Below are 56431 nucleotides of genomic sequence, written 5' to 3'. Positions count from 1 at the left end.
TCTCCAGGAAGGACGGCGCGTGGGCCGAGCCGTCGAAGGTCAGCGTGCCATAGACCTCGTCGCTGATGACCGCGATGCCGCGCCGGCGCGCGAAGTCGAGCACGGCGCGCTGCTCGTCGCGGCGCATCACCCAGCCGGTCGGATTGCCGGGCGAGGCGATGAAGATCGCCTTGGTCCGCGCGTCGCATTGCGAGAATATCTTTTCGAGGTCCAGGTTCCAGCGGGCAGGGGAGGCGCGCCAATCGTCGTCCAGCCGCGCGAAGCGGGTCTGCGCCCCCACCATCTGCGCCGCCTGGAAGATCGACGGCCAGATCGGCGAGACGATCACGACATTGTCGCCGGTCTCGCACAGGATCTGCAGCGCGGTCACCACCGCCAGCGTCGCCGCGCCGGGCATCGAGATGCGCTCCAGCGCGACGTCGGCGCCGGTCGTGCGCTTGTGGAAATCGCGGATCGCCTCGCGCAGGACGGGCATGCCCCGCGACTGGGTATAGAAGGTCTTGCCGTCGTCCAGCGCGGCCTTCGCCGCCTCGCGGATGAAGGACGGGGTGACGAGATCGCTCTCGCCGAACCACAGGGGGATGAGGTCGGGCTCGCCCAGCCCCATCATGGCGACCAGGCCGATGCCGTTGGGTTCGAGCGCCTCGATGGCGGGACGGATGGGAGATGTCATGGCACCGTCTTAGCGGATATTTTTTCGGTCCACCAAGTCGTTTGGAGCATGCCAGCCTCGCGGCCGTCGTTGAGGCATTTTGGCAGTCGATGGATCGAATGTTGCGCGAGCGGGTTCCCTATCGGGCGAGCGCGTGGGCGCTCCCCTCACCGGCGCTATTCCCCCCCGGAACCCCGCGCGGGCTTCTCCAACAGAAAGAACGTCACAATGAAAATTTCCACCGGATTGCTCGGCGCCGTCGCGCTCGCCGTCATCGCCATTGCCGCGCCCGCTCAGGCCGCCCCCCATGGCGTCAATGTAGGCACGCTGACTTGCAACGTCGCGAGCGGCTGGGGCTTCGTCTTCGGATCCTCCAAGGACTTGCATTGCACCTTCCGCCAGAACGACCGGCGCGTCGAGCACTACACGGGCTCGATCTCCAAGTTCGGCGTCGACATCGGCTACACCGAGGGCGGCGTCCTGGTCTGGGGCGTCGTGGCGCCAAGTTCGGATACCCGTGCCGGCGCGCTTGACGGCGACTATGTCGGCGCCACCGCCGGCGCGACGGTCGGCGTCGGCCTGGGCGCGAATGTGCTCGTCGGCGGCTTCGACAAGTCCTTCGCGCTGCAGCCGCTCAGCGTCTCGGACAATCGCGGCCTGAACGTCGCGGCCGGCATCGGGGCGATCAGCCTTAGCCATAACGAATAGTCACCGGGCCGCGCGGACGCGAACCGTCCGCGCGGCCTGAACCCGACGCGCCGGTCTTTGGCTGGCGCGTCGCGTTCGTTTGCGCCCCAGGGGCGCCGCACCGACCCAGAATCTGCCGGCTTGCTTGTTTCTCTCACCGTCTCTATAAGCCCCGCCATCTCGCACGCTGAGTGGCTTTCGCAGGGTGTTCCTGCGTCGCCGTCCGGTGCTCCCGACAGGGGGTAACTCATGCGTCTGGCCAACCGGTAAAGGAGACTGAATTCATGGCTCTGCCAGATTTTTCCATGCGTCAGCTGCTCGAAGCGGGCGCGCATTTCGGCCACCGCCAGCAGCGCTGGAACCCGAAGATGGCGCCCTACATCTACGGCTCGCGCAACGACATCCACATCCTCGATCTGACCCAGACCGTGCCCCTGCTGCACACCGCCCTCGTCGCGCTGCGCGACGTCGCGGCCGGCGGCGGCCGCATCCTGTTCGTCGGCACCAAGCGCCAGGCGTCGGAGCCGATCGCCGCGGCCGCCAAGCGCTGCGCCCAGTATTACGTGAACCACCGCTGGCTCGGCGGCACGCTGACCAACTGGCAGACCGTGTCGAACTCGATCAAGCGCATGCGCCAGATCGAGGAGACGCTGTCCTCGGCGCAGTCCTCGGGCCTCAAGAAGAAGGAGCTGCTCGGCATGCTGCGCGAGCGCGACAAGCTCGACCGCTCGCTCGGCGGCATCAAGGAGATGGGCGGGCTGCCCAACATGCTGTTCGTGATCGACACCAACAAGGAAGCGATCGCGATCTCCGAGGCCAAGAAGCTCGGCATCCCCGTCACCGCCATCCTGGATTCGAACAGCGATCCGGACGGCATCGCCTATCCGATCCCGGGCAATGACGACGCGGCCCGCGCGCTGGCGCTCTATTGCGACCTCGCCGCCCGCGCCATCATCGACGGGCTCAGCCAGGGCCAGGCGGCGTCCGGCGTCGACACCGGCGAAGCCGAAGTGCTGCCCGACGTCACGCCCATCGCCGAGGCGCCCCCCGTCGCGGAAGCGACAGCTTAAAAAACGCGCGGAAGCGACAGCTTAAGAACAAGTAGACGGAGCCGACTATGGTCAACATCACCGGACCGATGGTGAAGGACCTGCGCGACAAAACCGGCGCGGGGATAATGGACTGCAAGACCGCGCTCAAGGAGACCGATGGCGACATGGAAGCCGCCATGGACTGGCTGCGCAAGAAGGGCATCACCAAGGCGGCCAAGAAGGCCGGCCGCGCCGCCGCCGAGGGCCTCGTCGGCGTCGCCACCGGCGGCCATGTCGGCGCCCTGGTCGAGGTCAATGCCGAGACCGATTTCGTTGCGCGCAACGACGAGTTCAAGGACTTCGTGAAGACCGCCGCCAAATTCGCGCTGGAGGAGGAGGGCGATCTCGAAAAGCTGCTCGCCCGCAAGATCGGCGAGGCGAGCGTGCAGCACACCCTGACCGAGCTTGTCGCCAAGATCGGCGAGAACATGAGCGTGCGCCGCACGATCATGCTCGCGGTCGATCCCGGCGTCGTGGCGGCCTATGTCCACAACCCGTCCTCGCCGGAGCTCGGCAAGATCGGTGTCCTGGTGGCGCTCAAATCGACCGCCGACAAGGACAGGCTGAACACGCTCGGCCGCCAGATCGCCATGCACGTCGCCGCGGCGTCGCCGCTGGCGCTGTCGCCGGCCCATCTCGACCCGGCCGTGGTCGCGAAGGAGCGCGAGATCCAGACCGAGATCGCGCGCCAGTCCGGCCGCCCCGACAACGTCATCGAGAAGATGCTCGAGGGCCGCATGCGGAAGTTCTACGAGGAATCGGTTCTGGTCTCGCAGGTGTTCCTGGGCCCGGGCTCCGACGGCAAGCTGACGGTCGAGAAGGTCGTCGAGGCGGCGGCGAAGGAGCTGGGCGCCCCGATCGCGATCGAAGGCTTCGTCCGCTTCCAGGTCGGCGAGGGCATCGAGAAGACCGAATCCGACTTCGCCGACGAAGTCGCGAAGATGAGCGGCACGAAAAAAGACGGCGACGGCGACAAGGCCGGCGGCTAGCCTTAAGCAGACCCTCCCCTTGAGGGAGGGTCGAAATCTGCGGAGCAGATTTCGGGAAGGGGTCTTGCTCCGCCGCCCGCGCCCTCCCCGAAAAATTCTTCGCTACGCTTCGAATTTTTCGACCCTCCTCAAGGGGAGGGTAGGATGAAATCGAAACCGCCGAAGGGGATTGCATGGCCGTCACGCCGAAATACCGCCGGGTACTCCTGAAGGTCTCCGGCGAGGCGCTGATGGGCGATCAGTCCTTCGGCATCGACGTCGCGACCGTCGACCGCATCGCCGCCGACGTCGAGGAGGCGATCCACGCCGGCACCCAGATCTGCTTGGTGATCGGCGGCGGCAATATCTTCCGCGGCCTGTCCGGCGCGGCCAAGGGCATCGACCGGGCGACGGCCGACTATATGGGCATGCTCGCCACCGTCATGAACGCGCTGGCCATGCAGGCAGCCCTGGAGCGGCTCGACATCCCGACAAGGGTCCAGTCCGCCATCCCGATGAGCACGGTCTGCGAGCCCTATGTCCGCCGCCGCGCCATCCGCCATCTGGAGAAGGGCCGGGTCGTGATCTTCGCCGCCGGCACCGGCAATCCGTTCTTCACCACCGACACCGCCGCGGCGCTGCGGGCGGCCGAGATGAACTGCAACGCGATGATGAAGGCGACGCAAGTTGACGGCGTCTACAGCGCTGACCCCAAGAAGGTCCAGGACGCCGTGCGGCACGAATATCTGAGCTATCACGAGGTGTTATCGCGCGATCTTCAGGTTATGGACGCATCGGCCATTTCGCTGTCGCGTGAAAATAAGATTCCGATCATCGTATTCTCGATCCATGATCGGGGATCGCTGGCCCAGGTCCTCAAGGGCAAGGGCCGGTCGACGATCATAGAAGACCGGGCCTGACAGGCACCGCGCAAGGACTGGGCACCATGGCAGAGACATACAGCAAGGACGAACTGACACGGCGCATGCACGGCGCCATCGAGACCCTGAAAAAGGAGTTTTCCGGCCTTCGGACCGGCCGCGCCAGCCCGGCGCTGCTCGATCCCGTCCGGGTCGAGGCCTATGGCAATCTGGTTCCCGTTAACCAGGTCGGGAACATCTCGACGCCCGAGCCCCGCATGCTGACGGTTCAGGTGTGGGACAAGGGCCTGGCCAAGGCGGTCGACAAGGCCATCCGCGACGCCAATCTTGGCCTCAATCCCCAGATGGACGGCCAATTGCTGCGCATTCCATTACCCGAACTTAATCAGGAAAGGCGCAAGGAACTGGCCAAGCTGGCGTCCAAATACGCCGAAGCCGCCCGGGTCGCGGTCCGCAATGTGCGGCGCGACGGAATGGATTTGCTCAAGCGCCTCGAAAAGGACCACAAGATCGGTCAGGACGATCACCATAAGCACGGCGATGAATTGCAGAAGGTCACCGACGCGCACATAAAGGAAATCGACTCCGCGCTGCAGGGCAAGGAGCAGGAGATCATGCAGGTCTGACGAACCTGCCCGCGAGGTAATAAATGGCGCTTGCGCCAAAGACGCCGACAGTCCTTCCCCGCCACGTCGCGATCATCATGGACCGCAACGGGCGCTGGGCGCGCAAGCGGTTGCTGCCCCGCGAGGCCGGCCATGTCGCCGGCGTCGGCGCCGTGCGCGCGGTGGTGCGCGCCGCGTCCGACGTCAAGCTCGAATACCTCACGCTCTTCGCCTTCTCGTCGGAGAACTGGAAACGTCCGCGGCCCGAAGTGAACGCGCTGATGGCGCTGTTCCGCGGCTATTTCCGCAGCGACCTCGACGAGCTTCATGCCCGCAACGTCCGCGTCCGCTTCATCGGCAGCCGCGAGCGCATCGCCGGCGACATCCGCAAGATGATCGAGGAGGCCGAGAACCGCACCGTGGCCAACACCGGCCTCAACCTGACCTTCGCCTTCGACTATGGCGGGCAGGAAGAGATCGCCAATGCCGCCCGCGAGCTCGCGCGGGCCGCCAAGGAAGGCCGCCTGGATCCGGAGACCATTACGCCAGAGCTGTTCGCCACGCGCCTCTTCACCGGCGGCCTGCCGGAGACCGACCTGCTGATCCGCACCGGCGGCGAGCATCGCTTGAGCAATTTCCTGCTCTGGCAGTCGTCCTATGCCGAGCTTCTGTTCGTCGACACGCTGTGGCCGGATTTCGGCCGCGAGGACCTGATGAAGGCGCTCGACCAGTACGCGCAGCGCGAGCGCCAGTTCGGCGGCATCTCGGAAGCGGTCGCGTGACGCGCTCGGGCCACATCTCGGCTCCGGCGAGCCCCGCGCCGGGTTACCGCGCGGTTCGCTTCAATCTCGACTGGATCACCCGGCCGCTGTTCGGCATCGCGCTTGCCGCCGTCGTCACCGCCGCGATTTTCGGCGGCGCGCCCTATATCGCGGCTCTCGCGGCATTGGCCGGCGTCGCCGCCGCCCGCGAATGGCATCGCATGGTCGGCGAGCGGGTCTTCGGCACGGCCTTCTACCTTTCATCCGCGACCATCGTCGCGGCCTTGGCGGCAGAGGCGGTCTGGCCGCGCACCGACGCCGGCTGGGCGATCCTGGCGGGCGGCGCGCTGGCGACGGCGCTCTATGCCGCCTTCGTCAAGCTCCTGCCGGCCTGGCACGGCTTTGGTCCGCTTTATATCGGCATCGCGCCGCTGGCGCTCATGATGCTGCTTGGCGTCCCGCACGGCGCCTTCATCGTGACCGGCGTGTTCCTCGCCGTCTGGGCGACGGATACCAGCGCGCTGATCGTCGGCAATCTGGTGGGCGGTCCCAGGCTCTGGCCGTCGCTGTCGCCGAACAAGACCTGGTCGGGCACGCTGGGCGCGGTCGCGGTCGCCGCCGTGGTCGAGGCGATCTATGTCGCCGTTCTCGGCGGCAACGCCGTCGAGGGCGGGCTCTACGGCGCCGCCATCGGGGTCCTGTCCCATTGCGGCGACCTCTTCGAATCCTGGGTCAAGCGCGTGTTCCAGCGCAAGGATTCGGGCGGCATCATTCCGGGTCATGGCGGTATGCTGGACCGCATCGACTCGACTCTGCTGACGGCGCCGGTCGTCGCGGCGTTCATCCTTCTGGCCGGACTCAACCCGATGTTTGGAGCCCACCCTTGAACGCGCTGGCCGCAACCCGCACGCCCTTCGAGATCGAATCGCTGGAGCCGGTGCTGGCGCGCAGCGTCACCGTCCTCGGCTCGACCGGATCGATCGGCGTCTCGACGCTCGACGTCGTCGCCCATGCCCGCGCCGTCTATGGCGCCGACGTCATGCCGGTGGAGGCCATCACCGCGCAGGGCAGGGTGGACGACCTCATCAAGCAGGCCCGCGCGATCAACCCCAGGATCGCGGTGATCGGCGACGAAAAGCTCTATGGCGCGCTCAAGGACGGCCTCGCCGGCACCGGCATCGAGGCCGCGGCCGGCCGCGGCGCCGTGATCGAGGCCGCGGCGCGTCCCTCATCCACCGTGATGGTCGCGATCATGGGCGCGGCGGCGCTCGAGCCGGCGCTGGCCGCGGTCGCGCGCAGCGCCACCGTGGCGCTCGCCAATAAGGAGTGCATCGTCGCCGCCGGCGGCGTGTTCCACCGCGCCCTCGCCAATTCAACGGCTTCGGTGATCCCGGTCGATTCCGAGCACAATGCCGTCTTCCAGGTCCTGAACGGCGAAGGCGCCCGCGAGGTCGAGAAGGTCACGCTCACCGCCTCGGGCGGTCCGTTCCGCGACTGGACGCTGGAGCAGATGGCGGTCTGCACCGTCGAGCAGGCGGTGGCCCATCCCAACTGGTCGATGGGCGCCAAGATCTCGGTCGACAGCGCCACGCTGATGAACAAGGGCCTCGAACTGATCGAGGCGCATTTCCTCTTCGCGCTTGCCCCCGAGAAGCTGGACGTGCTGGTGCATCCGCAGTCCATCGTGCATTGCCTGGTCTCCTACGAAGATGGCTCGACCCTGGCGCATCTCTCCGCTCCCGACATGCGCACGCCGATCGCGCACGCGCTGGCCTGGCCCCGGCGCATCGCCTCGCCGTCGCGCCGGCTCGATCTCGCCGCCGTGGGCCGGCTCGACTTCCGCAAGCCCGATCACGACCGCTTCCGCTGCCTCGGCCTCGCCATGGAGGCGATGCGGGTCGGCGCGCTGGCGCCCACCATCCTGAACGCGGCGAACGAGATCGCGGTCGACGCCTTTTTGAACCGCCGCATCGGCTTCCTCGACATTCCGCGGGTCGTCGAAGAAACGCTCGCGCAATCGCCGGAGGCGAACGCGCCCTGCGACACGCTGGACGCCGTGCTGTCCGCCGACGCGCGGGCCCGCGAGCTTGCCGCGCAAATCTGCCGCCGTGTCGTGAACTGACAGGACCCAAACGATGTTGAGCGAGATTCAAGGCCTTCTGAGCTGGTCGGTATACGGCATACCGGCGTTCCTGTTCCTCATCACGGTCGTGGTGTTCTTCCACGAGCTCGGCCATTTCTCGGTGGCGCGCCTCTTCAACGTCAGGATCGACACCTTCTCCATCGGCTTCGGCCGCCCGATCGTCTCCTGGAAGGACGCTAAGGGCACGCAGTGGAAGATCTCCTGGCTGCCGCTCGGCGGCTTCGTGAAATTCTTCGGCGACGCCGACGGCGCCAGCACGCCCGACCGCGAAGCGGCGGCGCGCATGAGCCCGGAAGACCGCGCCGTCGCCTTCCCCTTCAAGCCCTTGTGGCAGCGCGCCCTGATCGTCGTCGCCGGTCCGCTGGCGAATTTCGTCCTCGCCATCGTGATCCTCACCGGCCTGTTCATGTTCCACGGCCGGCCGGTGATGCCGCCGGCCCAGATCGTGAAAGTCGAACCGCACAGCGCCGCCGACGTCGCCGGCCTCAAGCCCGGCGACCGCGTCGTCGGGCTCGACGGCGACGAGATCAGGACCTGGGACGACATGGTTCAGATCGTCGCGCTCAGCGCCGGCACGCGCCTGCCCATAACGGTCGACCGCGGCGGCCATCGCCTGACGCTCTTCGCCACGCCGCGCGAGGTCGTCGACAAGGACCCCTTCGGGAACAGGGTGCGCGTCGGCAAGCTCGGCATCCAGGGCACGGCCATCGCGCACACCCTGGTCCGGCTGGGGCCGATCCAGGCGGTCGGCGCCGCGTTCGGCGAAATCGGCGATATCGTCTCGGTCTCGTTCCGCGCCCGCACCCAACTTTTCCGTGGCAACACCAGCCAGCTCGCCGGGCCGGTTGGCATTCTGAAACTATCGGGTCAAGTCGCCGCCGTGAGCTTCATTGCGCTGGTTCATCTCATAGCTCTACTTTCTGTAAGCATCGGCTTGGTAAACCTTTTTCCGATTCCGCTGCTCGACGGGGGCCATCTTCTGTACTATGCATGCGAGGGTGTTTTGGGGCGTCCGCTCGGAGAGCGGGCCCAGGACGTTGGATTTAGGCTCGGGCTGGCTGTCGTGGCGGGAATATTCCTCCTGGCGACCTGGAATGACCTCCTGAATCTTTTCTGAAACTTCGGCGGGCTGCCGACGAAGCGGCTGGGCCATTAGCGAGTACCAGAGACGACTGGATGAGCCACATCACCCTGTTCGCCCGATTTGTGCGTGCGGCTCCGGCGCTGGCCCTGGGGCTTGCCGTCGGCGGGCCGGGCGCGCTCGCCCAGACCCCGCCCTCCAGCCCCGGCGCGCCGCCCCCGTCGGCGCCGGCCACGCCGGCGCAGGCGCCGCAACTGATCCAGCGCATCGTCGTCAACGGCACCCAGCGCATCGAGCCGTCGACGGTGATTTCCTACATCACGTTGCGCCAGGGTGACATCTTCAACGAGCAGACCGTCGATCTCGCGCTCAAGACGCTCTACCAGACCGGCCTCTTTGCCGACGTGAAGATCCGCTTCGACGGCACGACCCTCACGATCAACGTGGTCGAGAACCCGATCATCAACCAGATCGATTTCGAGGGTAACAGCAAGGTCAGCCAGAAGGACCTCGAAAAGGAAGTCCAGCTCAAGCCGCGCACCGTCTTCACGCGCTCGAAGGTCCAGGCCGACGTCCAGCGCATCATCGAGCTCTACCGCCGCAACGGCAAATTCGCGGCCTCCGTCGATCCGCAGATCATCCAGCGGCCGCAGAACCGCGTCGACCTGATCTTCTCGATCAGCGAGGGTCCGTCGACCGGGGTGGCGCGCATCAACTTCATCGGCAACCACGTCTTCGACGATGACACGCTGAAGGCCCAGGTCGCGACCGAAGAGAGCGACTGGTACAAATTCCTCTCGACCAACGACAATTACGATCCCGATCGTCTGACCTTCGACCGCGAAATGCTGCGGCGCTGGTATGTCAGCCACGGCTATGCCGATTTCCGCGTCGTCTCGGCGGTCGCCGAGCTCACCTCCGACCGCAAGTCGTTCTACATCACCTTCACGGTCGACGAGGGCGCCAAGTACAAATTCGGCAAGGTCGACATCGATTCCAGCATCCGCGAGCTGACGGCCAGGGACCTGCGTCCGCTGATCAAGATCCAGCCCGGCGACATCTACAACGCCGACCTGATCCAGAAGGGCATCGACGCGCTCACCAATGCCGCCGGCACCAAGGGCTATGCCTTCGCCGAGGTCCATCCGCGCATCGCCCGCGACCGCGACCACAACACCATCGACGTCATCCTGAAGATCGACCAGGGGCCGCGCGTCTATATCGAGAAGATCAACATCGTCGGCAACAACCGCACGCTCGATAAAGTCATCCGCCGCGAATTCCGCCTGGTGGAAGGCGACGCCTTCAACCGCGTGCTGGTCGACCGTTCGCGCACCCGCATCCGCGCGCTCGGCTTCTTCAAGGACGTCTCGGTCAAGAACGCGCCCGGCAGCCAGCCCGACCGCACCAACCTCACGGTGACGGTGACGGAGCAGTCGACCGGCGAATTGTCGCTCGGCGCCGGCTATTCCTCGACCAGCTCCTTCGTCGGCGAGTTCAGCTATACCGAGCGCAACCTGTTCGGCCGCGGCCAGTACCTGCGCGCCAGCATCCAGCTCTCGACCATCTCCAAGCAGTATCAGATCAGCTTCACCGAGCCCTATTTCCTCGACAAGCCGCTGAACGCCGGCATCGATCTCTACAAGATCGTCACCGACTACACCCAGGCGGGCTATGAGGGCGACACCACCGCCGCCGGCTTCCGCTTCGGCTTCCCGACCTCGGAATATGGCAGCGTCGGCCTGCGCTACACCTATGCCATCAACCGGATCCTGCCGTACGGCAACGCGCCGCAGCAGGTGATCGCGGCGGCGGGCACCACCAAGACCTCGGAAATCTCCTACAGCTTCGTCTACAACACGCTGGACGATCCCATTAAGCCCACCAAGGGCATGGTGTTCTCGCTCTCGCAGGATTTCGCCGGCCTCGGCGGCTCGCTCAAATATCTGCGCAGCCAGAGCTCGATCGCCTTCTATCACCCGATCTTCAACGACTCGCTGGTGGGCTCGCTCAATCTGCAGACCGGCTACATCACCGGTTTCGACGGCCAGAACATTCCGATCCAGGAGCGCTTCTTCAAGGGCGGCGATTCCTTCCGCGGCTTCGCGCAGGCCGGTATCGGCCCGCGCGACATCGCCGTGCCGAGCAATTCGAGCGCGGTCGGCGGCAATTTCTACGCCATCGGCACGGCGCAGCTGAAGCTGCCGTCCTTCCTGCCCGACAGCTATGGCGTGCAGACGGCGCTGTTCAGCGATTTCGGAACGCTCGGCCATCTCGACCTGCCGCTCGGGCCGTGCACGACGACGACCTGCGTGCGGGACAATCTGGCGCTGCGCGCCTCGGCCGGCCTCGCGGTGGCCTGGAAGTCGCCCTTCGGTCCGATCACCATCGATCTGGGCGTGCCTTTCCTCAAGACCAGCTACGACAGAGCGCAGATCATCTACTTCAGTGCAGGAACGGGGTTGTAAAACCATGAAGCTCACATCGCACATCGTCCGCCTGGGCGCGGCGGTCATCGTCCTCGCCGGACTTTCGCAAGCCGCCCTTGCGGCGCCTCCCGGCCCGCCCCCGCAGGGCGCGCCCATGCCGCGCATCCTGCTGGTCGACCGCGCCGAGGTCCTCAGCCGGTCGAACGCCGGCGTCAGCATCATGACCCAGGTCCGGGGGATGATCGCCTCGGCCCAGAACGGCCTGAAGGCCCGCGACCTCGCGCTCCAGAAGGAAGGCCAGGCGCTGCAGCAGCAGATCGCCATCCTGGCGCCCGCCGTGAAGAACGCGAAGATCAAGGCCTTCAACGACAAGCGCAACGCGCTCCAGGCGGACCTGCAGAAGCAGCAGAGCCTGATCCAGGGCGGCCTGCTCGCGGCGCGCACCCAGGCGCTGAACGCGCTGAAGCCGGTCTTGCAGAAGATCATGATCGAACGCGGCGGCAACCTTCTGCTCGACCGCAACGCGGCGCTCGAATGGCTGCCCGCCTTCGACGTCACCGGACTGGCGATCCAGCGGCTCAATCAGGTGCTGCAGACGGTGAAGGTCGTTCCGACGCCGCTGCCGGAGAACGCGGGCCCGCCGCAATAGGGCGGAAAGACGGAATGGCCGATCCACGCTTCTACGACAATCGCGGTCCGTTCGCGCTCGGCGAAGTGTGCAAGGCCGTCGATGCGGCGCTGCCCGCGGGCGCCGATGCGCGCGCCAGGATCGGCGACCTCGCAAGCCTGGCCGGCGCCGGCCCCGATCATTTGAGCTTTTTCGCGGGCGGCGGCCATGGCGCCGATCTGGCCCAGAGCTCGGCCGGCTTCTGCTTCGTGCCGGAGAAGACGGCCAGGCCGCTCCAGCTACGGCCCGGGACGACCGCCATTCCCTGCGCTTCGGTGCAGCACGCCTTCGCCGCCGCGGCGCGATTGTTCTATCCGGACTCGAGCCTGGTTGCCTGGTCGCAGCAGACGGCGGTCGATCCCTCCGCCACCATCGGCGCGCGCGTCGTGCTCGGCCCGGGCGTCGTGATCGGCCCCGGCGCGGAGATCGGCGACGGCACGCGGATCGGTCCCAACACCGTCATCGGGCGCGGCGTGACGGTCGGCCGGGCCTGCGAGATCGGCAGCAATTGCACGATCTCCAACGCCTATATCGGCGACGAGGTTCTGATTCTTCCCGGCGCCCAGATCGGCCAGCCGGGCTTCGGCTTCGCCTCCGGCGCGGCTGGACATATCAAGATTCCGCAGATCGGCCGGGTCATCGTGCAGGACCGGGTCGAGATCGGCGCCTGCACCGCGATCGATCGCGGCGCGCTGGGCGACACCGTGATCGGCGAGGGCACCAAGCTCGACAACCTCATCCAGATCGGCCACAACACCCATATCGGCCGCCACAACATCCTGGTGGCGCAGTCGGGCATTGCCGGAAGCTGCGAATTCGGCGATTTCGTCATCATCGGCCCACAGGTCGGCATCGCCGACCACGTCAAGATCGGCTCCGGGGCGCGGGTGGCGGCCCGTTCGGCTTCGCAGCCCGGAATCGAGTATGCCGGGGGCCAGGATTACGGCGGGGCGCCGCTTCGCCCGGTCCGCGAATGGATCCGCGAAATGCACGCATTGACGAAACTCGCAAAGAAGCCGAAATCTGACAGCCATGGGTGAGCAAGGTCGGTCGGAACTGGTCCTGGATGTGGAGGCGCTGAAGAAGCTCATTCCGCATCGCGCGCCATTTCTTTTCGTGGAGCGGCTGACGGACATCGTGCCGTTCGAAAGCGCCAACGGGTTCAAGGCGGTCTCGTTCAACGAGCCGCATTTCGCCGGCCACTTCCCGCAATTCGCGGTGATGCCGGGCGTCCTGATCGTCGAGGCGCTGGCGCAGACCGCCGGCGCCCTCGTGGTCCACTCGCTGGCGCTCGACAAGACTCCCAACGTCTTCTTCATGGGCATCGACAAGGCGCGCTTCCGCAAGCCCGTCGTTCCCGGCGACGTGCTGCGCCTGCACGTCAGGGCGCTGCAGCATCGCGGTCCGGTCTGGAAGTTCGAGGGCAAGGCCTATGTCGGCGAGGCGCTGTGCGCCGAAGGCGAATTCAGCGCGATGATCCGCACCGACGTCTCGGGCTGACGGCATGGCGGTTCATCCGACCGCGATCGTCGAGGACGGCGCGAAAATCGGCGCGGGCGTGGAGATCGGCCCGTTCTGCCTGGTCGGCCGCGAGGCCATACTGGGCGACGGGGTGCGGCTTCTCTCTCATGCTGTCGTCAAGGGCAGCACCGAGATCGGCGCCCGCACCGTGGTCCATCCCCAGGCCGTGCTCGGCGGCGAGGGCCAGATCCGCGGCAATGATTTCGACGGCAAGCTGATCGTCGGCGCCGATTGCGTGATCCGCGAAGGCGTCACCATGAGCTGCGGCGGCCGGCGCGGCGGCGGCATCACGACGGTCGGCAACAACGGTTACTTCATGGCGATGAGCCATGTCGGTCACGATTGCCACGTCGCCGACGACGTGACCTTCACCAACGCCGCGGTCCTTGGCGGCCATTCCGAGATCGGGCAGGGCGTCATCCTGGGCGGGCTCTCCGCCGTGCAGCAATTCTGCCGCGTCGGAAAAGGCGCGATGATCGGCGGGATCAGCGGCGTCAACCGCGACGTCATCCCCTATGCCATGGCATTCGGCGATCACATCGAGCTCGCGGGCCTCAACCTGATCGGCCTGAAGCGCCGCGGCCTGTCGCGCGAGGTCATCAACGCCATGCGCGCCGCCTTCCGGCTGATCTTCAAGGGCGCCGAGGGCGATGTCGAAAAGCGCGCCCGGGACGCCAAGTTGAAGTGGCCGAACGTGCGCGAGGTCGCCGAGATCGCCGATTTCATCCTCGCCGACCACAAGCAGCCGCTCGCGCTCTATCGCAGGCGCGGCGGCGCCGAAGACTGAGCGACCGTGAGCGCATTGGGCATCATCGCGGGCGGGGGCGAGTTGCCGCGTGCCATCGCCGAAAGCGCGCGCGAGGCCGGGCGCGGCGTCTTCGTCGTCGCGCTCGAATTGGCCGGCGACTGGGTGAACGGCTTTCCGCACGACCGCAGCTCGATGGGCCTGGTCGGAAAAACCCTCGGCCTGCTTCGCGCGCATGATTGCAAGGATGTCGTGTTCGCGGGCTATGTCTCGCGCCCGAACTTCTTCAAGCTGCGCTATGACCTCAAGGGCCTGTCCTGGTTTCTGCCGGTGCTCTGGGCGATGCGGCGGGGCGACAACACGCTGCTCGACGCCATGGTCTTCCTGTTCGAGCGCGAGGGCCTGTCGATCAAGAGCATCGACAGCATCGCGCCCTGGCTCCAGATCGGCGAAGGCCCGCTCGGCAAGGTGGCGCCGACGCCGGAAGATGAAAGGGACGTCGCGATCGCCATCGCCGCGGCGCGCGCGCAGGGCGCTCGCGATGTCGGACAGGCGGTCGTCGTGCGCGACGGGAAGATCGTCGCCATCGAGACGAAAGACGGCACCGACGCGATGCTGACGAAGTTGGGCAGGCTGCCGCCCGGCCGCGGCGTCCTCGTCAAGGCCCTCAAGCCGATCCAGGATCGCAAAACCGATCTTCCCGCCATCGGCGTCGCGACGGTGCGGAACGCCGCCGCCTGCGGTCTCGCCGGCATCGCCATCGAGGCGCATACCGCGCTGGTGCTGGGCCGCGCCGCCGTGACCGAGGCCGCCGACGCGCTCGGCCTGTTCGTGGTCGGGGTGCCGACGAAATCATGAGCACGCTCCCCGCCAAACCCCTGTCCTTGATGCTGGTGGCCGGCGAACCGTCCGGCGACCTGCTCGGCGGCCAGTTGATGGCCGCGCTGAAGGTGGTCGCCGGCGACAGCGTGAACATCTTCGGCATGGGCGGACCGGCGATGACGGCGCAGGGCCTGACTTCGCTCTTTCCGCTCAAGGACACCGCGGTGATGGGCTTGCGCGAAGTGGTGCCGAAAATCCCCGTCATCCTGCGCCGCGTCAGCGACATCGTGGGCGTCGCGATGACGCGCAAGCCCGACGCCGTCGTGCTGATCGACAGCCCCGACTTCAACCACCGCATCGCGCGGCGCCTCAAGCGCCTCGCGCCGGAGATCCCGACGATCAACTATGTCGCGCCGCAGGTCTGGGCGTCGCGGCAATACCGCGCCCGCGCCATGGCGCGCGATTTCGACCTGCTGCTGGCGCTCCTGCCGTTCGAGCCGCCCTTCTTCGAGAAGTATGGTCTCCACACCGTCTTCGTCGGCCATCCGGTGATCGAGCGTGCGAAGCTGATGACCGGCGGCCCCGAACTGCGCGCCAAGCTCGGCATCGCGCCGGACGCGCCGGTGCTCTGCGTCCTGCCCGGCAGCCGCACCAGCGAGATACGCTTCATCCTGCCGATCTTCCGCGACGCGGTGGCCGAGATTGCCAAGCGCGTGCCTGGCCTGATCACGTTGCTGCCGACCGTGCCGCATGTCGCAGCGCGTGTCCGCGCCGCGACGCAGAACTGGCCGGCCCTGCTGCACATCATCGAGGGCGACGCCGACAAATACGCGGCTTTCAAGGCCGCGAACGCCGCGCTTGCGGCCTCGGGCACGGTCACCACCGAACTCGCGCTCGCCCGCACGCCGATGGTGGTGGCCTATCGCGTCGGCGGCCTGACCTACACGCTGGCGCAGGTGCTGTTCCGGTTTAAATATTTCGCGCTGGTGAATCTCTTGCTCGACCGCATGGCCGTGCCCGAACTGCTCCAGCACAAGGCGACGCCGCAGGCGCTGGCCGAAGCGGTGACGCCGCTGCTGACGGACAAGGCGTCCGCCGCGCGTCAGGTCGCCGACCTGGACGAGGTCGCGAAGCTATTGGGCGAAGGCAGCGAAGCACCATCGCTAAGAGCGGCGCACGCCATCGTTGATTTCGTACGCACGCGAGAGCGCCGCACCGGCGCAAAATAAGGCTCGCTGTCATCCCCGGCGAGCCGTGCGCAGCGCGGCGAGGGAAGGGGACCTAGGCGTTGCAACGCGAACGGTGTCGACAGAATGGTCCGAGTCAAAACCCCAACACCGGCCCGGCGTAACCGCCTGGGTCCCGTTCCCCTCGCATCACTTCGTGATGCTCGGCCGGGGATGACAGTTATATGCGCAAGCCAGCGCATTTCTCGTTGAGGCGTGACCGCTAGAAATACGCGGTGCCAGTTACCTTGAATATGCTCCCAGGAACATGTCCGAACTGCACCCCCGGAACGCTCGCGAGTGTAAAGGGCTTCCAAGCTTTCACGATTTCAAGCGCCTTGTCTGGCGTCTCGGCGGGAACGGGATAGTGGCGATTCGTTGGGCTCGAATCTCCGGGCCGACAAAAAGAGACTCTGACGATTTGCAAAGGCATGGCGAAGATTCCTTAAAAGGTTCGGTACCCCTTCTCGCCAAATGCTACGCCTGATAATAATCCTACCGCCAGGGTGGAGACGCCGTAGTTGATATTTTGTCAGAAAAAGTTCCCATCTCACCCCTTGAACTACAATCTATAGTTGCATACCTGCCACGCTGTGGTTTTGGAGCGACGGCCATGTCCGTCTTTCGCCGGGACCGGCCGAAAGTGCCGATCCAACGTGGCTGCGAGTCAACAGACAGGTCGGGGTGCGCGGTCGCAGGCACCCACGCGAAGAGGGCGGGTGCGTTCCGGCGCTGGATCGGAAGCCCCACCCCCATCGCACGGACCGTGGAGGTCGAAGCGAATGTGCCTGTCGGTCGGCGTCCGCCGTCCGCTGGCCTGCTGCGTAGCTTGCGGCCGCCGCAATCGCCGCCGGATGGCCATCCGGCGGCGTTCGCGCGGATGGACCTATCGCTTCGTCAGCGGCACGTAATCGCGCAGGCCCTTGCCGGTGTAGATCTGCCGCGGCCGTCCGATCTTCTGGTGCGGGTCCTCCAGCATCTCCTTCCACTGCGCGATCCAGCCGACGGTCCGCGCCAGGGCAAAGAGCGCGGTGAACATGCTGGTCGGAAAGCCCAGCGCCCGCAGCGTGATGCCGGAATAGAAGTCGATGTTGGGATAGAGCTTGCGGCTGACGAAATACTCGTCCTGCAGCGCGATGCGCTCCAGCTCCATCGCGACCTTGAGCGTCGGATCGTCGCCATGCCCGACCTCGTCCAGCACCTTGTGGCACTGGATCTGCATCGCCTTGGCGCGCGGATCGTAGTTCTTGTAGACGCGGTGGCCGAAGCCCGACAGGCGGAAATTGTCGTTCGGGTCCTTCGCCTTGCGGATGTACTCCGGAATGCGGTCGACCGTGCCGATCTCCTCCAGCATCTTCAGCGCCGCCTCGTTGGCGCCGCCATGCGCCGGGCCCCACAGGCACGCGATGCCTGCCGCGATGCAGGCGAAGGGATTGGCGCCCGACGAGCCGGCGAGCCGCACCGTCGAGGTCGAGGCGTTCTGTTCGTGATCGGCGTGCAGGATGAAGATCGTGTCCAGCGCCTTGGCCAGCACCGGGTTCACCTTGTACTCCTCGGCCGGCACAGAGAAGGTCATGCGCAGGAAGTTCTCGGTGTAGCCGAGGTCGTTGCGCGGATACACGAAGGGCTGGCCCATCGTGTACTTGTAGGCCATCGCCGCCAGCGTCGGCATCTTGGCGATCAGCCGGTGGCTGGCGATCTCGCGCTGCTTGGGATCGTTGATGTCGGTGGAGTCGTGATAGAAGGCGCTGAGCGCCCCGACCACGCCGCACATCACCGCCATCGGATGCGCGTCGCGCCGAAAGCCGCGGAAGAACTGCGCCAGCTGCTCATGCACCATCGTGTGCATGGTGATCGAGCGGTCGAACGCGGTCTTCTCCGCCTTGTCCGGCAGCTCGCCGTGCAGCAGCAGATAGCAGACCTCGAGGAAATCGGAATGCTCCGCGAGCTGATCGATCGAATAGCCGCGATAGAGCAGGATGCCCTTGTCGCCGTCGATGAAGGTGATGTCGCTCTCGCAGCTTGCCGTCGAGGTGAAGCCGGGATCGTAGGTGAAGACGTCCGCGTCGCCATAGAGCTTGCGGATGTCGATGACCTCGGGGCCTTCGGTGCCGGCGAAGGTCGGCAGCTTATAGTCCTTGTTCTTGTAGGTCAGGGTGGCTGAGCCGGCGGGCTTGATCTTGCTCTCTCTCATCGTTGGCTCCTTGGGGTCCGGCGCGGGGCCGACCGGGCTATGTCGCAGTGCAGCAAGTATAGGCGGGCAGGTTAACCGCGTCACCTGTCCTGCCTGTATTTTGTCGCTGCCTACCGGCGCATCAGCCGGCATAAGCCCTTAGCCGGGTGAGGGATTCGTCCCGTCCCAGGAGGGCCATGGTATCGAACAAAGGCGGCGACGACGCCTTGCCGGTGATCGCGGCGCGCAAGGGCTGCGCCACCTGGCCGAGCTTGAGCCCGGCACTCTCTGCAAACATCCGCGCGGCCGCCTCCAGCGCCGGCCCCGACCAGTCCGTCGCCTCCAGCGCCGGCAGCATTTTGCCGAGCGTGGCGCGCGCGTCCGGCGTCAACAATTTCTCCGCCGCGGCGTCCAGCGTGCGCGGACCATCCGTGTACAGAAAGTCGGCGGCGGCCGCGAGCTCGACGATGGTCTTGGCCCGCTCCTTCAGGCCCGGCATCGCCCGGGTCAGCCGCTCGCGCGCCTCCATGCTCAGCGGCTGCGGTGGCACCTTGTGGTCCAGGAGCGCCACGACCTCGGCGGTCAGCGCCGCGTCGCTCGACTGGCGGATGTAGTGGCCGTTCAGATTGTCGAGTTTCTTGAAGTCCATCCGCGCCGGGCTCTTGCCGATGCTCTCCAGGTTGAACCATTCGATCGCCTGCTCGGTCGAGATCGTCTCGCTGTCGCCATGGCTCCAGCCCAGCCGCAGCAGATAGTTGCGCATCGTCTCGGGCAGATAGCCCATGTCGCGATAGGCATCGACCGCCAGCGCGCCGTGGCGCTTCGACAGCTTGGCGCCGTCGGGCCCATGGATCAGCGGCACATGGGCATAGACCGGCACCGGCCAGCCCATCTGCTCGATGATCTGGAGCTGCCGCGCGGCGTTGTTCAGGTGATCGGCGCCGCGAATGACATGGGTCACGCCCATGTCATAGTCGTCGACCACCACCGCCAGCATATAGGTCGGATTGCCGTCGCTGCGCAGCAGCACCATGTCGTCGAGCTGGTCGTTCTGGAACGTCACATCGCCCAGCACCTTGTCGTGCACCACGGTCTCGCCGGTCTGCCGCGCCTTCAAACGGACGACGAAAGGCTTGCCACCGCCCTCGGAAGGATCGCGGTCGCGCCAGCGCCCGTCATAGCGCATCGGCTGGCCGGCGGCCTTCTGCGCCTCGCGCATCTGGGTCAGCTCGTCGGCGGTGGCGAAGCAGCGATAGGCTTTGCCCTCGGCGAGCAACTGCTCGGCAACGGCGCGGTGCCGGTCGGCGCGGGCGAACTGGTAGACGGTCTGGCCGTCCCATTCGAGGCCCAGCCACGCCATGCCCTTCAGGATCGCGTCCACCGCCTGCGGGGTCGAGCGCTCGCGGTCGGTGTCCTCGATGCGCAGCAGGAAACTGCCGCCGGTATGCCGGGCGTAGAGCCAGTTGAACAGCGCCGTCCGCGCCCCGCCGATATGCAGGTAGCCGGTGGGCGAGGGCGCGAAGCGCAGGACGGGTTTCTTGTTCTGGGTCATTATGCTTGGCTTGGAGGTGTGGCCGGCGTTTGCGGCGAGCTTCTAGCAAACGGTTACCCGTGTGGGAACAGCAGGCCGGTTCCTCCCTTTTCGCCGTTTCGTGCCCGCCGGCGCGTGGCCCGCTCCGGCGCGCTGGATCGCGCTTCTCGGCGGCGCCTTCGCCGCGCTCGGCCGCGCCGCGCTGGCCGAGCGCGACCGCTGGCCGCTCTGGCTGCCGGCCGGCCTCGGCGCGGGCATCGGCGTCTATTTCGCGCTCCCGTTCGAGCCGTCGCCGGCCTGGGCCGGCGTTGCCGCGCTCGCCACGGTTGCGGCGATCTTCGGCGTGTCCGGCACGCAGAACGCCGCGCTGCGGATTCTCCTTGCCGCGCTCGCCGCAATCACGTTCGGATTTGCGCTCGCGAAACTGCGCACCGAGATCGTCTCCGCGCCGGTTCTCGCGCAGCGCATCGGTCCCCTCGGGATCGACGGCCGGATCGAGGCGGCCGAGCTGCACGGCAAGGGTATCCGCTTCGTCCTGGGCGACATCCGCGGCAAGCGTTTCACGCCCGGCACGACGCCCGCCCGGGTGCGCATCTCGGTGCGCGCCGACACGCCGCTGCCGCCGCCCGGCTCCTGGGTGCACGTTACCGCCGTCTTGATGCCGCCGCCGGCCCCGGCCGCGCCGGGGGCCTATGATTTCGGCCGCGCCGCCTATTACCTGCGCCTCGGCGGCGTCGGCTATGCCTATGGCCGGCCCAAGCCCATCGCGCCGCTGGGCGAGCCCTCCTTGAGCGACCGCTGGCACCTGTTCGTCGAGACGCTCCGTACACGGATGACGGCGCGCATCCACGAAGTGCTTCCCGGCAGCACCGGCGGTATCGCCTCGGCGCTGATCACCGGCGACCGCGCCGCGATCTCCGACGCGGACGAGCAGGCCCTGCGCGACGCCGGCCTCGCGCACGTCCTCGCCATCGCCGGCCTGCACATGGCGCTGGTCGGCGGCGGGGTGTTCTGGGTGCTGCGCGCGCTGCTCGCGGCGTTTCCCGCGATCGCCCTGCGCTATCCGATCAAGAAATGGGCCGCGGTCGCGGCGCTCGGCGCCGCCGCGTTCTATCTGATGATCTCCGGCGCCTCTTCGGCCTCGACGCGCGCCTTCGTCATGCTGGCGAGCATGCTCCTGGCCGTGCTGCTCGACCGTCCCGCGCTCTCGATGCGCACGCTGGCGCTGGCAGCGGGGATCATCCTCTTGCTCGGCCCTGAAAGTCTGATCGAGCCGGGCTTCCAGATGTCCTTCGCCGCCGTGGTCGGCCTCATCGCCGTGGCGGAGTGGGAGCAGGCGCGGCCACGCCCTGAAACCTTCGCGCCGAAGCGCTTCGCGGCGGTGCGCCGCTATATGCGCGGCATCGCGACCACCAGCCTGGTCGGCAGCATCGCGACCGTGCCCTACGCCATCTACCATTTCGACCGCGCCACCCATTACGCCGTGCTCGGCAACCTGCTCGCCATGCCGATCATGGGTTTCGTCGCCATGCCGGCGGCGGCGCTGTCGGTGTTCCTGATGCCGCTCGGCCTCGACGCCTGGCCGCTGCGCGTGCTCGGCTTCGGAATCGAGGTCATGCTGGCGATGGGCCGCTGGGTCTCGGGCCTGCCGGGCGCCGTTTCGGTGATGCCGGCCTGGCCGGTGAGCGCGCTGGTTGTGGTCTCGCTCGGCGGATTGTGGCTGGGATTGTGGCGCAAGCCCTGGCGCTGGTTCGGCTTCGCGCCGCTGCTGCTCGGCATCGGCCTGGCCTATGCAACGCCGCCGCCCGACCTGCTAGTGGCGCGCGACGGCCTCACCGTTGCGATCCGCGGTCCCGATGGCGCGTTGAAACTTTTCCGCAAGGCCAAGGACAATTATTCCGCCGCCGAATGGCTGAAGCGCGACGGCGACGCGCGCGCCGGCGACGATGTCATCGCCACGCCATCGGACGGCGTGCATTGCGACGCGCTCGGCTGCATCGCCCGCACCGCGAACGGCCTCTTGATCGCCGATGTCTCGCGCATCGATGCGCTGGGGGAGGATTGCGCGACGGCCGCCATCGTGGTCAGCGCCGTTCCGACGCGCCGCAAATGCGCCGGCCCCAAGCTCGTGATCGATCGTTTCGATATCGCGCGCGACAACGGCTATGCGGTATGGATCGGCCCGCCGCTGCGCGTCGAGACCGTGGAGCAGGACAGGGGCCTGCGCCCGTGGAGCGCCCAGCCGAAGCCTCAGTACCGCCGGATCAGGCCCACCAGCTTGCCCTGAATGCGCACCCGGTCGGCGCCGTAGAGCCGCGTCTCATAGGCCGGGTTCGCCGCTTCCAGCGCGATCGAATCGCCGCGCCGGCGCAGCCGCTTCAGCGTCGCTTCCTGGTTGTCGACCAGCGCCACTACGATCTCGCCGGTGTTCGCCACATCGGCTTCCTGGATGATCACCGTGTCGCCGTCTAGGATGCCGGCATTGATCATCGAGTCGCCCGTCACTTCGAGCGCGTAATGGTCGCCGCGCCCGATCATGCCGCCCGGCACCGGCACGTCGCCGACCTTGTTCTGCAGCGCCTCGATGGGCGTGCCGGCCGCGATGCGCCCAACCAGCGGCACGTTGACCGCGGCCTCGCCGTCGCCGACGGGCCGGCGCGGGCCGCCCGCCATGCGGGCGTCGTTCGAGATCCGGTTCTCGCTCCTGCCGTGGCGCGGACTGGCCGCGCGCATCGACTGGCTGCGCGTCGTCGCGGGCCTGAGCGTATCCGATACGTTTTCCGGCAGCTTCATGATCTCGAGCGCCCGCGCCCGCTTTTCCATGCGCCTGAGGAACCCGCGCTCTTCCAGCGCCGTGATCAGCCGGTGGATGCCCGATTTGGACTTCAGGTCGAGCGCGTCCTTCATCTCGTCGAAGGACGGCGGCACGCCGGACTCCCGAATCCGCTCGTGGATGAACATCAGGAGTTCGTATTGCTTGCGCGTGAGCATGAGTTCCACGTCCCTCTTGAGCGGCGCCGCCCGAAGCAGGGGCGAACAAAGCCGAAACACGGAGAATCGTTCTACTTTAGTTCTTTCGAAGCGTCAACGTACAACATCTATGAAACTCCAGCGGTTCCCGGAACGGGACTCTCGGTCGGCCCGTTGAGAGGACCGGAGAGGGCGCACCCCAACATGGAGACGAACCCCATGACCATCCGCAAACTCATGACCACCGGCGCCGTGGCCGCGGTGCTCGGCATCGGCGCGCTGGCCGCGACCACCACGACGGCCGACGCGCGCACCGCCAGCAATCGTTTCGGCGATTGCTGGCATGTGACGGATCGCTACGATTATCCGGCGACGCTCGGCGTCCGCTTCTACGGCGACGATTGGCGCTATCACCATCGGTATGGATACCGCTGGCGTGGCGATCACCGGGGCCGCGGCTACTGGCGCAACGGCCTGTGGGTGACGTTCTAACCCCGGCCAGCCTCGGAGAGAGCGGGCCGCAAGGCCCGCTCTTCTTCTTGTCTCATTTTGTCATGCCCGGAACGCCATATTCCGCCGCACGTTTCCGGGACGGGAGAGGCAGCCAAGGAGGTTGCGATGACGAAGTTCGGAAAAGTTCTCACGCGGGCGGCGCTGGCTGCGGCGGTGCTCGGCGGAACGGCGGCGCTGACGGCCACGCCGGCGTCGGCGCGCGTCGTGTGCAACCGGTATCATTGCTGGCATGTGCACGCCTATTACGACGATCCGTACTACGATCCCTACTACTACCCCAGCTACTACTATGGGCCTGGCTATTACGGCCCCGGCGTGACGTTCGGCTTTGGTTTCGGCGGCGGTCGCTACCATGGTGGCTGGCACGGCGGTGGCTTCCACGGTGGCGGACATGGCGGCGGCCACCACCGCTAACGAACGAAAAGAGCGGGCGTCAGGCCCGCTCTTTTTTGCGCAACACATTGCGTGCGCGGGAGTTCCCACCAAGGGGGCCAGCACCAAGGAGTTCGCAATGCCCAATTTTCGCAATGTCCTCATGCGTGCCGCGCTCGCGGCAGGCGTCGCCGGCGCGGTGCTTACGGCGGCGGTTGCGCCGGCCGACGCGCGGGTCGTGTGCAACAGATATCGTTGCTGGCACGTGCATCACCATCACTATTATGGCCCCGGCTATTACGGATCGGGCCTGACGCTCGGCTTTGGTTTTGGTGGCGGCGGCCACGGCCATGGCGGCGGCCACAGGGGCGGCGGGCATGGTGGCGGCGGCCATGGCGGTGGCGGACATGGTGGCGGGCACGGCGGCGGCGGCCACCATCATTGAGAACACGAAAAGAGCGGGCCCAGCGCCCGCTCTTTCTATTCGAGTACCAGCACTGGCACCGCGTCGCCGATCTTCGCCGCCGGCGCGCGGGGCGGGCGCACGATCAGCGCGTCGGCCCGCGCCAGGACGCTCAGCATGGATGAATCCTGGATCGTGAACGGCTCGGCGAAGCGCTCGCCGTCCTTCGTGGTCAGCCGCGCCCGCACATAGTCCTGGCGCCCGTCGTTTTCCTTCATCTCGCGCGCGAGCCGCATCGTCACGGCCTCGTCCTGCGCCTCCGTTCCCAGCAGCGCCGCGACGGCGGGCTTGAGGAACAGCATCGCGCAGACCAGCGTCGAGACCGGATTGCCCGGCAGGCCAAGCAGCGGTGTTGCGCCGAGCCGGCCGAAGATCAGCGGCTTTCCCGGCCGCATCGCGACCTTCCAGAAGTCCAGCTCGAAGCCGCGCGGTCCCAGCGCCTTCTGCACCAGGTCGTGATCGCCCACCGAGGCGCCGCCCAGCGTGACGATCAGGTCGGCGCCCGCCGCGCGGTCGGCGATGGCCGCGATTGCTTCCGCCTTATCGGGGATGATGCCCAGGTCGAGCGTCTCGCCGCCCCAGCGCGCGATCATCGCGGAGAGGGCATAGCCGGAAGACGCGACGATACCGCCCGGCTTTTTGGGGTTTCCCGGCGGCGAAAGCTCGTCGCCCGTCGCCGCGAGCGCCACGCGCGGCCGGCGGCGAACCCGCACCGCCGGAATATCGCCGGCGGCGATCAGCGACACGTCGCGCGCCGAAAGCCGCCGCCCGGCCTTCACGATGGCATCGCCCGTCTTGAAGTCGAGGCCGGCGACGCGGATATGCCGCATCGCGATGGCGGCGGCGTTCACGGTCACGCGGCCGTCGCTCGCGCTCGTGTCTTCCTGGATGACGATGCTGTCGGCGCCCTCGGGCACCACGCCGCCAGTGAAGATGCGCACCGCCTCGCCGGCCCGCAGCGTTCCGCCATAGGGATGCCCCGCGGGCGACGAACCAACCACTTTCAGGGTCGCGCCCACAGGCGCATCCGGCGCGCGCACCGCATAGCCGTCCATCGACGAGACCGGATCGGGTGGCTGGTTCATGCGCGCGACGGCATCCTCGGCCAGCACGCGCCCCGCTGCCGCGCCGATCCCCACCGTCTCGGCGCCGACCGGCGAGAACGCCGAAACGATCCGCCGGACCGCATCCTCGACCGAAATCATCGGAACATGTCTTCGGTTCGCGTCCGCGCCGCCCGCGCCAGCTTTTCGGCGACATCCCTCGGCATCGCGCGCGTCTTGCCGGTCAAGAAGGCGTAGATCTCCGACACCGGCACGTCCGCGTCCTTCGCCCATTGCGTCGCGCGCAGGCGGTTTGAAGTCATAAAGGCGCGGAACGATTCGCGCTGCTGGCCGGTCTCGCGCTGCTTGTCGGCGTTGGGACGCGGCGCCGACACTTCGCCCATGATGGCCGAAGGCTTGGCGCGCCCGATCATGCCCGCCGAGCGATAGGCGGGTTTTGCCGGCTTGGGCGCCTCGGCGACGAAATCGCCGCTCTTGCCGCCCGACTTGGCGAGCAGCTTCACGCCCTCGATGACCGCGCCTTTGTCCATCGCCTTGATCATGTCGTAGATCGTCAGCGCCGCGATGCTGGCCGCGGTCAGCGCCTCCATCTCGACGCCGGTCGATCCCGTCGTCTTGGCGCTCGCCAGGACGCGGATCGCGCCCCGCGCCGCATCCGGCTCGAAATCGATGCTCGCCTTGGTCAGCGCGATGGGATGGCAGAGCGGGATCAACTCGCTGGTCTTCTTGGCCGCCATGATGCCGGCGACCCGCGCCGTCGCCAGCACGTCGCCCTTCTTCGCGGTGCCGCTCACCACGGCCTCGAACGCCTCCGCCGACAGCCGGATCGTCGCCTCGGCGGTCGCCTCGCGCGCCGTCGCCTCCTTGGCCGAGACGTCGACCATCCGCGCCGCGCCGGTCTCGTCCAGATGGGTGAGCTTGTTCATGCCGGCAGTTTAGCGCCGATCAGCTCGGCTGTCGCCGCCGCCACATCGGCTTGCCGCATCAGGCTCTCGCCGATCAGATAGGTCGTGACCCCGGCATCGGCCAGCTGCTTGAGATCGTCCGGCGTTCCGAGCCCGCTCTCGGCGACCACGATCCGGTCCTTCGGAATGCGCGGCAGAAGGCGCAGCGTGACGCCGAGATCGGTGACGAAGGTCCGAAGGTCGCGATTGTTGATGCCGATCAGCTTGGCGCCCAGCGCCAAGGCGCGGTCAAGTTCGGGCTCGTCATGAACTTCCACCAGCGCATCCATGCCCCAATGTTCCGCATCCATCAGCAGCGTCTTCGCCGTCAGGTCGCCCACCATCGCCAGGATGACCAGGATGCAGTCCGCGCCCCAGGCCCGCGCCTCCGCGACCTGGTAGGAATCGAGCATGAAATCCTTGCGCAGCACCGGTAGATGCGTCGCGGCGCGCGCCTGCATCAGGAATTCCGGCGCACCCTGGAAGGACGGCGTATCGGTCAAGACCGAGAGGCACGCCGCGCCGCCAAGCTCATAGGCCCGCGCCAGGGCAGGGGGATCGAAGTCGGCGCGGATCAGTCCCTTCGACGGGCTCGCCTTCTTCACTTCGGCGATCAGGCCATAACGCCCCTCCGCCCGCGCCCGCTCCAGCGCCGCGCGGAAGCCGCGTACCGGCGGTGCCGCGCGCGCCGCGGTTTCGATCTCGGCCATGGACAGGCGCGCCTTCGCGGCCGCGACTTCCTCGCGCTTATAGGCGGCGATGTCGTCCAGGACGGTCATGCGTTCGATACCGCGATTATCTTCTCCAGCTTGGCGCGCGCCGCGCCGCTGTCCAGCGCCTGCGCCGCGAGCCTCGCGCCCTCGCGCAGATCCTTGGCCTTGTCCGCCACGATCAGCGCCGCCGCCGCGTTGATCAGCACGATGTCGCGATAGGCGCCCGTCTCGCCGTCGAACAGCCGCTGGAGCGCCGCCGCGTTCTCCTCCGCCGTCCCGCCCGCGATGGCCTTGAGCGGCGCCCAGCTCAATCCGGCGTCCTCCGGCCCGATCTCGCGCGTCGACACCTTGCCGTCCTCCAGGATCGCGACATGGCTCGGCCCCGAAATCGCCAGTTCGTCCAGTCCGTCGCCATTGACCACCCAGGCCCGTTCGGCGCCGAGCCTGCCGAGCACTTCGGCGAGCGGCACGCACCAGTCCTTGTCGTAGACCCCGACCAGCTGGCGGCGCACCCGCGCCGGATTGGACAGCGGCCCGATCAGGTTGAAGATCGTGCGGAAGCCGAGCTCCCTGCGCACCGGCGCGGCGTATTTCATCGCAGGGTGATAGGCCTGGGCGAACAGGAAGCACAATCCCGCCTCGCGCAGGCAGCGCGACGCCGCCGCCGGCGACAGCGCGATGTTCACGCCCAACGCCTCCAGGCAGTCCGCCGTGCCGCTCTTGGACGACATGCTGCGATTGCCGTGCTTGGCGACCGGTACGCCGCAGGCCGCCACGACGAAGGCGCAAGCGGTGGAGATGTTGAGCGTTCCGACCCCGTCGCCGCCCGTGCCGCATAGATCGATGGCGTAGGGATTGGCTTCGATGGTCGTCATCTTGGCCCGCATCGCGCGCACCGCGCCGACGATTTCGTCGACCGTTGGTCGGCGCACCGCCAGGGCGGTGACCAGCGCAGCGATCCGCGTTTCGCTGACCTCGCCGGCCATGATGGCGCCGAACGCCTTCGCGGCCTCGTCGGCATCGAGCCGCTCGCCGGCGGCCACGCGTTTGAGCAGGGCGGGAAACCCGCTCATGCCGGCACGGTCTCTTTCGCGAGCTTGAGGAAATTGTTCAGCAGCGCGTGACCGTTCTCCGAGGCGATGCTTTCGGGATGGAACTGCACGCCGTGCACCGGATGGGTCTTGTGCATCACGCCCTGGATCACGCCGTCCTCGCTGGTGGCGGTGACTTCGAGGCTCGCCGGCAGGCTTTCCGGCGCGATGGTGAGCGAGTGATAGCGCGTCGCCTGGAAATCGTTGTTGAGGCCGCGGAACACGCTTTTGCCGGTGTGATGGATGGTCGACAGCTTGCCGTGCATCGGCTGCGGCGCCCGCACGATGGTCCCGCCATAGACCTGGCCGATCGCCTGATGCCCCAGGCACACGCCTAGGATCGGATAGCGTCCGTTCGCCAGCTTGATGAGTTCCAGGCAGATGCCCGCCTCGTTCGGCGTGCACGGCCCGGGCGACAGCACGATGGCGTCGGGCTTCAGCGCCAGCGCCTGCGCGGCGGTGAGTTCGTCGTTCCGCTTGACGACCACCTCCGCCCCCAGCTGCCCCAGATAGTGGAACAGGTTGTAGGTGAAGCTGTCATAGTTATCGATCAGGAGAAGCATGCGCGACCTATCTGCTTGATTTATTTATATTATATCTCGGACCTGCCGAGCGTGCCGCCACGCCCGGATTTTTCCGATGGCCCCGGGATCGGCGGCCGGACGTGATTTTCGCGGAATCGCGAAGGGAAAGAAAGCGCCAGTAACCGGCTGCCTTCAATCCGGATCGCCGAAACGCCGCGGCAAACTGCGATCGGCCGAGCCTGCGTCTTGAAATCGGGGCAGCCGCAGCCGATGTATAGGGCATGCTTTCCATTCTCGAACTCGTTCGCGTCACGGAAGAGACTGACGCGCGCGGAGCGCTCGACAATGCGCGCGATCTTGCCGCCCATGCCGAGAACTGGGGCTATCGGCGCATCTGGGTGGCCGAGCATCACAATATGCCCGGCATCGCCAGCGCGGCCACGTCCATCGTCGTCGCCCATATCGCGGCCGGCTCGAAGACCATCCGCGTGGGTGCGGGCGGCATCATGCTGCCCAATCACGCGCCCTACGTCATCGCCGAACAGTTCGGCACCCTGGCGCGGCTTTTCCCCGATCGCATCGATCTCGGGCTGGGCCGCGCGCCGGGCACGGACCAGCTTACGCTGCGCGCCCTGCGTCGCACGCCCGAAGCGGCGGAGAATTTTCCGCAGGACGTTCTGGAGCTCCAGGCGTTCCTCGCCCCGGCCGGTCCCAATCAGCGCATCCAGGCCGTGCCGGCGGCCGGCACCAACGTGCCTCTGTGGATATTGGGATCGAGCACCTTCGGCGCCATGCTCGCCGCCGAGCTGGGCCTGCCTTATGCTTTCGCCTCGCATTTCGCGCCCGACCTGCTCCTTCCGGCACTGCAGATTTACCGCAGCCGCTTCAAGCCGTCCGAACAGCTCGCGCGTCCTTACGCGATGGTGGGCGTCAACATCATCGCGGCCGAAACGGATGCCGAGGCGCGCCGGCTCGCGACCACGCAGCAGATGTCCTTCGCGAATATTTTCCGCGGCGCGCGCGGGCTGAGCCAGCCGCCGATCGACGACATCGAAACCTACTGGTCGCCGACCGAGAAGGCGCAGGCCCGGCAGATGCTCGCCCGCTCGATCGTCGGGTCGCGCGATACCGTCCGCGCCGGCCTGCAGGCGCTCGTCGCGGAAACGGGGGCGGACGAGCTGATGATCGTGTCGGACGTCTACGACCATGCCAAAAGGCTGCGGTCGTTCGAGCTCATTTCCGAGGCCGGGAAAGCGATCGCCTGATCGGCACGTGCGATTTGCCGTCCGCCATGGTAGAGCACCGCCGAACGGGAGTTCGATGCCATGAAACAATACGGCCATTTCATCGACGGCAAGACCGTCGCGGGCACGTCGGGCCGCTTCGGCGAGATCTACGATCCTTCGATCGGCGAGGTGCAGGCCAAGGTCGCCCTCGCGTCGCGCGCCGAGATGCGCCGCGCCGTGGAGGTCGCGTCCAAGGCGTTCCGCGAATGGTCGGCCGTCAATCCCCAGCGCCGCGCCCGCGTGATGTTCAATTTCAAGGCGCTGGTCGAGAAGAACATGGACGAGCTGGCGCGCCTGCTGTCGTCCGAGCACGGCAAGGTCGTCGCCGATTCCAGGGGCGACATCCAGCGCGGCCTCGAAGTCATCGAATTCGCCTGCGGCATCCCGCACCTGATGAAGGGCGAATACACCGAGGGCGCGGGCCCGTCGATCGACATCTATTCCATGCGCCAGCCGCTCGGCGTCGTCGCCGGCATCACGCCGTTCAACTTCCCGGCGATGATCCCGATGTGGATGTTCGGCGTCGCCATCGCCTGCGGCAACACCTTCATCGTTAAGCCAAGCGAGAAGGACCCGGGCGTGCCGATGCGCCTCGCCGAGCTGATGATGGAGGCGGGGGCGCCGGCCGGCGTGCTCCAGGTCGTCAACGGCGACAAGGAAGCGGTCGACGCCATCCTCGAAGACCCGGACATCCAGGCGGTGAGCTTCGTCGGCTCCTCGGCCATCGCGCATTACGTCTATTCGCAGGGCACGGCGCACGGCAAGCGCGTGCAGGCGATGGGCGGCGCCAAGAACCACGCCATCATCATGCCCGACGCCGATCTCGATCAGGTGACCAACGAGCTGATCGGCGCCGGCTACGGCTCGGCCGGCGAGCGCTGCATGGCGATCAGCGTCGCGGTGCCGGTGGGCGAGAAGACGGCCGAGGCGCTGGTCGCCAAGCTGAAGCCGCGCGTCGAAAGCCTGCGCGTCGGCATCCCGACCGATCCCGACGCGGACTACGGCCCGCTCGTCACCGCCGCGCATCGCGAGAAGGTGAAGGCCTATATCGACCAGGGCGTCGCGGAGGGCGCGAAGCTTCTGGTCGACGGCCGCAACTTCAAGCTCCAGGGCTATGAAAACGGCTACTATCTCGGTGGTTCGCTGTTCGATCAGGTCACGCAGGAGATGAAGACCTATCAGGACGAGATTTTCGGACCCGTGCTGCAGATCGCCCGCGCCAAGGATTTCGACGAGGCGTTGTCGCTGCCGTCGAACCACCAATACGGCAATGGCGTCGCGATCTTCACCCGCGACGGCGACGCGGCGCGCGAATTCGCCAGCAAGGTGAAGGTCGGCATGGTCGGCATCAACGTGCCGATCCCGGTGCCGCTGGCCTATCACACCTTCGGCGGCTGGAAGCGCTCGGCGTTCGGCGACGTGAACCAGCACGGCCCGGAAGGCGTGCGGTTTTATACGCGCGTGAAGACGGTGACGGCCCGCTGGCCCAAGGGCGGCGTCCGCGAAAACGCCAGCTTCGTCATTCCGACGATGAAGTGATGGCACCACTGTCATCGCGATGAGTGACGAACCAGAAATCCTTTTCGAGTCCCGCGGCGCCGTCGGCCTCATCACGCTCAACCGGCCGAAAGCGTTGAACGCGCTGACGCACGGCATGGCGGTTGCGATGCTGGCGCGGCTGAAGGATTGGGCGGCCGACGACGCGGTGCGGACCGTCGTCATCCAGGGCGAAGGCGAACGCGCGTTCTGCGCCGGCGGCGACATCCGCTCGCTCTACGACAGCGGCAAGGCGGGAACGCCTTATGCATTGGAGTTCTACCGCGACGAATACCTCCTTAACACCTCCATCAAGCATTTTCCCAAGCCTTATGTCGCGCTGCTGCGCGGCTTTGTGATGGGCGGCGGCGCCGGCGTGTCGGTACACGGCAGCCACCGCGTCGCCGACGAGACGATGCAGTTCGCCATGCCCGAGACGGGCATCGGTCTGTTTCCCGATGTCGGCGGAAGCTGGTTCCTGCCGCGTCTGCCCGGCGAGCTCGGCATGTATCTGGGATTGACCGGCGCGCGGCTGAAGACGGCCGATGCGCTCTATGCCGGCGTCGCGACGCACTTCGTGCCGGCCGCAAGGCGCGACGCGCTCCTCTCAAGCCTCGCCGGCGGGCGCGAGATCGACATGGCGTTGCGCGACGTGACCGACAGCGTGCCCGACGCCTATCTGATTGCCCATCGCGCCAAGATCGATGCGATGTTCGGTTTGAACTCGGTCGAGGACATCCTGGCCGCGCTCGATGCCGATCATACCGATTGGGCCGACGACACGGCGCGGATCATCCGCGCCAAATCGCCGACCGCGACCAAGCTCGCCTTCCGGCAGATCCGCGACGGCCGCGACCTGGCGTCCTTCGGCGACGGCATGCGGATGGAATTCCGCATGGTCAATCGCGTCATGGCCGGCCACGACTTCTACGAAGGCGTCCGCGCCACGATCATCGACAAGGACGGCGCGCCGAACTGGCAGCCGGCGACGTTGGCCGAGGTGAGCGACGTCGATATCGATGCCTATTTCGCGCCGCTGGGAGACAAGGAATTGCCGCTATGACCACCATCGCATTCATCGGCGTCGGCAATATGGGCGGGCCGATGGCGCGCAATCTGCTGAAGGCGCAGGACAAGGTCCGCGCCTTCGACCTCAGCGCCGCCGCGCTCAAGCCCGTGACCGATGCCGGCGCCGTCGCCGCGCCGACCGCGCTCGAAGCCGTGAAGGACGCCGATGTCGTGATCACCATGCTGCCGGCCGGCCAGCATGTGCGTTCGGTCTATCTCGAAAGCGAAAGCATCCTCACCGCCGCGAAGCAGGACGCGCTCCTGATCGACTGCTCGACCATCGACATCGATTCCGCCCGTGCGGTTCACGCCGCCGCCGAGAAGGCGGGCTTCGATTTCCTCGACGCGCCGGTCTCCGGCGGCGTCAGCGGCGCGGAAGCCGGCACGCTCGCCTTCATGTGCGGCGGCTCCGACCGGGCGTTCGAACGCGCCAGGCCGATCCTGGAGAAGATGGGCAAGCGCATCGTCCATGCCGGCGGCGCCGGCGCGGGGCAAGCGGCCAAGATCTGCAACAACATGCTGCTCGCGATCTCGATGATCGGGACTTGCGAAGCTTTCGCGCTGGGAGAAAAGCTCGGCCTTGAGCACCAGAAGCTCTACGACATCATGTCGGCGGCGTCGGGCCAGAGCTGGTCGCTCACGACCTATTGCCCGGTGCCCGGTCCGGTGCCGACCGCGCCCTCCAACCGCGACTACACCGGCGGCTTCGCCACCGCGCTGATGCTGAAGGATCTGAAGCTCGCCCAGGCGGCCGCCACCGGCGCGGGCGCCGCCACGCCGCTCGGCGCCGAGGCCGCGCAGCTCTATGCCCTGTTCGCGGCGCAGGGCAATGCAAGCGTCGATTTTTCCGGCATCATCAAGATGCTGCGGGGCGGCTAGGTTCCGCGAAGACGCGATCCGGTCCCGCGAAAGTCCATCTTGCGCTGGCCGGCGCGGCGGCTTCAGATGCGCCTCCTGAAGCGGAGCGCCCATGGCCGTCATCGACACCCGCCACGACCAGATGTTCCCGGTCCTCACGCCGCAGGAACTGCACCGGCTGAGCCGCTTCGGCGAGGAGCGTTCCTATCCGAAGGACGAACTGCTGGCGCGGACCGGCGAAGTCCCGCCCGGCTTCCACCTGATCCTGAAAGGCGAGGTCGCGGTCAAGCAGCGCGATGCGCTCGGCCGCGAGCAGCTCATCGTCACCCATGGCCGCGGCAGCTTCATGGGCGAGCTGGCGCAGCTTTCCGGCAAGCCTTCCCTCGTCGATGCCGTGGCGCTTACGCCGGTCGACTCCATCGTCGTCCGCCCACAACGCCTGCGCGACCTTCTGGTGGAGGAGGCGGAACTCGGCGAGCGCATCATGCGCGCGCTCATCCTGCGCCGCGTCGGCCTCTTGGAGAGCGGTGCCGGCGGCCCGGTGATCGTCGGCCGCGAAGGCAATGTCGACGTGATCCGCCTGGCCGCGTTCCTCGCCCGCAACGGCCATCCCTACACCATCCTCTGCCCGGGCGCCGACACCGAGGCGCAGGCCATGCTCGACCGCTTCCAGGTCGAGACGGGCGAATTGCCGATCGTGCTGTGCCCGAACGGCCAGTTGCTGCGCAATCCGTCGGAAGACGAGTTGGCGCGCTGCCTCGGCCTGATCGGCACGCTAGATCCGGAAAAGCTCTACGACGTGGCGATCGTCGGCTCCGGCCCCGCCGGCCTCAGCGCCGCGGTCTATGCCGCGTCGGAAGGGCTGTGCGTCATCCTGCTCGACTGCCGCGCCTTCGGCGGCCAGGCCGGCGCCTCGACGCGGATCGAGAACTATCTCGGCTTTCCCACCGGCATCAGCGGGCTGGCGCTGATGGCCCGTGCCTTCAACCAGGCGCAGAAATTCGGCGCCGAGATGGCGATCCCCGACGAGGTCGCCAGCGTCGGCCGGCGCGGCGGCATCTTCCATCTCGAACTGGCGAACAAGGAGCAGGTCCGCGCCCGCGCGATCATCATCGCCAGCGGCGCGCGCTACAAGCGCCTCGCCGTCGGCAATCTCGCCGATTACGAGGGCAGCCACGTCCATTACTGGGCCTCGCCGCTGGAGGCGCGGCTGTGCGCCGGCCAGGAAGTCGTGCTGATCGGCGGCGGCAATTCGGCCGGGCAGGGCGCCGTCTATCTCGCGAGCCGCGTGAGGAAGGTCTATATGCTGATACGCGGGCCGGGCCTGGAAGCGACCATGTCGCGCTATCTGATCGACCGCATCGCCGCCCAACCCAATATCGAGCTTTTGACGAAGACCGAAGTCACCGCGCTCAAGGGCGACAAGACCATCCTGCAGAGCGTCGAGTGGACGGACCGCAAGACCGGTGCTGTCACCGAAAAGTCGATCGGTCACGTCTTCCTCTTCATCGGCGCCGACCCGAACACCGATTGGCTGAGCGGTTGCGGCGTCGACCTCGACGCCAAGGGCTTCGTGCATACGCGGGGCGACCGGCCGTTCGAGACGAGCAATCCGGGCATCTTCGCCATCGGCGATGCCCGCGCCGGCTCAATCAAGCGCGTCGCCGCGGCGGTGGGCGAGGGCGCCCAGGTGGTCTCCGCCATCCACGCCTATCTGGCCGATGGCGGCCCGGTCGCGACGGAGAAGGTCTGATGGCCGATGGCTGCTCGCATCTCGGTACGATCCGCAAGGTGACGCCGAGCGCGCTGGGTTGCGAGGAATGCCTCAAGACCGGCTCGCTTTGGGTGCATCTGCGGCTCTGCCGCACCTGCGGCCATGTCGGCTGCTGCGATTCCTCGCCGAACCGGCATGCGACCAAGCACTTCCATAAGACCAAGCATCCGATCGTCGAAGGTTACGACCCGCCCGAGCGCTGGGGCTGGTGCTATGTCGACGAAGTGATGTTCGACCTCTCCGACAATGCCACGCCGCAGCGCGGACCGATCCCGCGGTTTGTGTGAGCGATCCGGCGTAGGATTTCGCATCAAATTGGCGTGTCATGCCCCGCGAATGCGGGGCACCCAGTTGATGCTGGCGTCGTCGGTGCAGGATTTCACCTGGGTCCGCCGCATTCGCGGCGGATGACACTTGGGAGTGTGGACTTCCGGTTCAAGACTCCCTCCGCGAAGGCCGGGGATGACGCGCATTGCGAAACTGCCGTTTTCGCCTGCTTCGCGACAGCTTAATTCGCTTGATGCCATGCCCGCCGCCCGTTTCTGTCTTTTGCCGATTTCGCCTCGGATCGCCCGCTTTCGCGTTATCCTCCCGGCGCATCCCTTCGGCTCCCGATTCATGCCCGCACCGCGTCCCGTCCGCTCCGCTCTCGACCTGATCGGCAACACGCCGATGATCGAGCTCACGCATTTCGACACCGGCCCCTGCCGCCTGTTCGCCAAGCTGGAGAGCCAGAACCCCGGCGGCTCGATCAAGGACCGCATCGGCCTTTCGATGATCGAGGCGGCGGAGAAAAGCGGCGCGCTGAAGCCCGGCGGCACCATCGTCGAGGCCACCGCCGGCAATACCGGCCTCGGCCTCGCCCAGGTCGCCACCGCCAAGGGCTACAAGATCATCCTCGTCGTCCCCGACAAGATGGCGCGCGAGAAAATCCTGCACCTGCGCGCGCTCGGCGCCGATGTCCGCATGACGCGCTCCGACGTCGGCAAGGGCCATCCCGAATACTACCAGGACATGGCCGAGCGCATCGCCGCCGAGCACCAGGCCCATTTCATCAACCAGTTCGCCAACCCCGCCAACCCGCTGGCGCACGAGACCACGACCGGCCCTGAGATCTGGGAGCAGATGGACCGCGACATCGACGCCGTCGTCGTCGGCGTCGGCTCCGGCGGCACGCTGACCGGGCTCGGCCGGTTCTTCGCCCGCGTCTCGCCGAAGACGCGGATGGTGCTGGCCGATCCGCTCGGCTCCATCCTCGCGCCGCTGATCAAGACGGGCAAGACGGTCGAGGCCGGCTCCTGGACCATCGAAGGCATCGGCGAGGACTTCGTGCCGCCCAACGCCGTGCTGAAATTCGTCAAGACCGCCTATTCGATCCCCGACAAGGAAAGCATCGAAGCGGCGCGCGCGCTCCTGGAAAAGGAAGGCATCCTCGCCGGCTCGTCCTCCGGCACGCTGCTGGCCGCGGCGCTGCGCTATTGCCGCGAGCAGACCGAGCCCAAGCGCGTCGTCACGCTGGTCTGCGACAGCGGCAACAAATACCTCTCCAAGGTCTACAACGACTATTGGGTGATCGAGCAGGGCCTTTCCACCCAGCCGCTGAAGGGCGACCTCTCCGATCTCATCTCGCGCCGCTTCGACAGCGGCGCCACCGTCACGGTCGGGCCGGACGACACGCTGCTGACCGCCTATAACCGGATGCGCGCCGCCGACGTCTCCCAGCTTCCCGTCCTCATCGACGGCAGCCTTGTCGGCATCGTCGACGAAAGCGATATCCTCGCCGCCGTCGAAGGCCCCGAAGACCTGCGCAAGGCGCGCTTCGCCGGCGCGGTGAAGGACGCGATGACCGCGGCGCCGAAGACCTTGCAGGTCAAGGCGCCGATCTCCGCTCTCGAACCCATCTTTGCCCATGACGAGGTGGCGCTGGTCTGCGACGGTGCTAAGTTCGTCGGCCTGATCACCCGCATCGATCTCATCAACCACATCCGGCTGCGCGCCTGAGTGAAGGCAAAATGAACGAACAGAAGAATCGCCTGGCGTTCTCGACACGGACGATCCATGCGGGGCAGCATCACGACCCCTCGACCGGCGCGGTGATGGTGCCGATCTACGCCACCTCGACCTACGCGCAGGAAAGCCCCGGCGTCCACAAGGGCTACGAATATTCGCGCAGCCAGAACCCGACCCGCATGGCGTTCGAGCGCTGCATCGCCGACCTCGAAAGCGGCAGCGACGGCTATGCCTTCGCCTCCGGCCTCGCCGCCATCTCCACGGTGCTGGAGCTGCTCGACACCGGATCGCATGTCATCGCCAGCGACGATCTCTATGGCGGCTCGTTCCGCCTGTTCGACAAGGTGCGCAAGCGCTCCGCCGGCCTGGAATTTTCCTTCGTCGATCTGTCGGACCTCGCCGCCATCGAGGCCGCGGTCAAGCCCAACACGCGGATGATCTGGGTCGAGACCCCGACCAATCCGCTGCTCCGCCTCGCCGATCTGTCGGCCATCGCGGCGCTGGCGAAGAAGCACTATCTGCTCGCCGTCGCCGACAACACCTTCGCCAGTCCCTATGTCCAGCGCCCGCTGGAGCACGGCTTCGACATCGTGATCCATTCCACGACGAAATACCTCAACGGCCATTCCGACATCGTCGGCGGCTGCGCCGTGACCAAGGACGCCGAGCTCACCGCCCGCCTGCGCTTCCTGCACAACGCCATCGGCAGCATCGCCGGCCCGTTCGACAGTTTCCTCGCGCTGCGTGGCCTCAAGACGCTCGCTTTGCGCATGGAGCGCCACTGCGCCAACGCGCTCAGGATCGCCGCCTGGCTGGAGCGCCATCCCAAGGTTGGACGCGTGATCTATCCCGGCCTCGAAAGCCATCCGCAGCACGCGCTTGCGACGGCGCAGATGCACGGCTTCGGCGGCATCGTGTCGTTCTTCGTCAAGGGCGGCCTTTCCGCCACCAAGCGCGTCCTCGAACGCACGCAACTCTTCACCCTGGCCGAGAGCCTCGGCGGCGTCGAAAGCCTGATCGAGCATCCCGCGATCATGACCCACGCTTCGATCCCCGAAGACCAGCGCGCGCGGCTCGGCATTTCCGACGAGTTGGTGCGCCTGTCGGTCGGCATCGAAGACGCCGACGATTTGATCGCGGATCTGGAACAGGCGCTCGGCTAACCTCTCCCGCTTGCGGGAGAGGTCGAAATTCGCGAAGCGAAGCGGAGCGAATTTCGGGTGAGGGGTTCGCCGCGCGGCGGGCCCTCACCCGGCTCGCTGCGCTCGCCGACCTCTCCCGCTCCGCGGGAGAGGTTATCCTTGCGTCACCGTTGACGCGGCTCCCTCCGCGTCTAACGTGCCGCCGCAACCCGGAGCCATCTCATGTCACACGCGAACGGCCGCAAATCCATCTTCATCACCGGCGCCGCCTCCGGCATGGGGCGCGAGACCGCCAAGCTGTTCGCGTCGAAAGGCTGGTTCGTCGGCGGCTACGACGTCAACGAAAACGGTCTGAAAACGCTGGAACAGGAGATCGGCTCGGACAATTGCAAGACCGGCCTGCTCGACGTCACCCAGCGCGAGAAATTCGCCGCCGCGCTCGCCGATTTCACCGCGCAGACCGACGGCAAGCTCGACATCCTCTACAACAATGCCGGCATCGGCCGCGGCGGCTTCTTCGCCGACCAGTCCTTCGAGGACGTGATGGCGGTGGTGAACACCAATTTCGTCTCCGTCTTGATCGGCATCCACGAAGGCATCAAATACCTCAAGGCGACGCCCGGCTCGCTCTGCTTCACGACCTCCTCGTCGTCCGCGACCTACGGCATGCCCGGCATCGCGGTCTATTCCGCGACCAAGCACGCCGTGAAGGGCCTCACCGAAGCGCTCGCCGTCGAGTTCAAGATGATCGGCGTGCGCGCCGCCGACGTGCTGCCCGGCCTGATCGACACGCCGATCCTCCCGCCGGGCCTCGCCGCCAACGCGCCGAAGGAAGGCATGTTCCGCGCCATCCCGCCGATCGAAGTCGCCAAGGTCGTGTGGGAGGCCTATCACTCCGACAAGCTGCACTGGTACGTGCCGCCGGAGATATTCGAGCTCGACAAGGCCGCGACGCTCGATCCCGAAGGCACCCGCGACGGCATGGCCGCCGGCACGCTGTTCGAGACGCTGAACAAGCTCTCCAAGTCATGAGCGACGCGCTTCTCGGCGCGGTCGCGCCCGCGCTGCGCTTCGACGAGGCGGCGCTGAAGGCCCATCTCGAACGCCATGTCGAAGGCTTCGGCCGCGACATGGCGGTGCAGCAGATCAAGGGCGGCGCCTCCAACCCGACCTTCAAGCTGACCACGCAAGGTCCCGCCGGCCCGCTGCATTATGTCCTGCGCAAGAAACCGCCGGGCCAACTCCTCGCCAGCGCCCACCAGGTCGACCGTGAATACCGTGTGATGAAGGCGCTCGACGGCACCGGCGTGCCCGTCCCGCGCATGCGCCATCTGTGTACGGACGATAATGTCATCGGCACCGGCTTCTATGTGATGGACTTCCTCGAAGGCCGCGTCTTCCGCGACGCCAAGCTTCCCGGTCTCACCCGCGCCGAACGCGCCGCCGTCTACGACGAACTCAACGCCACGTTGGCGAAGCTGCACAAGGTCGATTATGAGGCCGTCGGCCTCGGCGATTTCGGCCGCCCCGGCGGCTATTTCGAGCGCCAGGTGGCGCGCTGGATCAAGCAATATCGCGGCGCCGAAACTGAAAACATTCCGGCGATGGAAAAGCTCATCGAGGAACTGCCGAACCTCATCCCGCCCGACCAGTCGGTCTCCATCGCCCATGGCGATTACCGGCTGGAGAACACCATGTTCCACCCGACCGAGCCGCGCCTGATCGCGGTGCTCGATTGGGAGCTCTGCACCATCGGCCATCCGCTGGCGGATATTGGCTACAACTGCTTTCTCTGGCATTCGGAGTCGGAAAGCTGGGGCACCCTGATCGGCGTCGATTTCGCTTCGAGCGGAATCCCGACCGAAGCCGAGTATCGCGACGCCTATTGCCGCCGCACCGGCCGGGCCTCCATTCCGGACTGGAATTTCTATCTCGCCTTCGGCGTCTTCCGGCTCGCCTCGATCAGCCAGGGCGTTTACCGCCGGGTGCTGAGCGGCGTCGCGCCATCCGACCGCCCGGCGATCAACGGCACGCCGCGCCTCGCCGAACAGGCCCTCGAACTGCTGCATCGCGACGATTAGAGATTTCAAAGAAAAACTGTCATGCCCCGCGAATGCGGGGCACCCAGGTGACGCTCGCACCGCTCGGTGTCACCTGGGTCCGCCGCATTCGCGGCGGATGACAGGTGGGTTGGATTGGGAACGTCGCGCGCCCTATGGAAATCCACCCCTTGCGCTCGCCGCCTGAATTCCGTCCACTCCGCCGCCAACCGGGCAGGGGATTTCTTTGAGCCGTACTTTCGCGCTTCTGCTTCTGACCGCCATGGTGCTCGGCATCGCGGTCGGCCTCGCCGGCCATGCCTGGCTCGATGCCGGCCAGATCGCCCAGCTCACCGACGGCTTCGGCCTCGTCACCTTCGCCTTCCTGCGCCTGATCCGGATGATCATCGCGCCGCTGGTGCTCTCCACCCTCATCGTCGGCATCGCGCATATGGAGGATGCCGCCGCGATCAGCCGGGTCGGCGCCCGCGCCATCGCCTGGTTCGTGCTGGCCTCGCTGGTCTCGCTCGTCCTCGGCCTGATCATGGTCCATCTGTTCCAGCCCGGCGTGGGCCTGTCGCTGCCGCCCGCGGCCGGCGCGGCGCCCGCCACCGCCGCGTCGCTCTCCCTGACCGATTTCCTCACCCATCTGATCCCGCGCTCCATCGTGGAGGCGATGGCGAACAACGAGATCCTGCAGATCGTCGTGTTCGCCTGCTTCCTCGGCACCGCGATGGCCGCGACCCAGGACCGCGCCCCGGCAATCCTGGCGCTGGCCGAACAGGTTGCCGCCGTGATGCTGAAAATCACCAGCTATGTGATGAAAGTGGCGCCGCTCGTGGTGTTCGCCGCGCTGGCCTCGACGGTCGCGACCCAGGGCGCCGGCGTGCTCCTCACCTATGCGCGCTTCGTCGGCAGCTTCTATCTGGCGCTGCTTCTGCTCTGGGCGGTCCTGTTCGCCGTCGCCGCCGTGATCCGCCGCGGCGGCACCGCGGCCCTGTTCCATGCGGTTCGCGATCCGGTGCTGCTGGCCTTTTCGACCGCGAGTTCGGAAGCCGCCTATCCGCGCCTCCTGGAACAGCTTCAGCGCATCGGCCTGCCGCGCCGCATCGTCAGCTTCGTGCTGCCGCTCGGCTATTCCTTCAACCTCGACGGCTCGACGATGTATTGCACCTTCGCGACGCTGTTCATCGCCCAGGCCTATGGCATCGACCTCACGCTGGGCCAGCAGGTGACGCTGCTCCTGATCATGATGATCACCTCGAAAGGCATGGCAGGCGTGCCGCGCGCCTCGCTGGTCGTCATCCTGGCGGCGCTGCCTTACTTCCACATCCCCGAGGCCGGCCTCCTGCTCGTGCTCGCGGTCGATCACCTGCTCGACATGGGCCGCAGCGGCACCAACATCGTCGGCAACGCGGTGGCCTGCGTCGTGGTCGATGCCTGGGAGGGCCGCGCCAAACCGGTTCAGTAGATCTCCGGCCCGTCGACGCAGGACATCCGCGCCAGCGCCGCCAGCGTCGGCCAGTTCTCGTACGGATTGGTCGCGCCGCCGCAGACGAAGCCGCCGCGCACCATGTGGCCGCTGGGGCAAAGCTGGACATGCACATGCGGCCCGGTCGAGCGCCCCGTGCTGCCGGCATAGCCGATCACGTCGCCGCGATGCACGTCGTCGCCCGCCCGCACCGCCAGCCGCGACATATGCCCGTTGATCACCGTCGGCGCGTCGCTGCCCGCCGGCTTCAGCGCCACGAAATTTCCCAGCCCGCCGTCGAACTCCGCGAACATCACGCGGCCATCGGTCATCGCATGCACCGGCGTGCCCTCGCGCACCGCGACGTCGACGCCCTGGTGCTTTTCGCTGCGTCCCGGCGCCAAGGGATCGTCGCGCCAGCCATAGAGGCTCGACACATGGCAGGCCACGCCCGGCGCGAACAGCGCGCCATAGACCCGGTCCTCGCCCGACAGCGTCTCGCCGCCGATCGCGAAGCCGAAGCCGTCGCGCGTGTCGGCGCCGGTATGGTGCCGCCATCCCGCATGCGCCGCGATGGCGATCACGGCGCCGGCCAGCGCGATGCCGCCCAGCGCCACGCGCTTGCGATGAAGCGGCGCGCGCCGCGCCGTGCCGCTCTTGAAATGCTTGGCGAGCAGAAGCAGTCCCGTCCCGCCGATCAGCGCCGGCTCGAAATAGGACACGAGATACGCATTGACCGTCGCCACGCGCGCCGCCGTCGCGCCGCCTGCCAGCGCCAGCACCGGCGTGAACACCCACGGCACCACGCTGGCATAGCCGAGCATGGTCTCGATCCACAGACCCGCCACCGCCAGCGCGAACGCCAGCGCATATCCCAGGACCCGCGTCGCGACATGGGCCTTGGTGTCGAGCCGCGCATGCGCCGCCTTCAAGAGCGCCGCGACGAACAACCCGATCGCCAGATAGGGCAGGCCGTCGTTCAGCGCGTCATAGACCAGCGGCCCGATGCCGAGCGCCACGGCCAGCCGCATCCCCGGCGCCGTCATCGTCATCGCGACGATCAGCAGCAGCGCGCTCGCGATCGTGTTCCCGATCGCCAGCGCCGACGACTCGAAGGCGAACCAGCGCCACAGCAGCCCGTGCGAATGCGTGGCGCCCCTGGCCCGGTTCGGACGGATGCCGACCGCGGCCAGCGTGTTCTCGAGCGAGATATGCGGAAGGAAAGGCGGCGGCTGGCGGACGACCACGGTCTCCGCGCGCAGCGGGCGCCGCCGCGGCGCGAGCCGGTCTCGGCTGTCGTATCGACTCATGCGCGAAGCGGTCCCACAAAATTCTTCGAAGCGGCGCCCTTTGACGCGGCCGATCGTGACCGGATCGCGGCCCCGTGCCAAGACGGAACAAATGCTTGCGACATTGCCGCAGTTTTCGATTCCGGTGGAGAGGCAGCCGGCGCCGGCCTATATTTCCTTCGTTAACGGCGGAACCTTCGCGGCGATGGAAAAATCCTCGAATGTGTCTTCGGCGGAGCGCTGGGAGTGGTACGCCGCCGGCGACAAGGCCGTCGCGCCCCGCGCCCGCCCGCGCGCCTGGGCGAACATCGATCCCGACCGCGTCGTGTTCGAGATCGGCCTCGCGCTTGCCGTGCCCCTCTTGCTCGCCGCGCTGGCCGGCGTGGTCTTCGCCTAGATGCAGGAACTCTTGCCCCTCGCCGGCCGCATCGCCGAGCGCCTCAAGGCGCGCAAGGAAACGGTCGCCGTCGCGGAGTCCTCGAGCGGCGGATTGATCTGTGCCGCGCTGCTCGCGGTTTCTGGCGCCTCGGCCTATTTCCTCGGCGGTGCCGTCGTCTACACGGCGAAGTCCCGCGTCCTGCTGATGGACCTGCCGCGCGAAGCCGTCGCCGGCATGCGCTCGGCGAGCGAACCCTATGCGCAACTCCTGGCGCGCACCGCGCGCGAGCGCTTCGGCGCGACCTGGGGATTGTCGGAGACCGGCGCCGCTGGCCCGACCGGCAATCCCTATGGCGACGCCGCCGGCCACACCTGCATCGCGCTGGCCGGTCCCGTGTCGCGGGCGATCACCGTCGAGACGGGCGAAAGCGATCGCGCTGTCAACATGCGCGCCTTCTCCCGGCGCGCCTTGGAACTTTTGCTCAACGCGTTGGAGTAGAGGAACAATATGGCGCGCCGCCGGTTTCCTGTTTTCCGCCAGAGGAAAGCATCATGAGCCGCGCCTTTGTTCGCGAACGCGACGACGCCCCCGCCGACGGACCGCCCGAGCTGCGCCTCGATAGCGGCGCCAATCTGGTGACGCCGCGCGGCCTGCGCCTGATGGAGCAGAAATTGTTCGAGCTCAACGAGGCGCTCGGCGCCGGCCCCGGCGCCGACGACAAGGCGCGCCTCTTGCGTGATCTGCGCTACTGGACGGCGCGGCGCGCCAGCGCCCAGCTTGTCGATCACACGGCCGATGACGGCGAAGTCGGGTTCGGCTCGGAGATCGTGATCCGCCGCCATGGCGGCCCGCCGGAAACGTTTCATATCGTCGGCGAGGACGAAGCCGATCCGGCCCAGGGCCGCATCTCCTATGTCTCGCCGATCGCCCAGGCCCTGATGGGCGCCCGCGCCGGAGAGATCGTCGAAGTCGAAAACCGCAAGCCGCCGCTGGAATTGGAAGTCGTTTCGGTGCGCTAGCAATTTTCCGGCGCGTAGCGCCATGAATATTTCACGCGGAGTCGCGGATCACGCGGAGGCCACGGTCCACTCCGCGTGCTCCGCGACTCCGCGTGAATCATCTTGCCTGAACCGCGGGCGCGTAACTCAATGCGCCTCCACCGGCGCCGCGTCGTTGGTCAGCTTCGGTACTTTGGCGAACGGCACGATCGCCAGCCCCAGCACGAAGGCAACCGCCAGCAGGTAGAACACGTCCTGGAACGCCTGCGTCAGCGCCTGGCCCGTCACATATTGGGTGATCTCCCCGGAGAGGACCAAATGCGCATGCGCCGCGTCGGCGCCGCGGCCCGCCAGCCGTCCGACCATCGGCCCCAGCATGCTGGTATTGGCGTGGTTCATCGCCTCGCCCAGCCGCTCGCCATGGATGCGGCCATAGTCCTGCAGCAGCGTGGAAGCGATCGCGATGCCGATCGCGCCGCCCAGATTGCGCATCAGGTTGAACAGGCCCGAGGCGTAGCGCAGTTCCTCCTGCGGCACGCCGTTCAGCGCCATGCCGACCGAGGGCACGATGCACAGCAGGATCGCGAAACCGCGGATCGCCTGCGGCCAGAACATCTCCCAGAAGCCCCATTGCGGCCCGATGCCGGAGAACAGCCAGCACGCCAGCGCGAACAGCGAGAAGCCGAACGCGATCACGATGCGCTGGTCCAGCACCGTCGTCAGCCGCGCCGCCAGGGGCGCGCCGAGCGACATGAAGACGCCGGTGATGAACACCGTGGTCCCGATCTCCAGGCTCGAAAAGCCGCGCACTCGGCCGAGGAAGATCGGCGTCAGATAGGTCGCGCCGTAAAGCCCCATGCCGATGATGACGCTGAGCATGCAGGCGATGGCGAAGGTCGGCCGGCGGAACGGCGTCAGCTTCAACACCGGCAGCGCCGAATAGAAGCTGCGCTCGAAGAACACCAGCGCGCCGACGAAGGATATCCAGGCCACCGTCACGATATCCCGGTCCTCGAACCATTGATGGCGCGGCCCTTCCTCCAGCACATATTGCAGGCAGCCCAGGAACACCGCGAGCGAGATCACATGCAGCCAGTCGATCCGCTTGAGCATGGCAAGGTTCGGCTCGTCCACCTTGCCGAGCAGCGGCAGTGCGATGGCGATGAAGGCGCCCGGAACGACATTGACGAAGAACAGCCAGTGCCAGCTCGCGACATCGGTGATCCAGCCGCCCACCGTCGGGCCCAGCGTCGGTGCCAGCGTCGAGACCACGCCCAGGATTGCCGGGATCATCGCGCGCTGCTTGCCGGTGAACATCGTGAAGCCGGTGGCGAACACGGTCGGCACCATGGCGCCGCCGACGAAGCCCTGAAGCGCGCGGAAGATCGTCATCGACTGGATGCTCCATGCCATGCCGCAGAGCAGGCTCGCCAGCGTGAACAGCACCGCCGAGGCGGTGAACAGCCAGCGCGTCGACAAGGCTTGGCTGAGATAGGCGGCCAGCGGGATCATGATGATCTCCGCCATCAGATAGGCGGTCTGCACCCAGGCGATCTCGTCCGGCCCGGCCGACAGCCCGTCCTGGATCGAATTCAGCGAGGCGGCGACGATCTGGATGTCGAGCAGGGCCATGAACTGGCCGAACGCCATGATCCCGAAGATCAAAAGCTTGCGCCCGTGGCTGTATTCCGCGACGGGGGTGGATCGGTCGAACAGGCCGGCGGCGCTCAAATCGGACCCCTTGACGGATTATATTACGCGTATCATATAAATCAGGCACGAGGGAAAGCAAGATGCGCTACGCCGAAACCCACAAGGAAGACACCCACAAGGCGCTGCTGAAGGCGGCGGCGGCGCAGCTTCGCGAGAAGGGCCCCGACCGGCTCTCGGTCGTGGGCGTGATGAAGGCGGCCGGGCTGACCCATGGCGGCTTCTACGCGCATTTCAAGTCGAGGGACGCGCTGCTCTACGAAACCCTGGCTGACGTCTTCGCCCGGTCGCGCCGCCGCTTCGAGCGCCTGCTGGAGGGCCTGCCGCCCAAGCATGCGCTGGCGACCTATATCGACTTCTATGCCGGCGAACGGCACCGCGACGATCCGGCCAATGGCTGCCCGATCACCGCGCTCAATTCCGACATGCCGCGCCAGTCCAAGCGGTTGCGCACGGCCTTCGAGGCCGGCGTGAAATCGCTGGTCGACATGCTCGCCAAGCGCATGGAAGCGGCGGACGTCGCCGATGCCGAGAAGCTCGCGCCCTCCATCCTCTCGGCCATGGCCGGCGCGGTGGCGCTGTCGCGCACGATCTCCGACCGCGCGCTGGCCGACGAGATGCTCGCCTCCACCCGTGCCGGCATCAAGGCGCGGCTCGGCCTCACCGATCTTGCTCTCGCGGAACCCAAATCATGAGCGACCTCGCCCAGCCCAGCGGCCTCGATGTCATCCGTTCGCTGATGAATGGCACGTCCGACTATCGCGGCATCGCGCACACCCTCGACTTCAAGCCGGTCGAAGTGGAAGAGGGGCGCGTGGTTTTCGAAGGCCATCCCTCGAAGAAGGTCTACAATCCGATCGGCACGGTGCATGGCGGCTATGCCGCCACGCTGCTGGACTCCGCGATGGGATGCGCCGTGCATACGCGCCTCAAGGCGGGGCAGGGCTACACCACGCTCGAACTCAAGGTCGCCTATCATCGCGCGCTGAGCGAGGTCTCCGGCCCGGTCCGCGCCGAGGGCAAGGTGATCTCGCTGGGCCGCCGCGCCGCCTTCGCCGAAGGCCGCCTGCTCGACAAGGACGGCCGGCTCTGCGCCAGCGCCACCACCACCTGCCTGGTGTTCGACAGATGAGCACCGCCGCCTTCGAGGAAACCGTCGTGGCACCGAAGACGCGCCTGCGCGCCATTCCGCGCCGCGCTTTGATCGTCGCCGGCGCCGCGATCGTGCTGGCGCTGGCGGGCGCGTGGTGGATTGCGCTGCCGGCCTCCAGCGTCACCACCGACGACGCCTATCTCAAGGCGGATTCCACGCTCATCGCGCCGAAGGTCCATGGCCTCGTCGCGGCGATCCTGGTGCGCGATAACCAGAAGGTCCGGGCCGGCCAGCCGCTGGTGCGGCTCGACGACGACGACTACCGCCAGGCACTGTCGGCGGCCGAGGCCGATGTGCAGACCGCGCAGGCCGGGCTCGACCAGTTCAGCGCGCAGCGCAATCTCGCTTCGGCCAATGCGGCGGCGGCCGAGGCTGCGATCCGCGCCGCCGATGCCGAGAATGTCCGCGCCGCCGCGGACCGGCGCCGTTTCGAGACGCTGATGGCGGAGGGCGACATCTCGCGCCAGCAGACGGAGCAGGCGCGCGCCACCGCGCTCAGCGCCGCCGCCGATGCCGACAAGAGCCGCGCCGGTCTCGCGGCCAGCCAGGCGCAGCTCACCGTCGTCGACAAGACGCGCGGCCAGCTTGTCGCCGCGCTCGCCCGCGCCCAGGCGGCGCTCGTTCTGGCGCGGCAGAATCTCGCCCACACCGTCATCCGCAGCCCGGTCGACGGCATGGTCGGCGACCGCCAGGTGCAGATCGGCGAATACGTCCAGCCCGGCACGCAGCTTCTCACCATCGTGCCGATGGACACGCTCTACGTCGTGGCGAATTTCAAGGAAACGCAGACCGCGCGCATGCTGGCCGGCCAGAAGGCGCATATCACCATCGACGCGCTTGGCGGCGGAACGCTCGACGGCGAGGTCGAAAGCTTCGCGCCCGGCTCCGGCTCGGAGTTCTCGCTGCTGCCCTTCGAGCCCGCGACCGGCAATTTCACGCGCATTGTCCAGCGAGTCCCCGTGCGCATCCGCCTGACGCCCGGCCAGCCGGACCTCGCCCGCCTGCGCCCCGGCCTGTCGGCGGAGGTGCAGGTCGAGTTGCGCGCCCGCTGACGCCGCGCCGGCGACTTAAAGTATTCGATAGAATAGAGTTTCTCATTTTCTTTCATATGGCGTGATTATTTGCTATTTATTGTTCGAATTCCCGGCGGGGACGGGCAATGAGCATCGATCCAGCGCAGACGCCCGAGCCGGAGCCCAAATCCTTCCTCGGCCGGCTGTTCCACTTCTTCGATTCCACGCGCGTCGGGATGGCCCTGCTGGGATTCCTGCTGACCGGCATTCTGGGCGCCGGCGCCTCGGCGCTGCTCAGCGAGGCGCAGCGCTGGCAGGAGGACCAGGCGGCGGCGGCGAAGGAACGCTCGGCGGAGCTGCAGTCGATCCAGACCGGAATCGCGAACGCGATCCTGCAGCGCGAGACCTCCGCCAATCTTCTCCTGGTCGCGTTCCGCGCGGGTGCCAGCGAGGCCGACATCGATCAATTGTGGGACGCCTATATCCAGGCCTATCGCACCGAGGTGCCCGTCGTGCTGGAGGGCCATCTGGCGATCCAGGGCCATGACGAGGACGACATCGTGTCCGACAGTTCGGCCGCGCTGAACGACTTCTGGTATTATCTCGACGGCGTCCTGCAGGCGCGGTTCGAGAGCATGCATGACTGCCTGCTCCAGGCGCATTACGCGTTCAAGGCCGACAGCAACCCGCTGGCCGACAAGTTCCAGCAGGCCCGCAATGTGCTGGACGGCTGCGTGATCGACGCGCGCTGGGACGGCAAAGGCTATAGCGATCCGGTCACCAAGCAAAAAGTCTCCGTCGCGGACTGGGACGATTTCAGGGTCTGCGTCGAGGATTACACCTATCTCCTCGGCATGAGCGCCCGGCTGCAGAACCGGGCGTGGAGCGCAAGCGCGCATTATCGCGACTATGTCTCGCATCTGATCGGCCTTGAGGGACCGAACGACTGCGCCGCGAGCGACGCCCTCTGCCTGCAGCAGCGTTTCCTGGCGAGCCTGCACGGCAAGCTTCAGTCCAGTTGCGGCAACATCCAGGTGAGCTACGAATGACGCGCCGCGCCGCCGTTGACAGTGACTTGCCCCGGCCTACACAGAGCCATGTATCGGCTCAAACCGATTCGCCGCCGTAAGAGGCCGAGGCCGCCGCGCGCGCTGATGCGCGGCGCCGATGTGGCGTTCTTCGTGCTGCTCGCTTTGGCGCTGGGCGTCGGCGGCGAGCGCGCCCTTGCCGGCATCCCGGCGCTGCTCGCCATCGTCGCGCCGCGGGGCATCGCCGCGGCGCAGGCGAGCAGCCCGCCGCGCGAGCCCGCCGCCGCACTCGTTCTTGCCGCGCCGGTCGCGCCCAGCGCTTTCGCGCCGCAGGTTCTCTTCCCGGTCGAGACGCATGATTATCCCGACTGGCTGCTCGCGCGCGTCGCCGCCCCGGACGAAAAATTCGTCGGCACGCCGAAGATCGCCGTCGTGATCGACGATCTGGGCGCCGATCTCGCGCATACCGATCTCGCCATCCGGCTGCCGAAGGCAGTGGCGCTGTCCTTCCTGCCTTATGCCGACGCGACGCCCTGGCTCTCCGCCGAGGCGCGGCGCGCCGGCCATGAGATTCTGCTGCACATGCCGATGCAGGCCGAGGGCGATCACGATCCCGGCCCGCTCGCGCTCACCACCGGCCTTGGCCCCGACGAGATCCGCCGCCGCCTCGTCGCCGCGCTCGCCCGCGTGCCGGACGCCATCGGCATCAACAACCATATGGGAAGCCGCCTCACCGCCGACCGCGCCAGCCTCATCCCCGTCGCCGAGGAATTGGCGGCGCGCCATCTCTTCTTCTTCGACTCGCGCACCACGCCGCAAACCCAGGTCGTCCCGGTGGCGCGCGCCTTCGGCGTCGCCAGCGCCGGCCGCGACGTCTTCCTCGACGACGAGCAGACCGCCGGCGCGGTCGGCGCCCAGCTCATGGAGCTCGAAGCCCGCGCCCGCGCGCAGGGCATCGCCATCGCCATCGGCCATCCGCACGACGTGACGCTCGCCGCGCTGGCGGTCTGGACGGCGCGCGCCGGCGCCCACGGTTTCCTCCTCGTCCCGCTATCCGAGGCGATCCGGCTGAAGACCGAGCGCGACGCGCGCCAGTCGCTCGCGCAATAAGCCGTCGGAGCCGCGTCGGTCCGCGCGGCGTCCCGAAACGATACGAACACGCGAATGCCTCGCAAGATGAAGCCCTAGATTGCGGCAGGACTCTGCGCCATACTGCGCGCGACATCGTTGCGCATGGGGCGCGTGTTGACGGCATTTGTGAAGCCGAACGCCGATGCCGGGGCGGGACTTCCAACCTCGCTGCCGGGCTTGCCGTTTGCCCAGCAGCCCGCCTTGCAGCTCATCTACGAGACCGCGCCGATCGGGCTCGCGTTCCTGTCGCCCGACTGCCGCTACCTGCACATCAATCAGCGCCTTACCGAAATATGCGGGATTTCCGTCGAGGGGCATCTGGGGCGGACGGTGCGCGAATGCGTGCCGGCGCTCGCCGATGCCGTCGAGGCGATCGTCCGCTCGATCATGGCGACCGGACAGCCGGTGACGGGGATCGAGGTCGCCGGGCAGCGCCCCGACCGGGACGAACACCGCGCCTGGATCACCTATTGGCACCCGCTCGAAGGCCCGGCCGGCGAGATCGTCGGCGTCAATGTCGCGGCCGAGGAGATCACCGAACGCAAGCGCGCCGAGGCGGCGCTGAAGGACAGCGAGCGGCAGTTTCACACCTTGGCCGACGCGATGCCGCAACTGGTCTGGATGGCGGAGGCCGATGGCCGGATCTTCTGGTTCAACCGGCACTGGTACGATTACACCGGCGCCGGCGATAACGACATGCGCGACTGGCTGATGTTCATCGCGCCCGACGCGCAATCCGATGCCCGGTATTGCTGGACGCGGTCGCTGGCGGACGGAACGGCGCTGGAGGTCGAATTGCCGTTGCGCGCCCGGGACGGGCGCTGCCGTCCTTTCCTGACCCGGGTCATTCCGTTGCGCGACGCGTCCTGCGCCGTCTATCGCTGGATCGGCACGCATGTCGACATCAGCGAGCAGCACCGCCGCGAAGAGCATGTCCGCTTCATCATCGACGAGCTGTCCCATCGCACCAAGAACCTGCTGGCGGTCGTCATCGCGATCGCCAACCAGACCGCGCAATATGCCGGCGACGTGCCGCAATACCGCACGCGCCTCGTCGAGCGCCTATGGGCGCTCGCGCACAGCCACGATTTGCTGGTCAAGGACAATTGGCAGGGGGCTTCGTTTGGCGATCTCGTCTCCTCGCAGATGCGCCCGTTCGGCGAAACCAGCACCGGCCGGTTCGACGCGGAAGGCCCCTACGTCGTCCTCAAGCCGGACGCCGTGCAGCATCTGGGCCTTGCGCTGCACGAACTGGCGACCAACGCTTCCAAGCACGGCGCGCTTTCGGGAGCGGGGGGCCAGGTGTCGATCCGCTGGGACATCGATGCGACGGGCGCGATCCGCCTCGAATGGCGCGAGACGGGCGGGCCGCCCGTCCAGCCGCCCCGGCGCCGGGGCTTCGGCCATGTCGTGATCGAACAGATCGTCCCGCGCGCTCTGAACGGCGGCGGCAAGCTGGATTTCGCCGCCGCGGGCGTCACCTGGACGTTCGAATTCCGTCCGCGCGACACGACTGACGGGGCGTCCTGCCTCTCCGCGCAGCCATGAACCTTCATCCAGACGAATCCGGAGACCGCGCATGATCGACCTGCCGAGCTGGGCCATCGCCATCGTCCTGGCGGCGGTCTTCCTCCTGAGCATGGAGGGCGGCTGGTTCGCCTATCACAGGCTGAAGCACGCCGAGGCGGGCGGGTCCACCGGCGCCGGCTATATCGTGGGCGCCTCGCTGGGGCTTCTCAGCCTGCTGATGGGCTTCACCCTGGCCCTGTCGCTCGACCGCTACGAAATCCGGCGCAATCTGGTGGTGGACGAGGCCAGCGCCATTTCGACCGTCTGGCTGCGCGATCAATTGCTCGATCAGCCGTTCCGCGGGCATCTGGACACGCTGCTGCGCGATTATGTCCGCGAGCGGCGCAGCATGGCCTCGGTGGGCATGACCAGGGCCGCGCTCGATGCCGCCGACCGCCGGGCGGAGGCATTGCAGCAGCGCATCTGGTCGGAAACCTCGGCGGCGCTGCGGGCGCCGGGAAGCTCCGCCCTGACGACACCCATATTACAGGCGACGAACGGCATGTTCGATCTGCCCTCGGCGCGGCGCGCCGCGCTCGACGCCGTGGTGCCGCCGGCGGTGCTTTGGACGCTGGTGGTGGTCGCCGTCATTTCGGCGGCGACGACGGGCTATGGGCTGGCGGTCGGCGCGCATCGCCACCGCTTCGCGTCGGCCGGCCTCTTCGTCGCCGCGGCGCTCATCATCAGCCTCATCGTCGAGCTCGACGAACCGCGCGGCGGCCTGATCCAGGTGCCGCAGGATCCCATCGACCGCGTCGCCGACTCCATCCTGCAGTCGCCGGTGGCGCCGTAGCAAACAAGCGGCTCACTGCCCCCGCTTGCCCGCCGTCGCGAAGCGCACCGCTTCCTCCGCCGCCATCATCAGCGCCTTCGCCTTGTTGACGGTCTCCTGGTATTCGGCCTCCGGCACGCTGTCGGCCACCACGCCGCCGCCGGCCTGGACGTACATCACCCCGTCCTTCACCAGCGCGGTGCGCAGCACGATGCAGGTATCCATCGAGCCGTCCGCCGCGAAATAGCCGACCGCGCCGGCATAGACCGCGCCGCGCTTCTCGGTCTCGAATTCGTCGATCAGCTCCATGGCGCGGATCTTCGGCGCGCCCGACAGCGTGCCCGCCGGCAGCCCGGCGGCCAGTGCGTCCACCGCGTCGAGCCCGCCGCGGATATTGCCCTCGACGTTCGACACCAAATGCATCACATGGCTGTAGCGCTCGATGAAGAAGCTGTCGGTGACTTTCACCTCGCCGGTCTTCGCCACCCGGCCGACATCGTTGCGGCCGAGATCGACGAGCATCAGATGCTCGGCGCGTTCCTTGGGATCGCTTTTCAATTCCTCGGCCAGCGCCGCGTCCTCCGCCGCCGTCTTGCCGCGCGGGCGCGTGCCGGCGATGGGACGGATGGTGACGACGCCGTCGCGCAGCCGCACCAGGATTTCCGGACTCGATCCCACGATGGAGAAGCCGGGGAACGCCAGATTGTAGAGGAAGGGCGACGGATTGAGCCGGCGCAGCGCGCGGTAGAGCGAAAAGGGCGGCAGCGTGAAGGGCCGGCGGAAGCGCTGGCTCGGCACCACCTGGAACACGTCGCCGGCGCGGATATATTCCTTCGCCCGCTCGACGATCTTCAGATACGCCTCATGCGTCGTGTTGGAATCGATCGCCGAGATCGCCGGCAGATCCTCCGGCACCGGCGGCGAGGCCGGGGCAGGGCGCTCCAGATCGCCGATCGTATCCTGCAAGCGCTCCGCCGCCTGCGCGTAGGCCGCGCGCGCGTCGATGCCCTTCCGCGGCCATACCGGCGTGGTGATCAGGATCTCGTCGCGCACCGTGTCGAAGATCGCGGTGATGGTGGGACGCAGCAGGATCGCGTCGGGCAGCCCGAGCGGATCGGGCGGCACCTTGGGCAGCTTCTCGATCAGCCGCACCATGTCGTAGCCGAGATAGCCGTACAGCCCCACCGCCATCGGCGGCACGCCGTCGGGCAGCGCCATCTGGCACTGCGCGATCAGCGCGCGCAGGCTGGCGATGGGATCGCCGGCCAGCGCGTCGGGCTCGAATGTGTCCGGCGTCGCGCGCGCGTTGCGGTTGATCTCGCAGGCGCCGTCGCGGCAGCGCCAGATCACGTCCGGCTTCAGCCCGATGATCGAATAGCGCCCGCGCGCCTCGCCGCCCTGCACGCTCTCCAGCAGGAAGGCGTTGTCGCGGCCCTCGCCGAGCTTGAGGAACGCCGAGACCGGCGTCTCCAGATCGGCGATCAGGCGGGTATAGAGAACCTGGGCGCGCCCGTCGTCGTAAGCGGCCGCGAAGGCGGGAAAGTCCGGATGTATCGCCATCGATCGCTCACTGACCCGATCCCGAATTGCCGACCGTGTTGTCGACCAGCTTCTGGTTGATGCTGAGGCCTTCCTTCTTCTGGATCGCCTTGGCGAGCGTGAGCGTGACGTCGGACGCCACCTCGTTGCTGAACTGGCTGGCGCCCTGCACATAGCGCAAATCGTTCGCCGGCGGCACCGGATGGACGATCCCCGAGACGCGCGCCACGACGAAGGTCTTCAGGTCCACCGGCACGGCGACGGTCGCGCCCGGCGCCGCCTTGAAGATCGCCGCCGTGACCGGCGCCGAGAACAAGCCGGTATTGGTGCCGCGGTCGAGCGCCGGGCTCGACTGGATCGGCGCGCCGATTAAGGCCGCGACGCCGGCGAGCGAGCCTTCCTGGTTGGCGCGGGCCGCGAGCGCCGCCGCCTTGGCCTGCAGCAGCCGCGCCTTCTGCTCGGCCGTCCAGCGCGCCGCCGCCTGCGCCCGCACCGCGTCCAGCGGCTTGAGCTTGGGCGGCGTGACGCCGTCGACGCGGATCGCGAAGCTCGATCCGTCCTGGGTCGAGAACGGATCGCCATCCTCGCCGACCTCCGCCTTGAAGATCGCCGCGACCAGTTCGGGATTGGCGGGGCTGAGCGCCGCGCCGCCGTCGGGCGCCAGGCCCTGGGGATCGATGGCCGCGACATGGACGTAGTGCATGCCGGCCTTCTGCGCCGCCTCCTGGATGCCGGCGCCGCCGGCGACCGCGTCGGTATAGACGTTGGCCATGTCGACGATCTTGGCCTGCGCCAATTCCTTCTGGACGATCGCCTTGATCTCGCCGGGACTGGTCGAGCTGCCGGGCGTGATCTTGCCGACATGCATCAGCACCCAGCCGAAGGTGCTCTTGACCGGCGCGCTCACGCCGCCCGGCGCCAGCGCGAAGAACGGCGCGGCGCGCGCCGCGTCGAGATCGGCCTGCACGACCTCGCCCAGCTTGTAGTCGCCGGGCTGCAGCTTCCGCTCCGCCGCGAGCTGGTCGAAGGTCTTGCCGTGGTCGAGCGCGTCCTTCGCCGCCTTGGCGTCCGCCTCGGAGGCGAATTTGATCTGCTCCAGTTCGCGCTTCTCGGGCTTGATGTATTTCGCCCGGTTGGAGTCGATCTCGTCCTGGATTTGCTTCGCGGTCGGGACCATCGCGGGCGCCAGTTCGCCGACCGTGATGCCGGCATAGCTCGCGGCGCGGTATTCCGGCGTGCTGAAGATGTCGGGATGCGCCTTGACATAGGCGGCCAGCACCGCGTCGCTCGGCGGCGGCACCGTGCCGGCCTGCGCGTCGGTCAGCGCGATGTACTGGACCGCCCGCATCTCGTCGATATAGGCGAAGATGGCGCGCGCATAGTCGGCCGGCAGCGCGAAGCCGCCCTCGACGGCGCGGATGAGCTGGGCGCGCGAGGCGTCCTGGCGCGAGCGCGCCACGAACGACGCCTCGCTATAGCCGTGCTGGGCGAGCACGGCGACGAATTTGGCGTGATCGAAGGTGCCGAGGGGTCCGCTGAACGCGCCGATCGCCTGGATCTGCTGCTGCAGCCGCGCGTCGCCGACGGTCAGGCCGAGCCGCTGGGTCAGCACGTCGAGCGCGGTGCGCAGCGCCATCGTATCGATCACATGCTGTGCCATCGCCTTGGCCTGGTCGGGCGGCAACGCCACGCCGGCGCCGCGCAGCGCGTCGCGATATTCCTGCTGGAAGGCCTCGACCGGAACGGTGGTCGATCCCAGGGTGAACACATCGCTGTCCGGCGTGCCCTTGAAGATGTCGGCGATGCCCCAGACCGCGAAGCTGAGCGCCAGTGCCCCCAGGAAGATCGAGGAGACCCAAGACTTCGCGTATTTGCGCATTTCCTGAAGCATGAACAATCCGGTGGTTTAAGGGTGTTGGCGGCGAAAAGCGGCGGATGATAGGGAGGGGGGGAGGCGAGGGCAAGGCGCGGCGGATGGCCGATTGGACGGGATTTTTCGCGGCGGAAGTGGGCGCCGCCGCCGCCCTGG

General features: G+C 67.3%; 54 protein-coding genes and 1 pseudogene (2 of these 55 cut by a window edge). 42 read left to right on the top strand and 13 right to left on the bottom strand.

Annotation, left to right across the window (positions count from 1 at the left end):
• Positions 1-673, bottom strand: the 5' portion of a protein-coding gene (locus WDM86_19480; protein ID MEI9992207.1) for an aminotransferase class I/II-fold pyridoxal phosphate-dependent enzyme. 518 nt of this gene lie to the left of the window's left edge; 673 of the gene's 1191 nt are visible here — the first part of the coding sequence; its start codon is at positions 671-673; the stop codon falls past the left edge of the window.
• Positions 674-880: 207 nt separating this feature from the next.
• Between WDM86_19480 and WDM86_19475 the strand changes: the two genes are divergently transcribed.
• The 16 genes from WDM86_19475 (at position 881) to lpxB (ending at position 16282) form a co-directional block, all read left to right on the top strand.
• The gene (locus tag WDM86_19475) at positions 881-1360 is read left to right on the top strand and encodes a DUF992 domain-containing protein (protein MEI9992206.1); all 480 of its coding nucleotides are present in this window, start codon (positions 881-883) and stop codon (positions 1358-1360) included.
• Positions 1361-1644: 284 nt separating this feature from the next.
• Positions 1645-2409: a 30S ribosomal protein S2 gene (rpsB, locus tag WDM86_19470; GenBank protein ID MEI9992205.1), complete on the top strand. Its 765-nt coding sequence runs from the start codon at positions 1645-1647 to the stop codon at positions 2407-2409.
• 47 nt (positions 2410-2456) lie between these two features.
• Complete coding sequence (gene tsf, locus WDM86_19465) at positions 2457-3419, top strand: translation elongation factor Ts (protein ID MEI9992204.1); 963 nt, start codon at positions 2457-2459, stop codon at positions 3417-3419.
• 173 nt (positions 3420-3592) lie between these two features.
• Positions 3593-4318 carry a UMP kinase gene (gene pyrH, locus WDM86_19460; GenBank protein ID MEI9992203.1) on the top strand — a complete coding sequence of 242 codons (726 nt, stop codon included), beginning with the start codon at positions 3593-3595 and terminating at the stop codon, positions 4316-4318.
• A gap of 26 nt (positions 4319-4344) precedes the next feature.
• Positions 4345-4905: a ribosome recycling factor gene (frr, locus tag WDM86_19455; GenBank protein MEI9992202.1), complete on the top strand. Its 561-nt coding sequence runs from the start codon at positions 4345-4347 to the stop codon at positions 4903-4905.
• 23 nt (positions 4906-4928) lie between these two features.
• Positions 4929-5666, top strand: coding sequence for a polyprenyl diphosphate synthase (gene uppS, locus WDM86_19450; protein MEI9992201.1), 738 nt, complete (start codon positions 4929-4931; stop codon positions 5664-5666).
• On the top strand, positions 5663-6532 hold the full coding sequence (locus WDM86_19445; GenBank protein ID MEI9992200.1) for a phosphatidate cytidylyltransferase: 870 nt from the start codon (positions 5663-5665) through the stop codon (positions 6530-6532). Before uppS ends, WDM86_19445 begins: the two co-directional genes overlap by 4 nt.
• The gene (gene dxr / locus WDM86_19440) at positions 6529-7767 is read left to right on the top strand and encodes a 1-deoxy-D-xylulose-5-phosphate reductoisomerase (protein ID MEI9992199.1); all 1239 of its coding nucleotides are present in this window, start codon (positions 6529-6531) and stop codon (positions 7765-7767) included. The genes WDM86_19445 and dxr overlap by 4 nt, the downstream gene beginning before the upstream one ends.
• A gap of 13 nt (positions 7768-7780) precedes the next feature.
• The gene (locus tag WDM86_19435) at positions 7781-8905 is read left to right on the top strand and encodes a M50 family metallopeptidase (GenBank protein ID MEI9992198.1); all 1125 of its coding nucleotides are present in this window, start codon (positions 7781-7783) and stop codon (positions 8903-8905) included.
• 59 nt (positions 8906-8964) lie between these two features.
• The gene (gene bamA / locus WDM86_19430) at positions 8965-11337 is read left to right on the top strand and encodes an outer membrane protein assembly factor BamA (protein ID MEI9992197.1); all 2373 of its coding nucleotides are present in this window, start codon (positions 8965-8967) and stop codon (positions 11335-11337) included.
• A gap of 4 nt (positions 11338-11341) precedes the next feature.
• Entirely contained in the window at positions 11342-11947 is a 606-nt protein-coding gene (locus tag WDM86_19425) for an OmpH family outer membrane protein (GenBank protein ID MEI9992196.1), read from the top strand.
• 14 nt (positions 11948-11961) lie between these two features.
• Positions 11962-13005: a UDP-3-O-(3-hydroxymyristoyl)glucosamine N-acyltransferase gene (gene lpxD / locus WDM86_19420; protein ID MEI9992195.1), complete on the top strand. Its 1044-nt coding sequence runs from the start codon at positions 11962-11964 to the stop codon at positions 13003-13005.
• Entirely contained in the window at positions 12998-13465 is a 468-nt protein-coding gene (gene fabZ / locus WDM86_19415; protein MEI9992194.1) for a 3-hydroxyacyl-ACP dehydratase FabZ, read from the top strand. The genes lpxD and fabZ overlap by 8 nt, the downstream gene beginning before the upstream one ends.
• Positions 13466-13469: 4 nt before the next feature.
• Positions 13470-14273, top strand: a complete 804-nt coding sequence (gene lpxA / locus WDM86_19410) for an acyl-ACP--UDP-N-acetylglucosamine O-acyltransferase (protein ID MEI9992193.1) — start codon at positions 13470-13472, stop codon at positions 14271-14273.
• Positions 14274-14279: 6 nt separating this feature from the next.
• Positions 14280-15089, top strand: coding sequence for a UDP-2,3-diacylglucosamine diphosphatase LpxI (gene lpxI / locus WDM86_19405; protein MEI9992192.1), 810 nt, complete (start codon positions 14280-14282; stop codon positions 15087-15089).
• Positions 15086-16282, top strand: coding sequence for a lipid-A-disaccharide synthase (gene lpxB / locus WDM86_19400; protein MEI9992191.1), 1197 nt, complete (start codon positions 15086-15088; stop codon positions 16280-16282). Before lpxI ends, lpxB begins: the two co-directional genes overlap by 4 nt.
• 883 nt (positions 16283-17165) lie before the next feature.
• Here lpxB and gltA read toward each other — a convergent pair.
• Positions 17166-18473: a citrate synthase gene (gene gltA / locus WDM86_19395; GenBank protein MEI9992190.1), complete on the bottom strand. Its 1308-nt coding sequence runs from the start codon at positions 18471-18473 to the stop codon at positions 17166-17168.
• 121 nt (positions 18474-18594) lie between these two features.
• Positions 18595-20004: a glutamate--tRNA ligase gene (gltX, locus tag WDM86_19390; GenBank protein MEI9992189.1), complete on the bottom strand. Its 1410-nt coding sequence runs from the start codon at positions 20002-20004 to the stop codon at positions 18595-18597.
• Positions 20005-20104: 100 nt separating this feature from the next.
• Here gltX and WDM86_19385 point away from each other — a divergent pair, with 100 nt between their 5' ends.
• Positions 20105-22270, top strand: coding sequence for a ComEC/Rec2 family competence protein (locus WDM86_19385; GenBank protein ID MEI9992188.1), 2166 nt, complete (start codon positions 20105-20107; stop codon positions 22268-22270).
• Here WDM86_19385 and lexA read toward each other — a convergent pair.
• The gene (gene lexA, locus WDM86_19380) at positions 22234-22974 is read right to left on the bottom strand and encodes a transcriptional repressor LexA (protein ID MEI9992187.1); all 741 of its coding nucleotides are present in this window, start codon (positions 22972-22974) and stop codon (positions 22234-22236) included. The two genes, WDM86_19385 and lexA, sit on opposite strands and share 37 nt — an antisense overlap.
• 198 nt (positions 22975-23172) lie before the next feature.
• Between lexA and WDM86_19375 the strand changes: the two genes are divergently transcribed.
• From WDM86_19375 to WDM86_19365, 3 genes are all read left to right on the top strand, one after another.
• Positions 23173-23445 carry a hypothetical protein gene (locus tag WDM86_19375; protein MEI9992186.1) on the top strand — a complete coding sequence of 91 codons (273 nt, stop codon included), beginning with the start codon at positions 23173-23175 and terminating at the stop codon, positions 23443-23445.
• 126 nt (positions 23446-23571) lie between these two features.
• Entirely contained in the window at positions 23572-23880 is a 309-nt protein-coding gene (locus WDM86_19370; GenBank protein ID MEI9992185.1) for a hypothetical protein, read from the top strand.
• A 97-nt stretch (positions 23881-23977) separates the two neighbouring features.
• Positions 23978-24283, top strand: coding sequence for a hypothetical protein (locus WDM86_19365; GenBank protein ID MEI9992184.1), 306 nt, complete (start codon positions 23978-23980; stop codon positions 24281-24283).
• Positions 24284-24318: 35 nt separating this feature from the next.
• Here the strand turns inward: WDM86_19365 and glp are convergent, their stop codons facing one another.
• From glp to WDM86_19340, 5 genes and pseudogenes are all read right to left on the bottom strand, one after another.
• Complete coding sequence (gene glp, locus WDM86_19360; GenBank protein MEI9992183.1) at positions 24319-25506, bottom strand: gephyrin-like molybdotransferase Glp; 1188 nt, start codon at positions 25504-25506, stop codon at positions 24319-24321.
• 308 nt (positions 25507-25814) lie between these two features.
• A pseudogene (gene moaC / locus WDM86_19355) lies at positions 25815-26291 on the bottom strand (cyclic pyranopterin monophosphate synthase MoaC).
• Positions 26288-27088, bottom strand: a complete 801-nt coding sequence (gene trpC / locus WDM86_19350) for an indole-3-glycerol phosphate synthase TrpC (protein MEI9992182.1) — start codon at positions 27086-27088, stop codon at positions 26288-26290. The pseudogene moaC and the gene trpC overlap by 4 nt, the downstream one beginning before the upstream one ends.
• The gene (gene trpD, locus WDM86_19345) at positions 27085-28095 is read right to left on the bottom strand and encodes an anthranilate phosphoribosyltransferase (protein ID MEI9992181.1); all 1011 of its coding nucleotides are present in this window, start codon (positions 28093-28095) and stop codon (positions 27085-27087) included. Before trpD ends, trpC begins: the two co-directional genes overlap by 4 nt.
• A complete protein-coding gene (locus WDM86_19340; protein MEI9992180.1) occupies positions 28092-28676 on the bottom strand; it encodes an aminodeoxychorismate/anthranilate synthase component II in 585 nt (194 codons plus the stop codon). Before WDM86_19340 ends, trpD begins: the two co-directional genes overlap by 4 nt.
• A 242-nt stretch (positions 28677-28918) precedes the next feature.
• Here WDM86_19340 and WDM86_19335 point away from each other — a divergent pair, with 242 nt between their 5' ends.
• The 11 genes from WDM86_19335 (at position 28919) to WDM86_19285 (ending at position 41821) form a co-directional block, all read left to right on the top strand.
• Positions 28919-29902, top strand: a complete 984-nt coding sequence (locus WDM86_19335; GenBank protein MEI9992179.1) for an LLM class flavin-dependent oxidoreductase — start codon at positions 28919-28921, stop codon at positions 29900-29902.
• A 60-nt stretch (positions 29903-29962) separates the two neighbouring features.
• Positions 29963-31462 (top strand): CoA-acylating methylmalonate-semialdehyde dehydrogenase, encoded by a 1500-nt coding sequence (locus tag WDM86_19330; GenBank protein ID MEI9992178.1) that lies wholly within the window; start codon positions 29963-29965, stop codon positions 31460-31462.
• Positions 31463-31481: 19 nt separating this feature from the next.
• Positions 31482-32522 carry an enoyl-CoA hydratase/isomerase family protein gene (locus tag WDM86_19325; protein MEI9992177.1) on the top strand — a complete coding sequence of 347 codons (1041 nt, stop codon included), beginning with the start codon at positions 31482-31484 and terminating at the stop codon, positions 32520-32522.
• Positions 32519-33406: a 3-hydroxyisobutyrate dehydrogenase gene (mmsB, locus tag WDM86_19320; GenBank protein MEI9992176.1), complete on the top strand. Its 888-nt coding sequence runs from the start codon at positions 32519-32521 to the stop codon at positions 33404-33406. Before WDM86_19325 ends, mmsB begins: the two co-directional genes overlap by 4 nt.
• Positions 33407-33497: 91 nt before the next feature.
• Complete coding sequence (locus WDM86_19315; protein MEI9992175.1) at positions 33498-35138, top strand: FAD-dependent oxidoreductase; 1641 nt, start codon at positions 33498-33500, stop codon at positions 35136-35138.
• A complete protein-coding gene (locus WDM86_19310) occupies positions 35138-35446 on the top strand; it encodes a UBP-type zinc finger domain-containing protein (protein MEI9992174.1) in 309 nt (102 codons plus the stop codon). Before WDM86_19315 ends, WDM86_19310 begins: the two co-directional genes overlap by 1 nt.
• A gap of 331 nt (positions 35447-35777) precedes the next feature.
• Positions 35778-37160 carry a pyridoxal-phosphate dependent enzyme gene (locus tag WDM86_19305; GenBank protein MEI9992173.1) on the top strand — a complete coding sequence of 461 codons (1383 nt, stop codon included), beginning with the start codon at positions 35778-35780 and terminating at the stop codon, positions 37158-37160.
• 11 nt (positions 37161-37171) lie between these two features.
• The gene (locus tag WDM86_19300) at positions 37172-38332 is read left to right on the top strand and encodes a cystathionine gamma-synthase (protein MEI9992172.1); all 1161 of its coding nucleotides are present in this window, start codon (positions 37172-37174) and stop codon (positions 38330-38332) included.
• A gap of 201 nt (positions 38333-38533) precedes the next feature.
• Positions 38534-39343, top strand: a complete 810-nt coding sequence (locus WDM86_19295) for an SDR family oxidoreductase (GenBank protein MEI9992171.1) — start codon at positions 38534-38536, stop codon at positions 39341-39343.
• Positions 39340-40392, top strand: a complete 1053-nt coding sequence (locus WDM86_19290) for a phosphotransferase family protein (GenBank protein ID MEI9992170.1) — start codon at positions 39340-39342, stop codon at positions 40390-40392. Before WDM86_19295 ends, WDM86_19290 begins: the two co-directional genes overlap by 4 nt.
• Before the next feature lie 205 nt (positions 40393-40597).
• The gene (locus WDM86_19285) at positions 40598-41821 is read left to right on the top strand and encodes a dicarboxylate/amino acid:cation symporter (protein ID MEI9992169.1); all 1224 of its coding nucleotides are present in this window, start codon (positions 40598-40600) and stop codon (positions 41819-41821) included.
• On the opposite strand, the gene WDM86_19280 is transcribed toward WDM86_19285, so the two are convergent.
• The gene (locus WDM86_19280; GenBank protein MEI9992168.1) at positions 41815-43131 is read right to left on the bottom strand and encodes a M23 family metallopeptidase; all 1317 of its coding nucleotides are present in this window, start codon (positions 43129-43131) and stop codon (positions 41815-41817) included. The two genes, WDM86_19285 and WDM86_19280, sit on opposite strands and share 7 nt — an antisense overlap.
• A 91-nt stretch (positions 43132-43222) precedes the next feature.
• Between WDM86_19280 and WDM86_19275 the strand changes: the two genes are divergently transcribed.
• The 3 genes from WDM86_19275 to WDM86_19265 are packed head-to-tail and all read left to right on the top strand — an operon-like array spanning position 43223 to position 44508.
• Positions 43223-43507, top strand: a complete 285-nt coding sequence (locus WDM86_19275; protein ID MEI9992167.1) for a hypothetical protein — start codon at positions 43223-43225, stop codon at positions 43505-43507.
• Positions 43508-43987, top strand: a complete 480-nt coding sequence (locus tag WDM86_19270) for a CinA family protein (protein MEI9992166.1) — start codon at positions 43508-43510, stop codon at positions 43985-43987.
• 53 nt (positions 43988-44040) lie between these two features.
• Positions 44041-44508 carry a GreA/GreB family elongation factor gene (locus WDM86_19265; protein ID MEI9992165.1) on the top strand — a complete coding sequence of 156 codons (468 nt, stop codon included), beginning with the start codon at positions 44041-44043 and terminating at the stop codon, positions 44506-44508.
• Positions 44509-44634: 126 nt separating this feature from the next.
• Here the strand turns inward: WDM86_19265 and WDM86_19260 are convergent, their stop codons facing one another.
• Entirely contained in the window at positions 44635-46218 is a 1584-nt protein-coding gene (locus WDM86_19260) for a DHA2 family efflux MFS transporter permease subunit (protein MEI9992164.1), read from the bottom strand.
• Positions 46219-46280: 62 nt separating this feature from the next.
• On the opposite strand from WDM86_19260, the gene WDM86_19255 reads away from it, so the two are divergent.
• From WDM86_19255 to WDM86_19225, 7 genes are all read left to right on the top strand, one after another.
• A complete protein-coding gene (locus tag WDM86_19255) occupies positions 46281-46892 on the top strand; it encodes a TetR/AcrR family transcriptional regulator (protein ID MEI9992163.1) in 612 nt (203 codons plus the stop codon).
• Entirely contained in the window at positions 46889-47329 is a 441-nt protein-coding gene (locus WDM86_19250; GenBank protein ID MEI9992162.1) for a PaaI family thioesterase, read from the top strand. Before WDM86_19255 ends, WDM86_19250 begins: the two co-directional genes overlap by 4 nt.
• On the top strand, positions 47326-48402 hold the full coding sequence (locus tag WDM86_19245) for an HlyD family secretion protein (GenBank protein ID MEI9992161.1): 1077 nt from the start codon (positions 47326-47328) through the stop codon (positions 48400-48402). The genes WDM86_19250 and WDM86_19245 overlap by 4 nt, the downstream gene beginning before the upstream one ends.
• A 107-nt stretch (positions 48403-48509) precedes the next feature.
• A complete protein-coding gene (locus tag WDM86_19240) occupies positions 48510-49412 on the top strand; it encodes a hypothetical protein (protein ID MEI9992160.1) in 903 nt (300 codons plus the stop codon).
• Positions 49413-49517: 105 nt separating this feature from the next.
• Positions 49518-50501 (top strand): divergent polysaccharide deacetylase family protein, encoded by a 984-nt coding sequence (locus WDM86_19235; protein MEI9992159.1) that lies wholly within the window; start codon positions 49518-49520, stop codon positions 50499-50501.
• 135 nt (positions 50502-50636) lie between these two features.
• Complete coding sequence (locus WDM86_19230) at positions 50637-52070, top strand: PAS domain-containing protein (protein ID MEI9992158.1); 1434 nt, start codon at positions 50637-50639, stop codon at positions 52068-52070.
• Positions 52071-52101: 31 nt separating this feature from the next.
• Complete coding sequence (locus tag WDM86_19225) at positions 52102-52884, top strand: hypothetical protein (GenBank protein MEI9992157.1); 783 nt, start codon at positions 52102-52104, stop codon at positions 52882-52884.
• Positions 52885-52896: 12 nt separating this feature from the next.
• Here WDM86_19225 and trpE read toward each other — a convergent pair whose 3' ends face one another.
• Together trpE and WDM86_19215 are read right to left on the bottom strand one after the other, a co-directional pair.
• The gene (trpE, locus tag WDM86_19220) at positions 52897-54423 is read right to left on the bottom strand and encodes an anthranilate synthase component I (protein ID MEI9992156.1); all 1527 of its coding nucleotides are present in this window, start codon (positions 54421-54423) and stop codon (positions 52897-52899) included.
• A 7-nt stretch (positions 54424-54430) separates the two neighbouring features.
• Positions 54431-56293, bottom strand: a complete 1863-nt coding sequence (locus WDM86_19215; GenBank protein ID MEI9992155.1) for a SurA N-terminal domain-containing protein — start codon at positions 56291-56293, stop codon at positions 54431-54433.
• A gap of 83 nt (positions 56294-56376) precedes the next feature.
• Between WDM86_19215 and WDM86_19210 the strand changes: the two genes are divergently transcribed.
• On the top strand, positions 56377-56431 hold the 5' end (the start) of the coding sequence (locus WDM86_19210; GenBank protein MEI9992154.1) for a hypothetical protein. The gene runs 431 nt beyond the window's last position; 55 of the gene's 486 nt are visible here — the first part of the coding sequence; it begins with the start codon at positions 56377-56379; its stop codon lies beyond the right edge, outside the window.

The organism is Rhizomicrobium sp. (assembly GCA_037200045.1).
Classification (GTDB): Bacteria; Pseudomonadota; Alphaproteobacteria; order Micropepsales; family Micropepsaceae; genus Rhizomicrobium.
The sequence above is the reverse complement of the archived record's forward strand: the minus strand, read 5'-3'. Positions and strand labels throughout refer to the sequence as shown.

What these genes read in the sequence shown, in the direction of transcription:
- WDM86_19475 (MEI9992206.1), top strand. Translation starts at nt 881, where the DNA reads ATGAAAATTTCCACCGGATTGCTCGGCGCCGTCGCGCTCGCCGTCATC.
- rpsB (MEI9992205.1), top strand. Translation starts at nt 1,645, where the DNA reads ATGCGTCAGCTGCTCGAAGCGGGCGCGCATTTCGGCCACCGCCAGCAG.
- tsf (MEI9992204.1), top strand. Translation starts at nt 2,457, where the DNA reads ATGGTCAACATCACCGGACCGATGGTGAAGGACCTGCGCGACAAAACC.
- pyrH (MEI9992203.1), top strand. Translation starts at nt 3,593, where the DNA reads ATGGCCGTCACGCCGAAATACCGCCGGGTACTCCTGAAGGTCTCCGGC.
- frr (MEI9992202.1), top strand. Translation starts at nt 4,345, where the DNA reads ATGGCAGAGACATACAGCAAGGACGAACTGACACGGCGCATGCACGGC.
- uppS (MEI9992201.1), top strand. Translation starts at nt 4,929, where the DNA reads ATGGCGCTTGCGCCAAAGACGCCGACAGTCCTTCCCCGCCACGTCGCG.
- WDM86_19435 (MEI9992198.1), top strand. Translation starts at nt 7,781, where the DNA reads ATGTTGAGCGAGATTCAAGGCCTTCTGAGCTGGTCGGTATACGGCATA.
- bamA (MEI9992197.1), top strand. Translation starts at nt 8,965, where the DNA reads ATGAGCCACATCACCCTGTTCGCCCGATTTGTGCGTGCGGCTCCGGCG.
- WDM86_19425 (MEI9992196.1), top strand. Translation starts at nt 11,342, where the DNA reads ATGAAGCTCACATCGCACATCGTCCGCCTGGGCGCGGCGGTCATCGTC.
- lpxD (MEI9992195.1), top strand. Translation starts at nt 11,962, where the DNA reads ATGGCCGATCCACGCTTCTACGACAATCGCGGTCCGTTCGCGCTCGGC.
- fabZ (MEI9992194.1), top strand. Translation starts at nt 12,998, where the DNA reads ATGGGTGAGCAAGGTCGGTCGGAACTGGTCCTGGATGTGGAGGCGCTG.
- lpxA (MEI9992193.1), top strand. Translation starts at nt 13,470, where the DNA reads ATGGCGGTTCATCCGACCGCGATCGTCGAGGACGGCGCGAAAATCGGC.
- lpxB (MEI9992191.1), top strand. Translation starts at nt 15,086, where the DNA reads ATGAGCACGCTCCCCGCCAAACCCCTGTCCTTGATGCTGGTGGCCGGC.
- gltA (MEI9992190.1), bottom strand. Translation starts at nt 18,473, where the DNA reads ATGAGAGAGAGCAAGATCAAGCCCGCCGGCTCAGCCACCCTGACCTAC.
- gltX (MEI9992189.1), bottom strand. Translation starts at nt 20,004, where the DNA reads ATGACCCAGAACAAGAAACCCGTCCTGCGCTTCGCGCCCTCGCCCACC.
- lexA (MEI9992187.1), bottom strand. Translation starts at nt 22,974, where the DNA reads ATGCTCACGCGCAAGCAATACGAACTCCTGATGTTCATCCACGAGCGG.
- WDM86_19375 (MEI9992186.1), top strand. Translation starts at nt 23,173, where the DNA reads ATGACCATCCGCAAACTCATGACCACCGGCGCCGTGGCCGCGGTGCTC.
- WDM86_19370 (MEI9992185.1), top strand. Translation starts at nt 23,572, where the DNA reads ATGACGAAGTTCGGAAAAGTTCTCACGCGGGCGGCGCTGGCTGCGGCG.
- WDM86_19365 (MEI9992184.1), top strand. Translation starts at nt 23,978, where the DNA reads ATGCCCAATTTTCGCAATGTCCTCATGCGTGCCGCGCTCGCGGCAGGC.
- glp (MEI9992183.1), bottom strand. Translation starts at nt 25,506, where the DNA reads ATGATTTCGGTCGAGGATGCGGTCCGGCGGATCGTTTCGGCGTTCTCG.
- trpC (MEI9992182.1), bottom strand. Translation starts at nt 27,088, where the DNA reads ATGACCGTCCTGGACGACATCGCCGCCTATAAGCGCGAGGAAGTCGCG.
- trpD (MEI9992181.1), bottom strand. Translation starts at nt 28,095, where the DNA reads ATGAGCGGGTTTCCCGCCCTGCTCAAACGCGTGGCCGCCGGCGAGCGG.
- WDM86_19340 (MEI9992180.1), bottom strand. Translation starts at nt 28,676, where the DNA reads ATGCTTCTCCTGATCGATAACTATGACAGCTTCACCTACAACCTGTTC.
- WDM86_19335 (MEI9992179.1), top strand. Translation starts at nt 28,919, where the DNA reads ATGCTTTCCATTCTCGAACTCGTTCGCGTCACGGAAGAGACTGACGCG.
- WDM86_19330 (MEI9992178.1), top strand. Translation starts at nt 29,963, where the DNA reads ATGAAACAATACGGCCATTTCATCGACGGCAAGACCGTCGCGGGCACG.
- WDM86_19325 (MEI9992177.1), top strand. Translation starts at nt 31,482, where the DNA reads ATGAGTGACGAACCAGAAATCCTTTTCGAGTCCCGCGGCGCCGTCGGC.
- mmsB (MEI9992176.1), top strand. Translation starts at nt 32,519, where the DNA reads ATGACCACCATCGCATTCATCGGCGTCGGCAATATGGGCGGGCCGATG.
- WDM86_19315 (MEI9992175.1), top strand. Translation starts at nt 33,498, where the DNA reads ATGGCCGTCATCGACACCCGCCACGACCAGATGTTCCCGGTCCTCACG.
- WDM86_19310 (MEI9992174.1), top strand. Translation starts at nt 35,138, where the DNA reads ATGGCCGATGGCTGCTCGCATCTCGGTACGATCCGCAAGGTGACGCCG.
- WDM86_19305 (MEI9992173.1), top strand. Translation starts at nt 35,778, where the DNA reads ATGCCCGCACCGCGTCCCGTCCGCTCCGCTCTCGACCTGATCGGCAAC.
- WDM86_19300 (MEI9992172.1), top strand. Translation starts at nt 37,172, where the DNA reads ATGAACGAACAGAAGAATCGCCTGGCGTTCTCGACACGGACGATCCAT.
- WDM86_19295 (MEI9992171.1), top strand. Translation starts at nt 38,534, where the DNA reads ATGTCACACGCGAACGGCCGCAAATCCATCTTCATCACCGGCGCCGCC.
- WDM86_19290 (MEI9992170.1), top strand. Translation starts at nt 39,340, where the DNA reads ATGAGCGACGCGCTTCTCGGCGCGGTCGCGCCCGCGCTGCGCTTCGAC.
- WDM86_19280 (MEI9992168.1), bottom strand. Translation starts at nt 43,131, where the DNA reads ATGAGTCGATACGACAGCCGAGACCGGCTCGCGCCGCGGCGGCGCCCG.
- WDM86_19275 (MEI9992167.1), top strand. Translation starts at nt 43,223, where the DNA reads ATGCTTGCGACATTGCCGCAGTTTTCGATTCCGGTGGAGAGGCAGCCG.
- WDM86_19270 (MEI9992166.1), top strand. Translation starts at nt 43,508, where the DNA reads ATGCAGGAACTCTTGCCCCTCGCCGGCCGCATCGCCGAGCGCCTCAAG.
- WDM86_19265 (MEI9992165.1), top strand. Translation starts at nt 44,041, where the DNA reads ATGAGCCGCGCCTTTGTTCGCGAACGCGACGACGCCCCCGCCGACGGA.
- WDM86_19255 (MEI9992163.1), top strand. Translation starts at nt 46,281, where the DNA reads ATGCGCTACGCCGAAACCCACAAGGAAGACACCCACAAGGCGCTGCTG.
- WDM86_19250 (MEI9992162.1), top strand. Translation starts at nt 46,889, where the DNA reads ATGAGCGACCTCGCCCAGCCCAGCGGCCTCGATGTCATCCGTTCGCTG.
- WDM86_19245 (MEI9992161.1), top strand. Translation starts at nt 47,326, where the DNA reads ATGAGCACCGCCGCCTTCGAGGAAACCGTCGTGGCACCGAAGACGCGC.
- WDM86_19240 (MEI9992160.1), top strand. Translation starts at nt 48,510, where the DNA reads ATGAGCATCGATCCAGCGCAGACGCCCGAGCCGGAGCCCAAATCCTTC.
- WDM86_19235 (MEI9992159.1), top strand. Translation starts at nt 49,518, where the DNA reads ATGCGCGGCGCCGATGTGGCGTTCTTCGTGCTGCTCGCTTTGGCGCTG.
- WDM86_19225 (MEI9992157.1), top strand. Translation starts at nt 52,102, where the DNA reads ATGATCGACCTGCCGAGCTGGGCCATCGCCATCGTCCTGGCGGCGGTC.
- trpE (MEI9992156.1), bottom strand. Translation starts at nt 54,423, where the DNA reads ATGGCGATACATCCGGACTTTCCCGCCTTCGCGGCCGCTTACGACGAC.
- WDM86_19215 (MEI9992155.1), bottom strand. Translation starts at nt 56,293, where the DNA reads ATGCTTCAGGAAATGCGCAAATACGCGAAGTCTTGGGTCTCCTCGATC.